The organism is Deltaproteobacteria bacterium, assembly GCA_020845895.1.
Lineage (GTDB): Bacteria > Lernaellota > Lernaellaia > JACKCT01 > JACKCT01 > JADLEX01.
Window position 1 is genome coordinate 1 of record JADLEX010000011.1, and the last position, 51,770, is coordinate 51,770.

Sequence of the window (51,770 nt, forward strand, 5' to 3'; positions counted from 1 at the left end):
TGGCGGCGGGGCTCGACGGCGTCGAGCGGAAAATCGCGCCCGGCGAACCGATCGACAAGGACATTCAGCGGCTTTCCGGGCGCGAGGCCGGGCGCCTGCGCGTGCAGCCGCTGCCGGCGAATTTGGGTGAGGCGGTCGAGTCGTTTCGAAAGGATCGGTATCTCTTCGGCGTGATGGGCGAGGTGATCTCGCGAACGATCATCCGGGCACGGTCCGAGGAATGGGAATCGTATATCCGGCAGGTGCATCCCTGGGAGCTCGACCATTATTTGGTCAACACGTGAAGGGTCAGGCGAGGATCCGATGAAGAAGATCGAAGCCATCATCAAACCGTTCAAGCTCGACGACGTGGTCGACGCGCTCCAGCGGGCCGACACCTTCGGGCTGACGGTCACGGAGGTGCGCGGATCGGGGCGGCAAAAGGGCCACAGCCCCCTTTATCGAGGGGCGGAGTACGTGGTCGACTTTCTGCCCAAGCTCAAACTGGAAATGGTCGTGCCCGACGACAAGGTGAACCTGATTGTCGAGCTCATCTGCGAAACGGCGCACACCGGCAAGATCGGCGACGGCAAGATCTTCGTCCTGCCCGTCGACGACGCGGTGCGCATCCGCACGCGCGAGCGGGGCGACGACGCGATCTGAAGAAAGTGGACGAACGCGGCGCGGGCCGCGATGCGATACGGCGGCAAGGAACGAACACAAACCCCGAAGGGAGGAGGACGCATGACGCCGAAAGAGGTTCTGGATTACGCGAAGAAGCACAGCGCGGTGATGGTGGATCTGAAGTTCATGGATTTTCCGGGCATGTGGCAGCACTTCACGGTGCCGCTGGAGCAGCTCAAGGAGTCGAGCTTCGAAGAGGGTTTCGGCTTCGACGGCAGCTCGATCCGCGGTTGGCAGCCGATTCACGCCTCCGACATGCTGGTGATTCCGGATTCGGATACGGCGGTGATGGACCCGTTCACCAAGTATCCGACGCTCTCGCTGATCTGCAACATCGTCGACCCGCTCACGCACGAAGATTACTCGCGCGATCCGCGCAACATCGCCCGCAAGGCCGAAGCGTACGTCAAGGCGACCGGTCTCGCCGACACGGCCTTCATCGGTCCCGAGGCCGAATTCTTCATCTTCGATGACGTCCGTTACGATCAGACGATGAACAGCGGCTACTACTACCTCGACTCGATCGAGGGCACGTGGAACACGGGCCGCGTCGAGAATCCGAACCTGGGCTACAAGCCGCGCCTCAAGGAAGGTTACTTCCCGGTCGCGCCGAGCGACAAATTCGTCGACCTGCGTTCCGAGATGGCGCTCGAGCTCATCAAGCTCGGCATCGAAATCGAGGCGCAGCATCACGAAGTCGCGACGGCGGGCCAGGCCGAAATCGACATGCGCTTCGCGCCGCTCGTCCGCATGGCGGACCAGCTCATGTGGTTCAAGTACGTGCTCAAAAACGTCGCGCATCGCCACGGCCGCACCGTGACCTTCATGCCCAAGCCCCTCTTCGGCGACAACGGCTCGGGCATGCACACGCACATCAGCCTGTGGAAGGGCGGCAAGCCCCTGTTCGCCGGTGACCGCTACGGCGGCCTGTCCGAGATGGCGATGTTCTTCATGGGCGGCATCATCAAGCACGCCCAGGCCCTGTGCGCGTTCACGAACCCAACGACGAACAGCTACCGTCGTCTGGTGCCGGGTTACGAGGCGCCCATGAACATCGCGTACAGCAGCCGCAACCGCTCGGCCGCCCTGCGTATCCCGATGTACAGCGATTCGCCCAAGTCCAAGCGCATGGAGTGCCGTTTCCCCGATCCGTCGTGCAACGGTTACCTCGCGTTTTCGGCGCTGCTCATGGCGGGCCTCGACGGCGTGAAGAACCGCATCGATCCCGGCCAGCCGCTCGACCGCGACATCTACGGTCTTTCGCCCGAGGAACTCGCCGATGTGCCGAAGACCCCGGCCGATCTCGCCGCGGCGCTGGACTGCCTGAAAGCCGACCACGAGTTCCTGCTCGCGGGCGACGTGTTCACGCCGGACGTCATCGACACGTGGATCGAGTACAAGATGGAGAAGGAAGTGGACCAGATCCGTCTGCGTCCCACGCCGTACGAGTTCATGCTCTACTTCGACATCTAGACCGGTTCGCCACGAATCCGGTCTCGAGTTCGGCCGGGGACCCTGTCGCGGAGGCTATCCACGGCCGGTCCCCGGTCGATCAATTTTTCACCTTCGGTGAATTGATGATGTGTGATCTTGTCGTGCGGCGCGTCGCGGATGGTCATGGTGTGGTCGCGCGCGTCCGATTCATGAATCAATCGGGGTTGGAAAATCCCTCGCCGAAACCTGCGGCTACATATGAAACAAGGGATGTGAATCGGTGCGCGATCGTCGGACATGGGTGCTGCTGGCGCTGGTTTGGACCGCCACACTGGGCGTTTCGATTTACTTTCACGCGTTTCGGCAGTCGTCTTGGTCGATGGAGCCCGTTTGGGGCTGGATCACGCATGCGCTGATCTGGTCCGCCGGGATGGGTCTGCTTGGATTCCTTTGGGTCGTGGACGGCAAGCTCAACCGAGTCCGCGATCTGGTGAGGGAAACCGGCGAAAGACGTGCCGACATCGGGATCTCGGAATCGGAGATCGCACTTCGCGAGACCGAAGCGCGTTATCGGTTCCTCGCGGAAAACTCGAACGACATCGTCTGGATGACGCGCCTCGACGGGGTGGGGGTCTATCACAGCCCGTCCGTCGAGCGCGTGCTGGGGTTCACGCCCGACGAAGCGAATCGCCGAACGACCGAGGAGGCGCTGACTCCGGCCTCGCTCGAGACGGTGGTGCGTCTCTTCGCGGAGGAAGCTGCCCGACCCAAAGAGGAGCGGCACCGCGAAATCACCATGGAGATCGAACTCTATCGAAAGGACGGCTCGACCGTCTGGGTGGAGTCGTCGATTCGGGACATGCGCGATGCGAAGGGGAACGTCCTGGGATTTCAGGGGCGCTCGCGCGACATCACGGACCGACGAGTCGCGCAGGAAAACCTGAAGCGCAAGACGGACGTGCTCACGGCGCTCAGTCGATATTCGGCGGAACTGGCCGCCGCTCCGTATTGGTCGGACATCTTCGAGGTCGTCACGCGCCGGATTACGGAGATCTTCCGCGTGAGCGCAACGGCGGTCTCGACCTACGACCCGTCAACGCGCTCGCTCGTGATTCGGAAGACCGCCCTCGGAGACGACATTCGACGGGGAATCACGGAGGCGCTCGGACGTCCCGCCGAAGGCATGCACTTCCCCGTGAGCGAAGCGCTCTACGATCAAATGTCGGCCGAGGCCATCGCCGACGCAAAGACGCTCGCGGAGGTCACGTTCGGCGGGATCGCCGATCAGATCGCGCGGGATGTCCAGCAACACCTCGGAGTGGACTGGATGGTCAGCGTGGCGCTACGCACCGAGGACGACGTGATCGGGACCCTGCTCCTGGGGGCTCGTTCCGACATCCCGAGGCCCTCGGACGACGAATTGCATGCGTTCGGCGGCATCACGGCGAACGCGCTTGCCCGGTGGCTCACCGAGCAGCGGTCCGCGACCAACGAAGAACGGATTGCGAGCCTGTTTCGCGCCGCGCCGATCGGAATCGGCGCGTGCGTCGGGCGCGTCATCACCGAGGTCAACGACCGCCTTTGCGATCTGGTGGGACGCGAGGCGGCGGATCTCATCGGCCGGCCGGAAAGCATCCTTTACGTCGATGACGAGGAATACGCCCGCATTCTGAATGAGGCTGAATCGTCGATCCGGGACGGCGGAATCGCGCACGTGGAAACTTGGTTTGCGCGCGGCGACGGCGCGGTGGTTCCGGTGTCGTATCGGCGCACCCCGCTCTCGCCCGGCAATCCGGCGCAGGGTCAGTTGTTCACGGCGCAGGACATCACGAGGCGCCTGCGCAACGAGGCGGAACTGCGCGAACAGAAGAACTTCTTCGAACAGATGTTCCTTCAGTCCTCGATCAGCACGCAGATCCTCGATCGCGACGGCTGGTGCGAGCGCGTGAATCCGCAGCTCAGCAGGATCTTCGGCGTGAAGCCGGAGCATATCGAGGGCCGTGCGTACAACATTTTTCAGGACCGGGAGATCCACAACACGGGTGTCATCCGGCACCTGGAACGCGTCTTCCACCACGGTGAAACGGCCGAATGGGAGGTGCTCTTCGACCTCGGCGTAGCGGCCGAGTCCCAGAACATCGAGATCGAGGAGAAGCGTCAGGTCTGGTACCAGAACTGGGCGTTTCCCATCTTCGACGCGGACGGAAAGCTTGCCCACGTCATCATCCAGCATACGGACGTCAGCGACCGAAAGCGCGCCGAGGCCGACAACACGCGGCTCCAAACGCAGCTTCGTCAGGCCATGAAGATGGAGGCGATCGGTCGACTCGCCGGCGGCGTCGCGCACGACTTCAACAATCTCCTGACCGCCATCACGGGCAACGTGTCGCTCGCACTCGACGACCTGCGTCCCGAGGACCCGCTGACCGAGCCGCTGCAGGAGGTGCGTCAGGCCGCCGCGAGCGCCGCCGACCTGACGCGCCAGCTTCTGGCGTTTTCGCGAAAGCAGATCATCGAGCCGCGGCTGGTCCAGTTGAACGACCTGATTGGGAATCTGAAGAAAATGATGGGGCGCCTGCTGGGCGAGGACATCGCGCTCACAACCCGGCTTGCGGAAGATCTCGAACTCGTGAGAATCGACCCCGGTCAATTCGAGCAGGTCGTCGTGAATCTGGCCGTCAACGCCCGCGACGCGATGCCCAGGGGCGGCGCGCTGGTGATCGAGACGTCGAGCGTCGTATTGGGCGAGGAGCAGGTCGGCTTCCATCCGCAGGTGAAGCCTGGCGAATACGTGCTGCTCGCCGTCAGCGATACCGGATGCGGGATGACCGCCGAGGTCAAGGAGCATCTGTTCGAGCCGTTTTTCACGACGAAACCCGCGGGACGCGGGACAGGGCTCGGCCTCGCCACGACGTACGGCGTCGTTACGCAGGCCGGCGGCGACATTCGCGTGTATTCCGAACCGGGGCGGGGAACGACGTTTCGCATCTATCTGCCGATCGCCGAAGGGAGCATGCAATCCATGGCATCCGACACGACGAAGCACGAACTGCCGACGGGAACCGAAACGCTGCTCCTGGTCGAGGACGAGGACGGAGTGCGTCGGCTCGCGGCGCGGGTTCTGTCGCGTCTCGGGTACAGGGTGCTCGACGCGCGTGATGGGCGATCTGCTCTCGAGATCCTGTCCGAGACGACGACGCCCATCGATCTGCTCGTGACCGATGTTGTGATGCCGGGCATGAACGGACGCGAACTTGCGGAAAAAGTCCTTTCCGAGCGTCCCACCACGAAGGTCTTGTTCACTTCGGGCTACACCGAGGATGTCGTGTTGCTGCACGGCGTCGTCGATCGCGACTTTCATTTCATCGCGAAGCCGTACACCCCGCAGAGCCTGTCCGCCAAGGTCCGCTCGGTGCTCGATCGCGATTGATTGCGCGTTTGTCGCGCGCCCGAGCCTCGCCGCGCCTCGAAGTTGTGCTAGTATCCGTGGCCATGAGTCGCACGCGCTCGCATCCCTGTCCCCGTTGCGGAGCACCCTGCGAACCCGATCGCGCGATCTGCGATCGGTGCGGCGCGACGTTTGTCGTGGAGGGCTCGCGAATCGTGCAGACGGGACAGGTCTGCTTCGCGTGCGGCGCGCAGACGGACGACGCGACCGATCGTTGCGCGTCGTGCGGCGCGGCGTTTCTCGCGGAATGCGCCGCCTGCGGCGCGACCGTCGAGCCCACCGTGCGCATGTGCCCGACCTGCGGCGCGGATCGGCACGCGGCGGGAGACGGAAGTTCCGACGAGGAAACGCAGCCCATCCCTCCCATGACTCCGGGTTCCTATCCTCTGTTTCGCGCGTCGTTTCCGCTGGTCATCGCCGCCGTGTTCATGGTCGGGGCGCTCGCGCACCTCTATACGACAGGGCGCGTGGACACGACCTATGTGATTGTCGCCGCGGGTCTCTTCGTCTGCCTGCTCGCGCTCTTTCTCGGGTCCTTCGCGAGGCGCCGGCGAGAGGGCACGGTCCTGTCCGATCCCGCGACGCGAAAGCCGCCGAAGGGTCAGGTGGAGATCTATCGGACGCTCAATCTCGGCCGCGCGGAGCATCTGCTCTCGCTTCTGCAGTCGGAGGACATTCCGGCCACGATCGCGAACCGGCACTCGGCGACGCTGGAGCCGATGAGTCTGCTCACCGGAGTCCGCGTGATGGTGTCGGCGGCGCACGAGGTCGAGGCGCGGGAGATCATGACGGCATTTTCATTCAAGGAATCCGAGGAATGACGAAGCGAAATTGGGTTTGGGCGGCGTGTTTTGTGTTGGCGTGCGCGGCGATTGGATGCGCCCCGAAAGTGGACGAATCCTGCAATCAGGCCCTCGCGGCGTTTTACGAGGACCTCAAACTCGTGGACGATCCCCTGTACAAGGGCGCCGCGCTCAAGGAAGACGAGGAACCGCAGCGCGCGAAGGATTATTTCGACGCGCATGAACGGTTGCGCAATGCCTTCGACGATCCCAAGGCCAAGGCGGCGGTGCTGGCCGCGTTTCTCTCGCTCGAACCGACGTCTCTTCGTCCGGTCAAGGCGACCCCGACGCCGGATGGCGCGGAGGTCCTTGTGGCCCTCGGGCCGACCGATGATCGAACGGCGGTATTTTTGATGAAGAAGACCGAGACCGCTTGGAAGATCCTCGACTTCAACGGCGTCTGGAAGAAGCGGCAGGCCGAACTGGCCACGATGAACCCGGAGCCGGGTTTGGAACCGGCGCCGTCCGCCACTCCGCCCGCTGTGAATTGACACGCCCGCGCCCGTTCACAAGAATCGCGAGTCCGGCGCACGTCCGGACCGCGTAAGGAAACATCCGGCTTGAACGGTTTTCGCGTCGATACGCACCTGCACACGCGCTTTTCCGAGTGCTCCTCGGTCACGGTCGATTTTCTGATCGAACGGGGGCGGGATCCCGGCATCCACGCGATCTGCTGCACCGATCACCACAGCCTGATGGCGACCCACCAGTTGCGAAGCGTATTGCCGGACCGTCTCGTCATCCCCGCGATCGAGGTCGACACGCGCGAAGGCGACGTGCTCGTGTATTCCGAGGACATGGACTATCTCGAGTCGCTCATCGACTTCGACGGTTCGGTGCGGGACCTGCGCCGCGACGAAACCACGTGCCTGGTCTGGGCGCATCCGTGCGTCAGCCAGCGCGTGTCGCTCGTCGGCGCGGATTTTTCCGATGCCGCGCGAGTGGCCGCCGATCCGAATCTGGTTCGCGTCGCGGATGTCCTTCCGCATGTCGATGGACTCGAAATCTACAACGGCCAGATGCTGTCGCTATATCTCGAGGGTATGTTGCAGCCGGCTTATTTCCGAAATCTGATCTACGTTGCCGAAACTTTCGGGGTCGCGTGCACCGGCGGTTCCGACGCCCACGAAACGGAATCGTGGGGAACGGTTTGGACGAATTTCCCCGAGCGGCTCGGTTCGGTCCGCGACTTCGTGCGCGCGATTCGCGATCGGCGCGTCAATCCCGAATACGACCGCCGCGTTTACCCCACGGACTTGGGATTCGAACGGTGAAAGAACGATCATTTCGGCGCTTCGGTCTGACGGGCGGCATCGCATCCGGGAAGTCCACCGTTGCGCGCTTTTTTCAGGCGCTGGGGGCGGGCATCGTCGATGCCGATCAGGTCGCGCGGGAGGTGGTCGCGCCCGGGTCCGACGGACTACGCGAAATCCGTGACGCGTTCGGCCCCGGCGTTCTGACGGAGCAGGGCGAGCTCGATCGCGACGCGATGCGGGCCGTCGTCTTCGCCGATCCGGTGCAGCGGGTGCGTCTGGAGAGCATCGTGCATCCGTACATCTACATGGGCGTCATGCGCGCGATGGAAGAATTCGAGACTCGCGGCAAGCGCGCGGGCGTCGTCGAGGCGGCGCTCCTGCTCGAAAGCCCCGCGCCGTTCGAACTCGACGCGATCATGGTCGTGGTCTGCGGGCGCGAAACGCAGGCCGATCGGCTGCGGCAGGCGAAAGGTTGGCCGGCGGAAGAGATCGAGGGTGCGTTGGACGCTCAGATGAGCGACGAAGAACGAATGGAACGCGCCGATTACGTGATCCGCAACGACGGATCGCTCGCCGATCTCGAAAACGCGGTCGCGAAACTGTGGCAGGAACTGGTCTCGCCGGATTGGTCGTAACGCACGGCCGAAATCGTCACCGATGAAAACGACGAAGGGCGCCGCGAGGGCGCCCTTCGGGGTCTTCGGAGAAGTCCGTTCAGCCCTGCGGGGCTGCCGGAGCCGCGGGAGCCGCGGGGGCGCCGGAGCCCTCGGCTAGCAGCTTGTCGATGACCTCGGTGAACGTTTCGAGCGGGCGGGCACCGCGGATCTTGCGTCCGTTGATGAAAAAGGTCGGCGTGCCGCGAACCTCGAGATCGTTGGAAACCTTCTCCAGTCGATCGAACTCGGCCTGATGCTTCTCGACGGCCAAGTCGGCCTTGAACTGGTTCATGTCGAGGCCGATCTGCTTCGCCCATTCCAGATACTTCTCGTCGCTCAGATCCTTCTGATTCTGAAACGCGAGATCGTGGAACTCCCAGAACTTGTTCTGCGCCCAAGCGGCATAAGCCGCGGCGTGCGCGCCCGGGGCCTTCTTGTGCATGGGCAGAATCTTGCTGACGAACTGGAATCGGATCTTGCCCGGGTACTTTTCCTCGAGCTGCTTCGTCACGGCGTAGCCGCGCGCGCAGAACGGGCACTGGAACTCGGAGAATTCCACGAGCGTGATCGGCGCATTTTCGGGTCCCTTCGTCGGGACGTTGCCCGGCTCCACCTTCCAGACCTTGTTCGGGTCTTCTTCCTGCGCCGGCGGTTTCTGGCCGCGCATTGCCGCCATCTGCAGTACGCGCATCGGATCCTTGTCGAGCTGCTCAAGCATCGACTTGAACTTCTGCTCGTCCTTGGCTGCCGGACCGAGGGCCTCGACTACCTTCTTCGCCACCACGTCGGTCCCGCGAACCATCCGCGTGGCGATTTCCTTCTCCTGATCGTTCAGCTTGGAAAGACCCTCGGTGACCATCTGGCCGCGGTGGAAGGTCTTGCCGCCGAAATTTCCCACGTCCGTGAAACGTCCCACCGTGAATCCGAAAACGCCGACGGACAGGCACAGCAGAACCACCAATATCGACTTACCCAATTTCGTCTCCTCGTTCTCGCCCTCGCGGCGAATGACGCTCACGCCAAAGTGGCGGAAATGACGGCGTATGATATTCGCGGTCCGGGGCAAGTCAAGTTTGGATCGATGCGTCCGATGGAGAAAATATCGCCGAATTCATGATACCCGCCCGGTTGAGCACGAATCTGCCCGCTTCCACGAGCGTCCCGAGGCCATAACGCACCCCGGCGGCGAAACTGGTCGAGCTGGCGTCGGGACCGTAGCGGACGGGGACGGGAAGCTCGGCGATCTGAAACCCGAAATAGACGGCCTGCATCAGAAACTGCGTGTCGAAGAGGAAGTCGTCGGAATTGCGATGCCAGGGGATCGTTTCGAGCACCCGGCGGTGATAGGCGCGATAACCCGTATGACACTCGCTCAAGTTCGTCCCCATCATCAGGTTTTCGACGATCGTCAGAAACCGGTTGGCGACGTATCTGTAGACCGGCATCCCGCACGCCAGCGCCTCGGCCCGCGTGCGGATGCGCGAGCCGAGCATCACGTCGAAATAGCCGTCGCGGATGAACCGGATGAAGTGCGGCGCGAGACGCGAGTCGTACTGATAGTCGGGGTGGATCATGAGCACGATGTCCGCGCCGCGCGCGAGCGCTTCGCGGTAGCAGGTCTTCTGATTGGCGCCGTAGCCCCGCGTCCGGTCGTGGCGAATGACCGTGAGGCCGAGGCGCGTGGCGATTTCCACGGTGCGATCGGAGCTGGCGTCGTCGACGAGCAGGATCTCGTCCGCGGTGCCGGGTGGGATGTCGGCGACGGTCCGCTCGAGCGTCGACTCGGCGTTGAGCGCGGGCATCACCACCATCGTCCGCGACGTTGCGTGCCCGGTCGAGCGATCCGCGGCCGGTCGAGCCGTCATTTCGGCTTCGCGGCCTTTTTCAGCTTGGGGTATTTTTCCAGCAGACGCTGGACGTTGACGCGCGCGGGCAGGAACGTGGGGTCGATCGCGAGGGCTGCCTGAAACGCGGCATAGGCGAGTTCGGGTCGGTTCTCGCTGCGTTGGAGCAAGCCGAGATTGTTATTGGCGTCGCGGGCGGTCATGGTTGCGGGAGCGAGGCGGATCGCCTGCTCGAACGCCACCACCGCGGCGTCTTCGTTCCCGAGGTTGTCCTCGCAGGTTCCGAGGTTCAGCCACGCGTCCGCGGCCTGGGCTTGGAGTTTCGTCACCACTTCGAACGACGACTTGGCGAGTTCCAGTTCCTCGCGCCCCTTCACGTAGCGCTTGACGTACTTGGTCTCGGGCGAGTCGGTGCCGTCGTTGCGGATTTCGAGCCGGTTTTTCTCGGCGGCGCGAAAAAGATAAATCTTTCCCAGCAGGTAATGGTAGTCGGGATTCTTGGGGTCGAGCGACAGGGCATTGCGCACGCTCTGTTCGGCGTTGCGTGAATCGCCCTTGCGAAACGCCTCGACGGCGACTGCAAAATGGTCGGCGGCGGTCTCCGGCGCGGCGACCTCGGGGGTCGGAGCGGGCGTGGTCCCGTATTTCGACTCGACGCTCGCGGCGCGGGCGATCCCCGCCGAGACGAGCGTGAGCAGGACGATCATGACGATGCGCAAGTGGATGGCTCCTTCCCGCCCGGACGCGGGGCATGATGTCAAATGCGGGATGCGCCGGTCAACCGCGCAACGGAATTCGCGCTTTTTCTCTATCCACATCCGAAATTTGCCGATATACTCCGCGCGGTTCGCGGCACCGGACCGGAGTCTTCCATGCCATCCATCTTTTCCAATGAACCCCTCACGAATTTTGCAACCCCCGAAAATCGCAAGGCTTTTACCGATGCACTGGCGCTGGTCGAGTCACGTCTGGGGACGACCTACCCGTTGGTGATCGGCGGGCGGGAAGTCGCGCCGGGCGCGACATTCGACAGCCTGAATCCCGCGAATCCCGCGCAACGGGTGGCGACATTCGCCAACGCCGGAGCCGCCGAGGCGCGCGCCGCGCTTGATGCAGCGTGGCACGCGTTCCCCGCCTGGGCCGAGTGGCCGGCGAAACGCAAGGCGAAACTGCTGTTCGACGCCGCCGCGCAGATGCGCGCACGCAAGCACGAGTTTTCCGCCGCCATGGTTTTCGAGGTCGGCAAACCGTGGGCTGAGGCCGACGGCGACACCGCCGAGGCGATCGACTTTCTCGAGTTCTACGCGCGTCAGGCCCTCGACCTGCAGGGCGGTCCGAAACCCTGCACCCAAATCCCCGACGAGCTCTCGGAACTCTTTTACATCCCGCTCGGCGCGGGCGTCGTGATCCCGCCGTGGAATTTTCCCGTGGCGATCATGGTCGGCATGACGGGCGCCGCCATCGTCGCCGGCAACACCGTGGTGCTCAAGCCGTCGAGCGATTCACCGCTCGTGGCGCAGATGTTCTTCGATGTTCTGCGCGCGTGCGGCCTGCCCCCGGGCGTCGTGAACTTCCTGCCCGGCGGCGGCGCGACGGCCGGCGAGGAACTCGTGACCCATCCGCGCACGCGGTTCATTTCGTTCACGGGTTCCAAGGAAGTCGGCCTCGGCATCGTCGAGAAAGCCGGCCGCACCGCTCAGGGGCAGATCTGGATCAAACGCGTCATCGCCGAAATGGGCGGCAAGGACACGATGGTCATCGACCGGGGCGTGGAGCTCGACCTCGCCGCGGCGGCGGTGTCGGCCGCCGCGTTCGGATTCTCGGGTCAAAAGTGCTCCGCGTGCAGCCGCGCGATCATCCACCCGGATGTGTACGACGAATTCCGCGACAAACTGCTCGCGCGCGTGGCGGCGATCCGCGTGGGCGATCCGCGCGATCCGGCTACTGGCATGGGCCCGGTCGTCAACCGCGCGAGTCTCGACAAGTGCCTCTCGTATGTCGAAATCGGCAAGACCGAAGGGCGGCTCATCGCCGGCGGCGAGACGCCGTCGATCGACGGCGGGTACTATCTGACACCCACGGTGTTCGACGACGTGAAGCCCGGCGCGCGGCTCGATCAGGAAGAGATCTTCGGGCCCATCCTCGCGCTCATTCGCGGCGAGGGAGGCATCGAGGGCATGATCCGCGTGGCGAACGCGACCGAGTTCGGGCTGACGGGCGCCATCTGGACGAACGACCGCATGTCGGTCGAGTACGCCAAACGGCACTTCCACGTCGGGAATCTCTACATCAACCGCAAGTGCACCGGCGCGCTCGTGGACGTGCACCCCTTCGGCGGATTCAACATGAGCGGAACCGATTCGAAAGCCGGTGGACGCGACTATCTCCTCCTGTTCACGCAGGCCAAATCCATCAGCGAGAAATTCAACTAGACCGGGCGTCGTCATGGCCCGAACCGACCGCCGCATTCTGAACGACCCGCGATTCGGCCACGCGCGGGGCGAACCCGTCGTCATTCGCTTCGAAGGCCGGGATCTGGCCGCGTTCGACGGCGAACCGGTCAGCGTCGCGCTCCACGCGTCGGGCGTCGATATCCTCTCACGAAGCCTGAAGTTCCACCGACCGCGCGGGCTGTTTTGCGCCAAAGGTCATTGCGGCCGATGCCTCATGCGCATCGACGGCGTGCCGAACATGAACGGTTGCCGGGTTCGCTGCGCGTCGGGGATGTCGGTGCTGCGTGAGCCGGGCTATCCGAGCGCCGACTTCGACGTGCTCGGCGCGTCCGACCTGCTGTTTCGCGACCAGCTCGACTACCACCACATGGGCACGTCCTCGCGCGCGTCGATCCGCGCGATCACGCGGCTCGTGCGCGGCGTTTCCGGTCTCGGCGAGTTGCCGGACCTGATGCCGACGCCGGAGAAAACGATCGGCGACCTTCACACCGAGGTCCTTGTTGTCGGTGGCGGCCTCGCCGGGCTCGGCATCGGCGCGACGCTCTCCGAGGCGGGAATCGGAGTTGTCCTGGTCGACTCTGACAAGGCCGGAGGGCGGTGGCTCGACGCCTTCGACGAAAACAGCAGCGCGCCCCGTGCCCGGGCCGATCAGCTTCGTTCGCGGATCGAGGCCGCGGGCGGTCGAGCGCTCTCGCGAACGGAGGCGATCGGATTTTTCGAGGAGGGGTTCTCGGTGGTGCGGGACGCCGATGGCCTGAAACGGGTGCATGCGGCGCGAACCGTCGTCTGCACGGGTTCGTACGACCGGAGCGCGGCCTTCGTGCAAAACGATCTCCCGGGGGTGATGAGTGCCCGAGCGACCGAAGCACTGGCAGTGCGATACGGCGTGACGCCCGGCGAAAGAGTGATGATCTGGGGCGACGGTCTGAACGGCGCGCGAACGGCGCTGATGTTGATCATCGCGGGTGTCGAATTGGTTGCGATGGCGACGCCGTCCGATTTGCTAGTGGCTTCGCCCGAAGACATCGACGCGATTCGGGCGTCGGGTTGCGCGATTCTGACCGGCCATCACCTTCGCGCGGCCAAAGGGCGGCGGCGCGTGAGCGGCGTCGAATTCGAATCGGCTTCCGCGAACCGCCGCGCGGGCACATGCGACACGCTGATTCTCGATCTGCCGCCGCTCCCGGCGTTTGAGCTGGTCGCGCAGTCGGGAGCGCGCGTGACGTGGGATGGCGATCACGGTCGATTCGTGCCGGAGCGCGACGACGCCGGACGCACGACGCGCACCGACGTGTACGTCGCGGGTGAAGCGGCGGGTGTCGCGCCGCGCGCCGACCTCATCGAGGCCGACGCGTCACGCGTGGCGGACGCCATCGTTCGCGACCTTCGGGGAGGCGGCCGGCCATGACCGCGAAAACACTCGTGTGCTGGTGCGAGGATGTGACGGAGATCGAGATCCGCGAGGCGATTCGCGGCGGCTGCCGCGACCTCGCAAGCCTCAAGCGCTATCTCGCGGGGGGGACGGGCGCGTGTCAGGCGAAGGGCTGCGCCGCGGCGATGGTGCGTTTACTGGAAGACGAGACCGGCGTTTCCTTCGCGGGCAGCGCGCCGTTTGTCAGCCGCCCGCCGACGAGCATGACGTCGCTCGCCGACTTCGCGGGGCGAGATCTGTCGGAGCCCGGCGATGGGTGAACGCGTCGTCATCGTCGGCGGCGGCGTCATCGGCCTCGCCATCGCGTACGAGCTCGGGCGGCGAGGGCGGCGCGACGTGGTCATTGTCGAGCGCGGCCACCTGAACGGCGGCGCGACCGGGCGTTGCGGCGGCGGTGTGCGCCAGCAGTGGTCCACGGCGAATAACATCGAGCTGATGAAGCGCTCGGTGGAACTCTACGAGCGGCTGTCACGAGAGACCGGCGAAAACATCTGGTTCCGCCAGGATGGTTATCTCTTTCTCGCCAAGTCCCCGGAGCAACTCGCGCAGCTCGAAACGAACGTCGCCCTGCAAAACACGCACGGCGTGCGCAGCCGTATCGTGAACCGCACCGAGATCCGCTCGATGTGTCCCTTCGTGAATCCGGACGGCGTGACGGGCGGCGCGTTCAATCCGAAGGACGGAACGATTTTTCCGTTTTCCGTGCTGTGGGCGTATGCCCGCGCCATCGCGCGCTTCGGCCACGACCTGCGCACGCACACCGAGGTCAACGGCATCGACGGAGCGGATGGGACGATCACGCGCGTGCGAACGACGCGCGGAGACATCGAAACCGACCTCGTCGTCAACGCGGCGGGCGCGTGGGCGCCGTCGATCGGCGAGATGCTGGGTGTGCATCTGCCGAATCATCCCGAGAAGCACGAGGCGCTGGTGACCGAGGCGCTGCGCCCATTCCTCGGGCCGAACCTGGTGCCGATGGACAGCGGTTTGTTCGTATCGCAGACCATGCGCGGCGAGATCTACGCGTGCGTGGGAGTGGACAAGCACACGCCGACCGGATATACGCCGACCTTCCGTTTCGCGCGCAAGATCAGCCGGCTCATGATCGAGTTGATCCCTCGGCTCGCGCCGGTCAAGGTCCTGCGTCAGTGGGGCGGGTACTATGACATCACGCCGGATACAAACCCGATTCTCGGCCCCGTACGCGGATGGCCGGGATTTTGGCAGTGTCACGGGTTCATGGGCCACGGATTCATGATGGCCCCGGTGATGGGTGAGATCGTCGCCGAGGCAATCGTGAACGGCCGCGGGCATCCGGAACTGGACGCCTGTTACCCGGAACGGTTCGAGAACGGACAACTCGCAACGGAGCAGATGATCATTGGCTAGATCCATTCGGTTCTTCGGTGTCGCGGTGATCCTGCTGGGCTTCGCGACCGTCGCGCCCGCGCAGGAACGGATATTCTATATCGAGGAACTGCTCGCGACCTCGGCGCCCGCGGGACAGCGCGCTCCAGGCGGGACCATCAAGACCTGGGTGCGCGGTGACCGCATGCGCACCGAGTCGAGCAGCGGCGAGATCGCGATCTATCGGCAGGATCTCGGGCTCGCTTGGCTCATGCACGCGCCGTCGAAGACCTACGTCGAGGTCGGTTCGGACAAACTGGCGCAGATGGGCATGCAGAGCCTGTCCGTCTTTGGGCGCGTCGAAAACGGCGCGTTCGTCATCCCCGAGCCGCTCTTTCAGCCGACGGGGAAAAAGCGCGACGTGGGCGCGTGGAGTTGCGAGGACCACGAGGTGGCGGCGAAGCAGGTGCTCGGCCCGGGGATCACGTCGACGACCACGCAGTGCGTCGCGCCGAAGACCGGTCTCTTGGCCGCGGATCTCGTGCACGTCTTTCGGCTTTCGGTGGGGGGCGCGACATCGGCGACCTTCGACAAATTCTACGCGCAGGTGCAGCTCCTGCCCGGCTATCCCGTCGAGCAAAAGACCGTGACCAACGCGCAGGGGCAAATCGTCTCGACGACGAAGACGCTGAAAAAAGTCGAATTCCCCACGATGAACGACGCGCTCTTCGAGTTGCCCGCCGGTTTCACGAAGATCCAGCCTCCTCCGGGGCTCAAGTGACGGGCGACGCATCGGCGGACCTCGCGCATTGGGCGAGTGTCGCGCGCGACGTCGCGTTCGAAGCGGGCGAATTGCTGCTCGGTTTTCAGGGCCGCGCGGCGATCGATCGAAAAGGCGAGTACGATCTCGTCACAGCGGCGGATCTCGCCGCCGAGGCGCTTTGTCGGGAGCGGCTGGTCGCCGCGTTTCCCGGCAGCGGATACGTGGGGGAGGAGGGCGCCAGGCACGATCTCGACGCCGCGTGGCGATGGGTCGTCGATCCCCTCGACGGCACGAACAACTACGCCAACGGCATCCCGATGTTCTGCGTTTCGATCGCGCTCGTGCGCGGAAGCCAGACACAAGTCGGCGTGGTTCACGCACCCCGTCTCGGCGAAACGTTCGTCGCGATTCGCGGCGGCGGCGCAACCTGCAACGGCGATCCGATCCGGGTGAGTGCGAAAACGCGCCTTGCGGATGCGATCGTCGGCACGGGTTTTCCCTACGACAAGAAAACGAATCCGCAAAACAACCTCGACCACTTCGCGACGATCGTGCCGCACGTACGCGGCGTTCGTCGGATGGGCAGCGCGGCGATCGACCTGTGCTGGGTTGCGATTGGGCGGCTCGACGGATTCTGGGAATTGCGACTCAACGCGTGGGACGTCGCCGCCGGGGCGCTCGTGGTCACGGAGGCGGGTGGGCTCATCACCGACTTCGCGGGCGGACCGATCGGCGACCCGCCGCGCCACGTGGTCGCGGGGAACGTTTCGATCCACGGCGAGCTGCGCCGGTTGCTCGATCTGAACCCCGCTTGGAAGGATGACCCCACTCCATGATGGATGTGGTCGCCAAGTACGTCGAAGGCTGCCGCGACGACCTCGACGCCGCGCGCACGCTGTTGGACGCCGGGAAGGCCTTCTGGGTAGCCTTTCTCTGTCATCAGGCTCTTTTCAAATTGCTACGCGGATATTTCCTCCAAACGCAAAACCGCTATCCACCGAACGAGCCCCTCCTGCCTGCGCTGGCGCGGGCGAGCGGCCTCGACGCATCGCTGACCGAAGTCGATCTCGAGTTTCTTCACGAGTTGTCGTTTTACCCGCAGGTCGTTTCGCAAAGCGTCTATCGTCAGAAGATCGCCGAACGGGCGAGGGATGCGACATCGGTCCTGCAAAAGGCGTCCGATCTGGCGGAATCGATTCGAGCCCGCATCCCCTAGACGCCAAATCGCGCCGAAAACGGCCTTCGGGTATCCGAATTCACCGTTCGCCCCATTTCCTTCCTTGAAACGTTCGACGCACCGTGTTATGAATGAATCCTCATTCAGAGGCCACGCCGGCCGAGGGGTCGGCGGGTGGGCCTTTCGATCAGCGGCCGTAACGATTTCGAGCGGATTCGGCTCGGCGTTTCGCGTTTTGGATTGCTACCACGGAGGAGATCCCGATGAGTCATTCTATCCGGAAAGTGGCCGTGCTCGGCTCGGGCGTGATGGGGTCGGCCATCGCCGCGCATTTGGCGGGGTGCGGCTATCCCGTCGTGATGCTCGACATCGTGCCCTTCGACTCCATGCTCAATGACAAGGAGAAGGCGAAGAAGGACACGAAGGAAGTCCGCAACAAGCTCGGCACCGAGGCGCTGGCGGCGGCGCTCAAAGCCAAGATTCCGGCGTTCTACACGCCCAAAGCCGCGAACATCATCGAGATCGGAAACTTCGACGACGATTTCGCCAAAATCGGCGACTGCGACTGGATCATCGAGGTCGTCGTTGAGCGGATGGACATCAAGAAGCAGATCCTCGCGAAGGTGGACCAGTTCCGAAAAAAGGGCAGCATCGTTTCGACGAACACGTCGGGACTGTCGGTCGCCGGCATGTCTGAAGACTGCTCCGACGAGCTGAAGGCACACTTCCTGGGAACGCACTTTTTCAATCCCGTGCGTTTCATGAAGCTCCTCGAAATCATCCCCGGCCCGAAGACGAAGCCCGACGTGCTGAACTTTATGGCGGCGTTTTGCCAGAACGAGTTGGGCAAGGGCATCGTGTGGTGCAAGGACACGCCGAACTTTATCGCGAACCGCATCGGCGTGTACGGCATTTGCGGCGTCATGCATGCGATGGTGGAAGAGGGCCTGACGATCCCCGAAGTCGACGCGATCGTCGGCGAGCCGATGGGCCGTCCGAAGACCGCGGCGTTCAAGACCTCCGACATGGTCGGTCTCGATACGCTCGGCCACGTCGCGAAGACCGTTTACGACAACTGCGTGAACGATGAAGAACGCGCCGTGTTTCAGGTGCCCGACTTCTTCAACAAGATGGTCGAGTCCAAGCGCCTCGGCGACAAGACCAAGGGCGGTTTCTACAAGAAGGACGGCAAGGACCGCTTCGTCGTCGATTACACGACGATGGAATACGTGCCGCTCGGCCGGCCGGAATTCGATTCGATCAAGAACGCCAAGGGCGAAAAGGGCCTCGGCAACCGGATGAAGTTCCTCGTGAATGCCGACGACAAAGCCGGCAAGTTCGCGTGGAAGCTCATGTCGCGCGGCCTGCTCTATTCGGCGCGCCGCATCCCCGAGATCTCCGACAGCGTCGTCGAGATCGACAATGCGATGCAGTGGGGCTTCAACTGGAAAATGGGACCCTTCCGGACGTGGGACGCGATCGGCGTCGAAGAGTCCGTTGCCCGCATGAAGGCCGAAGGTCTCGAAATCCCCGCGCTCGTCGAGAAGATGCTCGCGACCGGCGCGAAGACGTTCTACAAAAAAGAGGGCGACACCGAGTACGCGTACGACCTGCTCGCGGGCAAGTACGTGGCCATCAAGAAAGACCCGATGTTCATGATCCTCGCCGAGACGGGCGGCACGAAAAAAGTCGCCGGCAACGACGGCGCTTCGATCTGGGACATCGGCGACGGCGTGTGCTGCCTCGAGTTCCACACGAAGATGAACGCCATCGACAACGACATCATCGAGATGCAGACGGCGATGTGCGACATGCTCGACGACGGCAAGTTCGAAGCGGCGGTGGTCTTCAACCACGCCGAGAACTTCTCGGTCGGCGGCAACCTCTTCATGATGCTCATGGCGCACAACAACAACATGCTGAGCGAGGTCGAGAAGACCCTGCAGAACCTGCAGAAGGCTCAGATGCGCATGAAGTACAACCGGCGTCCGGTCGTCGTGGCCACCGGGGGGCTGACCCTGGGCGGCGGCTGCGAGGTCGCGCTCCACGGCCAAAAGGTGGTCGGCGCGGCGGAAACCTATATCGGCCTCGTCGAGGTCGGCGTCGGTCTGATTCCGGCCGGCGGCGGCACCAAGGAATTCGCGATGCGCGTGGTCGAGGGCATCCCCGCCGGCGCCAAGGTCCCGATGCTGCCCTTCGCGCAAAAGGCGTTCGAGAACATCGCCATGGCCAAGGTCGCTGTCGGCATCAAGCAGGCGATGGACTTCGGCATCCTGCGCGAGACGGACATCATGGTTCCCAATCGCGACCTGCTGCTGTATCGCGCCAAGGAGACCGCGCTCGGCATGGCGAAAGTGGGCTGGAACCCCGGCCAGCCGCGCACGGACATTCCCGTCGCCGGCGAAAATACCTACGCCGCGTTCCTGATTGCCCTCGACGGCATGAAGAAGTCCGGGTGGATCAGCGAGCACGACGTGAAGGTGTCTTCGAAGGTCGGCTACATCGTCTCCGGCGGCAAGCGGGCCGAGGGCCAGACGGTGAGCGAATGGGAACTGCTGGATTGGGAAATCGAGGCCTTCATGAGCCTGCTCGGCGAACCGAAGACCATCGAGCGCATCCAGTACATGCTCATGAACAACAAACCCCTGCGGAACTAAAACCCGCCGACGGAGGATGTCGAGATGCGTGAAGCAGTGATTGTGGCAGCGTGCAGGACGGCCGTCGGAAAGGCCAATCGCGGTTCGCTCGTGTTCGTCCGTCCCGACGACATGGGCGCCACGGTGCTCAAGGGCGTCATCGAGCGCGCGGGCATCGAGCCGGAACTCGTCGAAGACGTGGTCATGGGTTGCGCCATGCCGGAAGCCGAGCAGGGGATGAACGTGGCGCGCATGTGCGTCCACGCCGCCGACCTGCCCGAGTCGATCGGTGCGCAGACCGTGAACCGTTACTGCGCCTCGGGCCTCCAGACGGTCTGGGACGTCAATTGCAACATCGCCATGGGATCCTACGACTGCGGCATCGGCGGCGGCACGGAAACCATGTCGATGATCCCGATGGGCGGCAACAAGATCGTGCCGAACATCAAACTCGCCGAGACCTATCCCAAGGCCTACGTGTCGATGGGCCAAACGGCCGAGAACGTGGCCGTCAAGTACAAGGTCTCTCGTGCGGAGCAGGACGCGTTCGCCCTCGAGTCCAACATTCGCGCCCTCAAGGCCATCGAGACCGGCGTCTTCAAGGAGCAGATCGTTCCGCTGAAGGCGTACAGGTACGATGGCAAGGGCAACAAGACCGAGTTCGTGTTCGACGTGGACGAGGGTCCGCGCCCCTCGACCATCGAAGCCCTGAACGGCCTCAAGCCGGCGTTCGTCAACCCCAAAGCCGCCGTCGAAGGCGCCGGCACGGTGACCGCGGGCAACAGCTCGCAGATGAGCGATGGCGCCGCCGCCGTGCTGATGATGGAAAAGGGCCTGGCCGCGAAAAAAGGTCTCAAACCGATGGCTGCTATCCGCGGTTTCGCAACGGTGGCATTTGACCCCGACCTCATGGGTATTGGACCGGCGCTGGCCATCCCCAAATTGATCGAACGTTTCGGCAAGCAGTATGGAATCACGCTCGCGGACATCGATTGCTTCGAGCTCAACGAGGCGTTCGCGTCGCAGGCGGTTTACTGCGTGAAGGAACTGGGCCTCGATCCCGCCAAGGTGAATCCGAGTGGCGGCGCGATCGCCCTCGGCCACCCGCTGGGCTGCACCGGCGCGAAGCTCACCACGCAGATCGTCTACTGGCTGCGCGACAACAAGAAGAAGTGGGGCATCGTCTCGATGTGCATCGGCGGCGGCATGGGCGCTGCCGGTCTCTTCGAGAATCTGACGCTCTAGTCCCGGCATCCGGCCATGCGACGGCGGGGCTCTTCGGAGCCCCGTCGTTTTTTCGCCCACGCGCCCACGGTTGGGGCGATTCGCGGCTTGACGATCAGATGTGCCGTTGATAAACAACGTGGCGCATTCGGGGCCGATTTCGCCCCGAATATCGGTCTTTCACGCGCCGCGGATCTTTGAATTGGAAAACGCACCGGACGACATCGCGTTCATGCGTCTCGCCCTCGATCAGGCGCGGGATGCGGCGGCGCGCGACGAAGCGCCGATCGGCTGCGTGATCGCGCACGACGGCGTTGTGATCGCGACGGCGGGCAACCGACGCGAGCGCGATCGCGACCCGCTCGCGCACGCCGAGGTTCTCGCGATCCGCGAAGCCGCGCGCGTGCTGGGCCGCTGGCGTCTGACGGGATGCACGATGTACGTGACGCTCGAACCGTGCACGATGTGCGCGGGCGCGATCGTCCTCGCCCGGCCGGACCGCGTGGTGTACGGTGCGGATGATCCCAAGGCGGGAGCGGTGCGCAGCCTGTACCGCGTGCTGGAAGACGAGCGGCTCAACCATGCGCCGATCGTCGAGCGGGGCGTCCTGGCCGAAGAGTGCGGTGCGATCCTGAGCGATTTTTTTCGCGCGAAACGCGAACGAACGAAGGCTTCCGACGATCCTTCAAAACTGAATCACGACCTGTAACGCGATCACCGACCTTTGCTGGAGAGATGGCAGAGTGGTCGAATGCGGCGGCCTCGAAAGCCGTTGTACCGCTTGCGGTACCGGGGGTTCGAATCCCTCTCTCTCCGAACGCCGCCGCCGATGAGCGGCGCCCGGTGATCCGTTTTTTTTTCCTATTCGTTTCGGTGCGCGGAGAGATGACCGAGTGGCCGAAGGTGCACGACTGGAAATCGTGTGTACGTCAAAAGCGTACCGAGGGTTCGACTCCCTCTCTCTCCGATCCGATTCGCGCAGCCCTCAGGGCTGCTTTTTTTTGCCCGGCCCCGGTACGCCGATGCGAATGTCGCCGGTTACGACATGGAGCGTCCATGCCGCGCCGCCGCCGCGCGTCGTGAAATAGACCGACGCCGGTTCGGGCTGCGTGATCGGCTGATCGACCGAGACGCGCCCGGATTTTTCGACGAGGGCTTCGAGCGCGAGTTTCGCCCGATCGCCGACGCGGAAATCGACGGACCCTTCCTTGACCGAGATGAGCCCCGATCCCGTGCTCTCCGCCGAAATGTCCGCCGACACCTGGCCGCGCTTCAGCGCGATGCGCACGGCCTGCTTCGCGGATCGCGGGAGTTGAAGATCGACCTGGCCTTCCTTGATTTTCAGATCCACGTCGCCGCCATGATCGACGATGCGCACGCGGCCGGCGCGAAAATCTCCGCGGATGCGCCCGTCGAGACCTTCGATCGCGAGCGATCCGTCCAGGGCGTCGATCACGACGGACGATTTCGCGGGGACTTCGATCACGAGTTCGAGTCGAAACTTGCCTGGCTTGTGCCGCGTCTCGATGCGCGCGCCGGTCGGTGCGGCGATGAGTCGGAACGCGCCGTCGCCCGGAGACGATGAACCGATCGCCGTGAGTTTTCCCATCGCGCGGATCTGACCGTCGGCCGATTTCACGATTCGGATGTCGCCCGCGCCGTCGACGACGAGCGTCGGTGCAGCGCCGACCGCGACCGACTGGATCATGGCGTCACTCCCCGCCCAAGCGACGCAGATCCACGCCAGGGACAAAACGATCGCCAAAAGGACGTTTCTCATGCGCGACTCCGCAGTGTCAGGGCTGGGGTTTCATGCCGTCGATCGAGTCCGGGCGCACGCCGTCCGGCGCGAAAACCCGGACGCTCGAACCGCTTTGGCGCACGACGACATCCCATTGCGCTCCGCCGCCGCGAAAGGCGTATTCAACCTCGCGCGGAACTCGTTCGAATCGTTCCAGACGCACCCGTTCGCCCACGAGACCTTCCTTGCTCAAATCCGTCGCGCGCACGCTCGCCCGCGTCTCGGGTGACACGGTGAGTTCGACGCGGCCTCGATCGACAACCACGCGCGCCGCGCCGGGGGTCTGCGACAGCAAATCGATGATCGCCGAGCCCTCGACGATTTCGATATTCACGGGCCTGTTCTCGGCGCGGAAACGCGAGAGTGTCGCCTTCCCCTTTTGCAATTCGATGTCGACGCCGCCGCCGTGCGACTGGAGTTCGATCGAACCGGAGCGGCTTCGCGCGGAAAAGTCTCCGATGAGGTCGGTCGCGACGAGCGCTCCGTCGATGTGCGTGACGTGAACGGTTGTCACGGCGGGGACCGAAATCGCGAGCGTGCCGCCGGTTGGGACGTCTGCCTTGAGTCGAATCCCGCCGATGTCCGATTCCAGCCGGAATCTGAACGAAGGGGGAATGGCAGCGTTCGGCGAATCCGGAACGAACCGCGCGCGAATTTCCCGATCCGCTCCCCGTTGAACACGCAACCGACCGTGCGCGTCGATGAGCAGTCGCGGCGAATCGCCTGCGGGCACCACCTGAACGCCCGAAGGCGGCGGAGCCACGTCTTCGCTCGGCGTTGGTGCGACCGGTTCTTCGACGGAATCGGGTGGATCGGACTCTTCGGCGCTCGCGACACCTGGAAAGATCGCAAGGGCGACCGCGAGAAAAACAGTCCGGTTTCGTGCCCCGCGGAGATTCACGTGGAGCCGTGTTCCGTGTTCACGCCTCGCAGTAACTCCACGGCGTGTGCGAGGACGGGCAGGACGACGTCGAGACACTCGAGTGCGCCTTTTCGGCTTCCGGGCAGGTTCACGATCAGCGTTCGGTTGCGGATCGCGGCGACGGCGCGCGAGAGCATCGCCATGGGCGTGATCGCGAGCGAGCGCATGCGCATCGCCTCGGCGATCCCAGGCGCCATTCGCTCGGAGACGGCCAGTGTTGCCTCGGGGGTCACGTCGCGGTCGGTGAAACCGGTGCCGCCTGTCGTCAGCACGACGGCGACCGCGGGGTCGTCGCAAAGACGCACGAGTTCAGTCTCAATGCGCGCGCGGTCGTCGGGGATCACGAGATAGTGGGCGCAGGCCCAGCCCGCGTCGTGCATGCGTTGCTGGAGCGCCGGGGCGCTCGTGTCCTCGCGCTCGCCGATCGATGCCTTGTCGGAAAGCGTCAGGATGGCGTAGCGGCGAATTGCGGCCTCGCTCATGGGGACTCCCGTTTGCCCGGCGAGTCGAACAGGGATCGATGCGTGGCCGAAGTAGGGGGGAGCCGAAACGGCCCCGACGAAGGTCAGATCTCGAGCTTCATCACCGTCAGGCGAAACTTGCGAAACGCCATCTTGTTCTCCCCGGACGCGCTGGACGACGCCTTGCTCGCCGAATACATCACCTGCATCAGCACGTGATAGGGCGTTCGTTTATCGGCCAGAATCATCAGGTTGTCCTGGGCCTTGAGCTTTGGGTGAAGCTTGGCCAGGCGATTGAGCGTTTCGGCCTGTTGGTCGAGAGCCCCCTTGAGATTGGGGACCATGTAGGGATTTTCCTTCGCGAGAAAATCCTGCGGGATCACGCCGTTCAGAATCGGCGCGACCTTTTTGTCCTCGACGACGACCTCGTCACGGGTGACGAAGATCTTGATCGCCTCGAGCGGCTGCTCGTCCTCGGTGGAGTAGGGCAGCGTCATGGCGTCGGAGACACTGACGTTTTGGGCGCTGAACGACACGCTCTTGAGCAGGAAGACGAGGATGATGGTCATCATGTCCATCATCGCGACGATGTTCAAATAGGTGATCTCGTCCGCGGCGCGCTTGGCCTTCCCGATCGCCCGGCGGCGTCGGTGCACGGCGCGAATCGCCGTGAACATCGGGGTCGCTGCGTCCTGGGAACCGTTCGCGTTGGCGGACTGCGTCATCAAATTCGTCCGGGATTATTGCGGCGCGTTCGTCGTGATGCCGACGATGCCCGGTGAAAGCTGAACGTCAGGGAACAGGATTCTCGGCCCCTGGTTTCGCAGCGCGTCCATCGTTTTTACGACGATGTCGTACTCGATGTCCTTCTCCGCCGCGAGGATCACGAGGGTCTCGTTGGGATAAGCGTCCTTGACCTCGATCGCGACTCGCTGCAGCGCGTCGTAGTCGTACTTCTGGTCCGCGGTCATCGCGATGGGCGGCATGACACCTCCGCGGCCCGCCACCGTGAAGCCCTGATGCGTGACGAAAACCGTCAGCGTCAGTTCGTTCTTCGGCGTTTCCTGCGGCGTCGATGCCTCGGACGACTTCACCGTCAGCGGAAAGATCGACATCATCGCCAGCGGCAGAACTGTGCTGATCGCGACGAGGAGGAAGATGATCAGGTTGACGTTGACGTCGAGGTAAGGGACGAGGTTCAATTCTTCGTTGGCGTGGTACGACGGAATCTTCCGCCGTGCGCGCCGCAACAGCACCTGCGCCGCCTGTTCCTCGGCGGTCGCTTTTTTCTCGGGGGCTTTGTCGTCGGTCATGCTGCTTGCCGGCCTTGTTCGGTTCGCTCGGCGAATGCCGGATTATTTGTGGGCCGTCTTGCCGTGACGCAGAATCAGGTAATTCTCGAACGCGGCCGAATTCGACTCCAGTTCCGCCAGCATCTTTTTGCTTTTGCCGGCGAGGAGCAGGTGGCCCATCATGCACAGAATCGCGATGCCCAGACCGATCGCCGTGTTGTTCATGGCTTCGGAGATACCGGTCGCGAGGAAGGCCGCCTTCTGCTCGGGGCTGACCGCCGCGAGGGCGGCGAACGACCGGATGAGGCCAAAGATGGTGCCGAGGAGTCCGACCAGGGTGGCGATGTTCGCGAGGGACCACAGCGACGCAATCCGCTTTTCGAGCAGCGGCGACACGCGCATGAGTTCCTCGTCCATCGAGGTCGAAATCGCCATCGCGCCATCCTGCAATTTGGCGATGCCCGCCTTGAGCACGCGCGCGATCGGCGCCGAGCTGGCGTTGCAAAGCTGAATCGCCTTCTCGAGCTGACGCTCCTGGAGCAGCCCGACGATGTGCCGCGAGAAGACATCGGCGTCGACGCGGTAGGCGACGAACAGGCGATACGCCCGTTCGAGAATGATGCCGACGACGAACACCGAGATCACGATATTGATGTAGATCGGCAAGCCGGCGTCTTTAAAAACCGTCGCAAACGTTCCCATCGTACGGCACCCAAATCGTTGACGGACCGGGCACGACTCGCGGCCATCCCCGCGATACGGTCCCGTATCCATTGTTCGGAAGGTGTTTTTAGCATGACTGGGAAAAGAAAATCCAGACCATTGGAAATCTGCCCGGTTTTTTTCTGCAATCCCGGGCGAAATCCCGATTTCGGCCCGACCGGTTTCGGGCTCGCCGTCTCGGTTATTTCAACTCTGGCAGGCCCGTGGCGGGTTTTTCGCCTTCGGGAGCCCCGGCCAGCCACCGGCGCACCCGCCCGACCGTTCCGGCGAAGTCGGCGGGTTCGACCCACCAAATGGCCACCCCATGCCGCTCCATTCGCCGGAACCACGTCCTCTGCCGCTTGGCAAACGCGCAAATGTCGCGCGCGAGTTCCCGTTCCATACGCTCCACGTCGACTTCTCCCGTCAGCAGCCGGGCGAGATGCCGATATTCCAGTCCGAAGTACGCGAACCGCTCCGGCGGCAGGCTCATCGCCAATCGGCGGGCCTCGTCGATCAGCCCCATCTTCAGACGCGTCGCTAGCCGTAGGCGGATCTTTGCGCGCAACTCGGCGGGATCGACGCGCAGACCGATCACGAGGTGGTCGAAATCTGTGGGGGGACCGGAATCGAAGGACGCGTTTTTCGCGGCGTGCGCGATTTCGATGGCGCGCAGTACATGCTCCCGCGTGTCGAGGTCGGTGTCGTTGTGGAGTTCCGGCTTCAAACGCCGGAGCATTACGGACAGTTCGTCGAGTGAAGCGTCCGCGAGGCGGCTGCGCAGATCCTCGTCCACGGGCGCTTTCGCCATGCGATAACCCCGCAGCACGCAGTCGAGATACAGAGCCGTGCCGCCGCAAAGAATGGGCAATCGACTCCGTGCGCCGATGTCGCGAGCCGCGGCGAAGAAGCGAGTCTGAAAATCGTAAACGGAGAAGTCTTCGGCGGGCTCGAGGATTTCGATGAGGTGCGCGGCTATGCGCGCTCCGTTGACGACGTAGTCGCCGAGGTCCTTGCCGGTGCCGATGTCCATGCCGCGATAGATCTGACGTGAATCGGCGGAGATGATCTCGCCGCCGAACTCGTACGCGAGCCGCGCCGCAACGCGCGTTTTGCCGGACGCGGTGGGACCGAGGATCGTCAGAAGTTTGGTCGCGGGCGCACTCACTTCACGATCTTGGGGTCCACCGTCACGCTGATCGGGCAGTGGTCCGAGCCGAGGATATCGGCGTGAATCGCCGCTTTTTTCACGTACGCCATCGCGCCCGGCGTGGCCAGAACATAGTCGATCCGCCACCCCACGTTGCGCTCACGCGCGCCGCCGCGCTGCGTCCACCAGGTGTAGCGGCCGCCGGTTTTCTCGAAGCGGCGAAACGTGTCGACCCACCCGGCCGCGAGCCAACGCCCGAATTCCGCGCGTTCCTCGGGCCGAAAACCGCTGTTTTCCACGTTGTCTTTCGGGCGGGCGAGATCGATCGCCTCGTGCGCCGTGTTGAAGTCGCCGAAGATCAGCACGCGGCCTCCGTCGCGCAGATCCTTGGCGAGCAGATCGAAGAGCCGCCGAGAGAAATCGAGCTTATAGGGAATACGCGACAGATCGCGGTTCGGCCCCGTGCCGTTGGGCACATATACGTTGACCACGCGCAGTTTGCCGAAGGTCGCGCACTGGAAGCGCCCTTCGATGTCGAATTCACGCACGCCCATCGAGCGGACGAGGTCGTCCGGCTCGGTTCGCGACAGCAATCCGACGCCGCTGTAACCGGCTTTTTGCGCGGGGAAATAGTCCTGATTCCACCGGCGCATCGAGGTGATCGACTCCGGCACCTGCGTTGGATCCGCGCGAACTTCCTGAAATCCGATGATTTTCGCGTCCGTTTCGGCGAGCCACCCGGCGAGCCCTTTCTTTTCGCAGGCGCGAATGCCGTTCACGTTCCACGAGACCATTTTCACGGGCTGAACCTCCTTGGATAAGGGATCTCCAAAGCCATAACAGATGGTCCGCCGTCGGGCAAGTCTGATTCAATCGGAAAAATATACAATAAAAACAATGAGATAAGCGCCATTTAGCCAATTCGCCACAAAAAGCGACATTCACGGCAAAAAAGGGTTGAACGGCAATTCATTCCGTATTATAAGGATATTGCGAATACGCTATGTCGGCTTGTCCGACCCACCTCGGACCCGCCGACGAGATCGGAAAGGGACCGAACATGCCCACCGTCCACCGCCGAGATTTCATCCGCATCGCTTCGGTTTCCGCGGGCGCGGCCGCGGTCGCCACGGGACTGCCGACGAACTGGTGGGGCGCGTACGCGAGCGAGTCGCCCGATCCCGAAACCGACGGCGACAGGATCGTCCCGACGTTCTGCGAGATCTGCTTCTGGAAATGCGGCGTGCTCGCGCACGTTAAAGATGGGCGCGTGACCAAGATCGTCGGCAATCCAGATCATCCGCTTTCGAAAGGCCGGCTGTGTCCGCGCGGCACCGGCGGCACCGGGCTCCTCTACGACCCCGACCGGCTGAAGAAGCCCATGATCCGCGTGAAGAGTCGCGGCGAGCATCATTTCGAGGAAGTGAGTTGGGACAAGGCGCTCGACGAAACGGCCGAGCAACTGCTGCGCATTCGCGAAAAGCATGGCCCGGAAGCGCTCGCGCTCTTCACGCACGGCTACGGCGGAAAATGGTTCACGCACCTGCCGAAAGCGTACGGATCGCCGAACATCGGCGCGCCGTCTTATGCGCAGTGCCGTGGGCCGCGCGAGGTCGGCTACTCGCTCACCTACGGCACGGGCGTCGGATCGCCGGAAAACCTCGACATCGAGAACGCGCGCTGCCTGGTGCTGATCGGCTCGCATCTCGGCGAGAACATGCACAACACGCAGGTGCAGGAGATGGCGACGGCCATCGGGCGCGGCGCGGAGTTGGTGGTCGTCGATCCGAGGTTCTCCACCGCGGCGGGCAAAGCGCGTTACTGGTTGCCGATCAAGCCCGGCACCGACATGGCGCTGCTGCTCGCGTGGATGAACGTGATGATCTCCGAGGGGCGATTCGACGCGGAGTACGTGGCGAAGTACGCCGTCGGTTTCGACGAACTCAAGGCGCACGTCGCCGACAAGACGCCCGAGTGGGCGTATCCGATCACGGGGCTGCGGCCCGAGCTGATTCGCGAGAGCGGACGATTTCTGGCGTCGTTCCGCCCCGCGACGCTGATTCATCCCGGCCGACGCACGACGTGGTACGGCGACGACACGCAGCGCGGGCGCGCCATGGCGATCCTCGCAGCGCTTTTGGGCAGTTGGGGTCGGCGCGGCGGATACGTGTCGCACGGATCGAACGAACTCCCCGCGTACCCGTACACGAAATATGCGTATCACCCCAAGGTCCTTGCCGACAAACCGAATGCAAACACGTATCCGCTGGCGGACGAAGTGCTTGCGTCGGGTCTGTGCGACGCCACGTTCACCGGCAAAGCGCCTTACGAGATCAAGGGATGGCTCGTGTACGGCTCGAATCTGATGCAGTGCCTGCCGAATCCCAAGCAGACGATCGAGGCGATCCAGAAACTCGACTTCATCGCGGCGATCGACGTGCTCCCATCGGAAATTGTCGGCTGGGCCGACGTGGTGCTGCCGGAGTCGACCTATCTGGAACGCTGCGACGAGCTGGTCGTCGATGCCTACAAGGGGCAACCGTACATCGCCGTGCGCCAACCGGCGGTCGAGCCCATGTATGACTCGAAACCGGGATGGTGGATTGCGCGCGAGATCGCGCATCGCATCGGCCTGTCCGACTACTTCCCGTGGAAAGACAGCATGGAGTACGCCATGCATCGCCTCCACGCGGCGGGCTACGACTGCGACGTGCTGCGCGACACCGGCGTCATTCTCGGCGAACGCCAACCGAACTGCGAGGAGGAAGGACTCGCGCCCACCTTCGACACGCCGAGTGGAAAGATCGAGCTGCGCAGCCAGGCGCTCGCCGACATGGGATTCGAGGCGATTCCCGACTTCCACCCGCATGAGGAACCGCCCTCGGGCATGTTCCGTTTACTTTTTGGTCGCGCGCCCTCGCACACCTTTGGACGCACCACGAACAATCGATTCCTCGGCACCGTCTTCGATCAGAACGAGGTATGGGTCAACGCGGATGTGGCGAAGTCACTGCCCGGCTTCGGCGCGCCGCTGAAAAACGGCGAACTCGTGGTGCTGGAAAATCAGGACGGAGTCCGCAGCACGCCCATTCGCGCGAAGGTGACCGAGCGGATTCGCGGAGACTGCGTGTACATGGTGCACGGCTGGGGCCACACGGCGAAGGGGCTCTCGTGGTCGCGCGGGCGCGGCGCATCCGACAGCGAGCTCGTCACGCGCTACAAGGTCGACCCGATCATGGGCGGCACCGGCATGAACGTGAACTTCGTGCGCATCGCGCCGGTGGAGGCGTGACATGAGACGCCTCACGCGCGAGATTCGCTATGCGATGGCCGTGGACACACGCCGGTGCGTGGGCTGCAATGCCTGTGTGCTGGCCTGCAAGGCTGAAAACAATCTGCCCGAAAACGGCTTTCGCGACTGGATCGTGACCGAAACGACGGGCAAGTTCCCAAACCTGTTTCAGGAGATTCGCTCGGAACGCTGCAATCACTGCGCGAACGCGCCATGCGTGTCGGCGTGCCCGACCGGCGCGAGTCACGTGGGAGTCGGCGGCATTGTGCTCGTCGATCCCGACAAGTGCACCGGCTGCAAAGCGTGCATTGCGTCGTGCCCTTACGACGCGCGCTACGTGCACGAGGACGGCGGCTTCGTCGACAAGTGCACGTTCTGCGTCCATCGGGTCGAAAAGGGCGGGCAGCCCGCGTGCGTCGAGATCTGCCCGACACGTTCGCTCACGTTCGGCGACGCGAACGATCCGGACAGCGAAATCTCCCGGCTTCGTGCGTCGCGCAAATCAAAGACATCGAAGCCCGAAGCCGGCACGCGGCCCAACGTCCACTTCCTGATCTAGGCGGGAGGCAAAGATGAATCGCGCCGAGAAATTCTGGAATCCCTACCTTGCCGGTATCGCGCTCGGTCTTGTGCTCTTGTCGTCCTTTCTCGTGATGGGCAAGGGACTCGGGGCGTCGGGCGCGGCGAACCGATTCGGCATCGCCGCACTCAACAGCATCGCTCCCGCTCACGTCGCCGCGAGTCCCGGCATGTCCGACGCGGTCGAAGGCGGGCGGCACCCGCTCGACAACTGGCTGGTCTTCGAGGTGCTCGGTGTGTTCCTGGGCGGCGCGGTCGCCGCGTACACGGCCGGGCGAATGAACTGGAAGATCGTCCGCGGCACGGGATGGTCCGCGCAGAAGCGCCTCGCGTTCGCGTTCGGCGGCGGCGTGGTGATGGGCATCGCCGCACGCATGGCGCGGGGCTGCACGTCGGGCCAGGCGCTCTCGGGCGGCGCGGTGCTCTCGGCGGGGAGCTGGGCGTTCATGCTGATGGTATTCGCGGGCGGCTACGCCGTCGCGTACTTCGTGCGGAGGCAGTGGTCATGAACACGCTCTTCCCCTTCGATTCGCTCGTACACGGCCATTATCAATTCGGCCTCGTCGCGGCGGTGGCGATCGGTTTTGCGTTCGGATTTGTGCTCGAGCGCGCGGGATTCGGCCGCGCCGACAAGCTCGCGGCGCAGTTCTATCTGCATGATATGCGCGTCTTCAAGGTGATGTTCACGGGCATCGTAACGGCGATGCTCGGCCTCGTCATCGCCGCCGGGCTGGGTCTCGCCGACCTTCGCGCGATCTCGCAGTCGGTGGCGAGCGAGACATTTTGGGTGCCGATGATCGCGGGAGGCTTTCTGCTCGGCGTCGGGTTCATCGTGTCGGGCTACTGCCCGGGAACGTCGCTCGTCGCGAGCGCGTCCGGAAACCTCGACGGCATTATGGCGTTCGCGGGCGTCGTCGTCGGAACGCTCATCTACGGCGAGGCGTTTCCCGCGATTCGCGAATTCCATTTCGCGGGCGCTGCCGGCCAAGTCTTTCTCTACGACGTTTTCGGTATGAGCCCCGCGCTACTCGCGGCAATCGTCGCGGTCGCTGCCGTGGCGATGTTCTTCGGCGCCGAAAAGGTCGAGCGGATCGTTCGCGCGAAACGTACAATGGGAGCGGACGAAGCGCCCGAACCCGTTCGTCGCATGGCGTTCGGCGCGATCGGCGCGCTGGCCGCGACCGCAGTGGTCGTGATGCTCGTCCCCGTGACCATGGGCGCGGCGACACCGGCCACGATTGATTCGATCGACGCCGAAACCCTCGCGCACCGCGTGGTAGAGTCGCCGTGGACGATCCGCGTGATCGACCTGCGCGACGCCGAGGCGTGCGCGGCCGCTCGCGTGCCCGGAAGCGAATGCGTCGGTCCGGACGGACTGGCGTCACTTGGCCTTGCCGACGACGCAGGCGCCCGCGAACTGGTGCTCGTCGGCGACGCCGCATTCCATGCGCCGGCCGCGGCGAATGCTTACCCGGGGAGAATTTCGGCGCTCGCGGGCGGGTTCCCGTCGTGGCGCGCGTTCGCGCTCGAAGCCCCCGCAGAATCGCCGGGTGCCGATTGGACGCCCGCTGAGTGGGATCGCTTTCGCTTCCGGACGGCGCTGAACGGCGTGCTCACGGGCGCGGCCGCCGCGCCGGTCGTTGCCGCGCCGACGGGCGCTGTCGCCGCCGCGCCGAAAAAGAAAAAGGCCGGCGGGTGCAGTTGAGAAGAGTTGCATGACAACAAACGCGGGAGCGCGGCCATGACGGAAATCGAAGTCAACCGAAACAGCCACCTGATCGATCCCGTGATGCACATCTGGGGTTGGGAGATTCCGGTCTATCTGTTCCTGGGCGGGCTCGCGGCGGGGATGATGATCCTCTCGGCGGCAATGGCGCTACGGGACGTGGATGGTCGTCGCTCGAAATGGGCGCGCTTCGCTCCGTTTGCCGCGCCGATTCTGCTCTCCATCGGCATGGCGGCGCTTTTCGCCGATCTCGAATTCAAATCGCACGTCTTTCGGTTCTATTTCGCGCTGCGCGTGACCTCACCCATGTCTTGGGGCTCCTGGATACTGCTGGGGATCTACCCCGCGACGATTCTGCTCGGACTGGCGTCGATGACCGAAAGCGAACGCGTCGCCGCGACCTCGTGGAATCCGCGTTGCCCGGTGGTTGTCGGTCAGACGCTCGACCGCCTGTGGCGCTGGGCGCGCTCAAACGTCGCGATGCTGGCGAAGATCAACATCGCCCTCGGCGTTCTGCTCGGAGGATACACGGGCGTGCTGCTCGGCACGCTCGCCGCGCGCGCCGCGTGGAACTCGATCTTCCTCGGACCGCTCTTTCTCGTATCCGGGCTCTCGACGGGCGCGGCGCTGTTCATGCTGTTTCTCGTGTCGGCTGACGAGCACCATCGCCTGCGTCGGTGGGATCTCGTCGCGATCGGTGTCGAGATTCTTCTGCTCGCGATGTTCTTTCTCGCCCTCGCGGGCGGCGGCGGACAGACCGGGCGCGACGCGGCCACGCTCTTTTTCGGCGGACCGTTCACGGCGGTCTTCTGGTCGCTCGTGGTCGCCGTCGGCCTGATCGTTCCCGCCGTTCTCGAATTGCTGGAGTCCCGCCTCGGCCTGCGCCCCGCGAGGCTTGCCCAGGCGCTCATTCTGATTGGGGGATTGTCCTTGAGGTGGATTCTTGTCCTGGCGGGGCAGGCTTCCGTTTGACCGCCGGGTCAATTGTCGCCCAAGATCTCCAAAGGCCGGATTGTGCGTTCGGGCACAATCCGGCCATTGTTTTGCCCAAGCGGGTTTGCTAACATTTTTCGACGATTTTTCCGGCGGTTTGGCCGGTTTAGGCGACGGCTCGTTGCAGCCGATCGGGCCCCGTGCATGGGACCTGAAGGAGACCTCGCGATGAACTTGGATGTTCGCACCAACCCGGCGCTGCTGAAGCTCGATCTTTACTGCAAGGGGCTTCGCATCGACGATTCCTGCAAGACCGCCGTGGACAAGCGCGGCCGGCCCATCATGCGCACGCGCGCCGGGCTGGGCAGCGGGCTCGAACTGATCCTGCCCGACAAGATCTGGACGAACGTTCCGGTCGTCGAGGACTTCGTGAAGCAAAGCCCCTACACGCTGCACACGGAAGACGGCAAGTTCGTGCTTCGCCTTTCGGGCGAGCGCGTGTGCGAGGTGCGCGTGCCCAAGGAGCCGGACTTCTACGAGAAGCTCACCTCAACCGGACGCAAGATGAAGCGCATCGGCGTTTTGCAGGGCACGTACATCGGCATCTACCCGACGGCCGCGTGCTATTACTGGACCAAAAAGCCCCGCGAGAACTGCGACTTCTGCTCGGTCGGTCTGAATCTCGGCACCGAAGAGGAAGAGGCGAAACTCGTGCAGGACGTGGTCGAGACCTGCATCGCCGCGCAGGAAGAGTGCAACATCACCTACGTGCACTTCAACACGGGCTTCTACGAGGGTGACACCTACCTCGACCAGTTGGAGCCGTACATCAAGGCGGTGCGTCAAAACACCGGCCTGCTCATCGGCGTGCAGACGCCGCCGCATCCCGATTTTCGCCGCTACGATCGATTGCGCGAAATGGGCGTCAACACCGTGTCGTTCTGTTTCGAGTTCTTCAACAAGGAAGTCTTCGACCGGCGTTGCCCCGGCAAGAGTCGCCACGTCGGCCTTCAGCGCTACCTCGACGCGGTCGCCTATTGCGCGAAGCTTTTCGACACGACCAACGGCGAGATCGTGGCCGGTCCCGAGCCGGTGCCCGACACGCTCGCGGCCATCGACTGGATCACGAGCGTCGGCGCGATTCCCACGGTCTGCATCTTCCGACCGCTTCGCGGCACCGACGCCGAAAAGGATCCGCCGCCGAACACCGAGGAGATGGTGCCCGTGTTCAAGCGCCTTTACGAGCGCTGCATGGAACGTAACCTTCCGATCGGCATCGCGCACAACGTCGAAGTCTCCATCGTGCTCAAGCCGGAGGAGTGCCACTACTTCTCTGATCACGAGGGAAAGTACGTTCTGAACAAGGCGAAAATCTGGCTCGGCAACAAGGTTCTGCGCGCAATCCTGTGGTGGCAGCGTACCCGCGCCAGCCTTTATCGCTCCCGCAATCCCCTCGCGCTTCCGGCGACGGCCTCGTGCGCTTCGCGCCCCCTCGGTGGCGCTGCCGATAAGGCGGCTTGATGGTCGAAAAGTCGCTTCGCTGCCCGCGTTGCGGTACGGTGACGCCGGTTTCGACCGGCCAATGCGTGAAATGCGGGCTGAAGATGGTCAAGAAAAAGAAGTCGGGCGAGGTCGAGCCCGAATCTGCGCCTTCCCCTGCGCGCGTCGCGCCGCCGGCCGGGCCCACGGCGACCAAAGCCCTGCCGGGCGCGGCTCCGCCCGCTTCGCCGGCCAAACCCCAAAGACCGCCCGAGTCGCCGCCCCGCGCGGTTTCCGCCAAGTCCGGCGTCGCCATGCCCAAGCTGCGCGTGGATGGTCTCGAGCGTCACGACGACGACGCGAAGAAGGCCACGAGTGCCGGCGAGGGCGGGAAGCGCCTTAAGGGACTCGAACAGACCGCGGTTCAGGAAAAACGCGGCGCCGCGCCGCCGGCCAAGGATGAATTCAAGTCGTTGCTGATGGAGCCCCACGAGGTCGACGGCCCTGGGGTCGACCGCGTCAGCCCGCCGAATTCGGCGGAGGACGACACCTCGATTCAGAATCTGATGTTGGCTCCCCATGAAACATTCGGGGACACGACAGCCGTCGATCCGGTCGCGGCCAAGGGGAAAGGGATCGCCGATTCGTTCGGGTTCAAGCCGCTCTACAAAATTCAGGAAGACCCCGGTCCGCGCCCGCCGGGCGAGTCCGCCGGTTACGACACGACGGGTCTCGCGAACGCCCTGCCGCCCGCGGGTGGGATCTCCCATCGCATGTCGGCGATGGAGGGCGCGTACCAAGACCCATACGCGGTCGATTCGCTCTCCGACGCGCCGATGAATCCCGATGCGGCACGTTTCCGGCGCTCGGGTCCGAAAACCGACGACGGACCGCCGGCGGACGAGGTCGTCTACCAACTCAAGGTACGCCAGGCGAAGAACCGGATTTTCACACGCATCCTTCCGATGGCGCTCTTTGCCGCCGCGTTCTGGTTCGGCGGTCGGGAGTTCCTGCTCCCCATGCTCCTGATCCAGGGCGAATGGAAAGGGCGCATCGTCGACATCGACGACCGGCACGTCGGCATGGACATGCACCTCTCCCGCACCGGTCGAAAGCTCGCCGGAACGGTGAAATTCGAGTTTCCCAAGACACCCGAGGGTCTGATGCACCCCGGCAATACGCCGCGGGTATTCGGGCAGGTGATTCACGGCGCGGACGGAAAGGTCGTCGGGGAATTCGACGTCAACAAGATCTACCTGAAGGTCTGGTCCGGCGACGCCGACAGTTACCTGCTTCTCGAAGGTGGTCACACCTTTGACACGGACGGGCAGATGATCGTGCGCGACGGTAAGGCCACCAATTCGGAAGATTCGTCCGGCACGTTTGTCCTGGTTCGCGTCACCACGAAGTGAGGCCGCGCCCCGGCGAGCCGATCAGGCCGCCATCTCGGAAAACAGGCCGAACACGAACATCACGACCATGAAGATGATCGCGACGATCGACAGCGCGATGTTGATCCAATTGACGATGATCGCGGCCTTCACCATGTCCGCGCCGCCCACGCCGTCGGGATTCGCCTCGATCTGCTTCCGAGCCTGATAACCGAGAATCACGCCGGGGATCGAGAAGAAGATTCCGCACAGCAGGAAGCTCGCGACGCCGAGGACGAGCGACGCGATCGCCGCACCCGGCGGGGCCGGTTTCGCGGGCATCGGCGGACGCGGCCCGGACGGCGGATACGGGAGCGGAGCGGCGGCCTCCGGGCGGGGCTGATCGATCGCCCCCTCGGGCGCGCCGCTTCCGACGTCCGTGGCAATCGGCGCCGTGGGCGTCGAGACGGGCGTCGGCACGACGAACTGCCGTGTGCAGTGCCCGCACGCCGCGGTGGATCCCGGCGCGAGTCCGCTGACATCGAGGATCGCCTGACAGTGCGGGCAACGAACGCGCATGAAACCCCCTCGCGCCGAATCGGCGTGACGCGAACGGCGTGTTCGCCTCGCTCCCTCATATCGTGAGTCCCCGGCCGGGGCAAGGATCGGGAATGGCGAGGCCAATCCGGATTGCCAACGCGGGCGAATCGTCGTAGCTTCGCGACCGCTTCCGCGCCCCGCGTCGGGAGGAATCCATGCCTCATGGTCTCGAACAAAACCTCGCCGTCATGTGGAGCAATTCGGTTTGGCGCTTCGGCGACAAACCGTGCCACCGGTTCGTTCGCGACGGCGAGTGGATCACGCACACGTACAAGGATGTGGATGAGCGCGCCCGGCACTTCGCGCTGGGCCTCATTTCCCTCGGGCTGACGCCGCTCGACCGGGTGGCTCTGGTCTGTGAAAACCGACCCGAATGGGGCGTGGCGGACCTGGCGACCCTCGCGGCGGGCGGCGTGCTGGTCACCGTTTTCCCCACCAACTCCAACAAGCAGATCGGCTATATTGTCGACGATTCCGAAAGCCGCATCCTGATCGTCTCCAACTATTTTCAGCTCCGGAAGTGCCTCGAATCAAAGGAAGTGCAGCGCCACGCGAAAACGATCGTCATCATCGACCCCATCGCGGACCTGATTCAGGGCGATTCGCGCGTCGTGACGTTCGACGACGTCGTGAATCGCGGAAAGGGCTATGACGATCCCGCCGAGTTGGAACGCCGCGTGCGCGATATCCGCGCCGAGCACACGGCGACGATCATCTACACCTCTGGCACGACGGGGAATCCCAAGGGCGTGATGCTCACGCACGGCAATCTCCTTTCCAACGTGCGCGTGTCGCAGAGCCTGTTCCATCTTCGACCGACCGACGTCGCGCTCTCCCTGCTGCCGCTGTCCCACTCGCTGGAGCGCACCGCGGGGCATTTCGCGATGATGCTGTCGGGCGGAACGATCGCGTACTCCGAGGGAATGGATCATTTCGACGCGGAACTGAAGCAGGTGCGCCCCACCGTGCTCGTCGGCGTGCCGCGCCTGTATGAGAAAATGAAAAGCCGCATCGGGAGATCGTTCGAGGAGCAGCCGTGGACGATCCGTCAGGCATTTCGCCACGCGCTGCGTATCGGACGCGAATCGACGCGGTTCCGGCTGCGCGGAAGGCGGCTTCCGGCGTATCTCGATCTGCAGGCGCAGCTCGCCGAGAGCCTGATCTTCCGCCGCGTGAAGGCCGGTTTCGGCGGACGCCTGCGGTTTGTGATCTCGGGCGGCGCGCCGCTTGCGGTCGAGATCGCGGAATTCTTTTTCGCGCTGGGCGTGCCGCTCTACGAAGGTTACGGCCTCACGGAGGCGAGCCCCGTGGTGTGCGCGAACTGCCCCGGCGCCGTGAAGCTGGGGACGGTGGGGCGACCGATTCCCGGCGTCGAAGTGCTGATCGAGGAGAGCGGCGAAATCCTTGTTCGAGGCCCCAACGTGATGAAAGGCTACTACAAGCTGCCGATGGAAACGGCGCAGGTCGTGCGCGGCGGATGGCTTCACACGGGCGATATCGGCGAACTCGACGCCGAAGGGTTTCTGCGCATCACGGGCCGGCTGAAGGACATCATCATCACCTCGGGCGGCAAGAACATCGCCCCACAGTGCGTCGAGACCCTGCTGGAGATGGAACCGAACATCAAGCAGGTGTGCGTCGTCGGCGATCGGAGGCCGTTTCTGGCGGCGGTGATCGTGCCCGATTTCGTGGAACTGCGCGCGTGGGCGAAGGCGCAGGGGCTCGCGTTTTCGCGCGACCGCGACCTCGTCCGGCACGCCGGCGTCGAATCGTCGATCCAGGCGGCCGTGGACCGTGTCAACGCGCAGCTTTCCTCGTCCGAAGCGGTTCGCAAGTTCATCGTCGCCGATTTCGAGTTCACGCAGGACAACGGCATGCTCACGCCGACGTTCAAGGTGCGCCGCAAGGCCGTCGAGATCCGATTCGCGCACGAAATCGACCAGTTGTACTGACATGGCGCCGGAAGCCCCGCTCATTCGCGCCTTCGTTGCCGTTCCGGTTCCCGAGGACATACGCCGCAAACTCGGCGTCGTCTGCACCGAGACCCTGGGCGATCTGACGCACCTGCGCCCGGTGAACGCTCGCAATATCCACGTCACGCTCAAGTTTCTCGGTGAGATCGGGCGCGATGCGCTGCACGCCGTCGAACGCGCCCTGCACGCCGTCGCCGGGCGTCACACGGCATTCGATTTGCGTGTCGAGGGAGTCCGCACGCTGCCGACGCGCGGCGACCCGCGCGTGGTCTTCGCCGACCTTCTGGGTCCTGTCGATCGACTCGCGCTTCTGGCGCGGGACATCGAAGACGTGGCCGCGCAGGCGGGGATCGCGCGCGAGGACCGGCCATTCACGGCGCACCTCACGCTCGCGCGCATCAAGAGCCCGAAACAGCTCGGCCTGCTCCGCAAACGGATTGAGACCGTGGCGACGCAGTCCTTCGGCGTGCTGCCCGTGCGTGAAATCGTACTGTACCGGTCGGAACTCGATCCGGCGGGCGCGCGATACACGGCTGTCGGCGGCGCGGCGCTGCGCGATCGCTGATCGACCCGACGAGCGATTCTTAGCCGCTACGAGCGATTTATCGCGGCGAGGTGATCGGCGAGCGCCTTGGCCGGCGGCGCGAGCACGATGCGATTCCCGCCGGAGGACGCCGCCGCAAACAGAGCCGCCTCGGCCTGCGAGACGAGTTCCGCGCGATCGCGGTAGTGGTTGTCGCCCGGATGAAAGTGGGCGATTCCGAACGAAAGCGTGATCTTGAACTCGATGGATGCCGCCCGCACCTTGCGTCCCTCGATCGTCGTGCGAATTCTCTCGGCGTACTCGCGCGCATCGGGCGACGTATTCTCGGGCTGAACGATGAAAAACTCCCCCGGAGAAAACTGCCCGAGCAGATCGTACACGCGCTTGCGCGTGGACAGCGCCTTGGCGACAACGCTCACGACCTTGAGGCGCGTGTCCTCGCCCGCCATCTGATCGAGCGCCTGGGCGCGGTCGACGCCGCACAGCAACAACGCAAAAGGGCGGCCCGTGCGGATCGATCGGCCGATCTCGGCCTCGACGAACAGGTCGAGCATCTTGCGAATGAAGATCCCGGTCCCCGTCGTGAGCACGTGCTCGGCGCGGATTCGTCGGTTGAGCGCTTCGAGATAATCCACCTGCGCACGCAGTTCGTCGATCTCCCGCCGCGGATCGCCCGGCGCGACGGGTGCGGGCGCACTCGCCGAACTGGGGATGGGTTCGGCGAAAAACAGCGCACCGTCCGGCGTCGAAACGAGGATCGCCATGACGCGCGATTCGCGCTCGTTCGAACGCCAGGTGTAGACGCCGCGCTCCAGCGAACGCGACGCGCGCACCTCCTCGATTGTGTCGGGCTTGATCGAAGGCAGAAACTCGACGACGGATCTGCCACTCAGTTGGTCGAGGGGACTGCCGGCCAGTTCCGCGAGTCCCCGCGAGGCGCGCACGATGCGCAAGGACGCGTCGAGCTGGGCCGCGACCGTGCGGGATACGGACCAGATCAGTTCGTCCAGCACTGCGTCGCGATCGGCCAACGGACCTCCCCGGGGTTACGAACCCTGCGTGACGGACTCCCTGCCCATGGTCTTCGCGGCCTCGGGCGCGGCGTTCTTCTCGGCGGCCGGGACCGCTTCGCCGGGACCGAGGGTCTTCTCGGCGGCCACCGTTTCGGGCTTCACGAGACCGAGTTCGATCTCGAACTGCCGCAGCGTTTCGTTGGCCTGGAGTTTTTCGGCTTCCTTTTCGATTTCAAACTCTTCGGCGCCGACGTGGTCGAGCGCCAGTTCGAGCCGCGCCTGCGACTGGGCAGCGCGCTCCTCGATCTTGCGGATCATCTCGTCGTGCGTCTGATCGATGCTTCCGACCTCGAAGGTCTGCATGGTGTGAGCGACGCGGTTCTGCCACTCGGTCTGTTTCGCGACGCTGATAGCGCGCAGGGCTTCCTTGATCTTGCGGTCGCGTTCGGCCAGGAACGCATTCTTGACCCGCTGCGCCTTTTCGAACGCCTTTTCAGAGATTTCGGCGTTGGTATTTGCCGAGGCGAGATCCTTTTGGACCTGCTCCAGCGTGGTCGCGAAATTGAGCGCCATGTCGCGCTTGTCGGCGAGCAGGGCCGCCTTGATCTTGCCTTTGAGCTGCTTTTCCTGCTCGACGAGCGAATCGCGCTGCTTTTGCGCCAGCACGACGTTGGCTTTGACCATGGCGATATTTTCGTTCATCACGGGAATCTGGTCGTTCAGATCCCGGATATTTTGTTGCAGAATCTTCTCGGGATCTTCGAGCGAATCGACCGCGCCGCCGAACGTGGCGCGCAGCCATCGCATGAGCCGTTTGAACATGATGGTCTCCCGTCGAACGACGCAATGGTGAACCAGACTGATACATAGCCCTCGGTTACGAGGCGGGTCAAGCCGGTCGAGCGACGAAATCCGGTCGGATTTAACCGACGACGCGGCGGCGGTGTCGAAGAGCAGGACGACCGTGTTCAAAACCGCAACGAAGAGACGGGACGACACCATGGCCCGGCCGGCCCGGACGGGCGATCTGGAAAATCTGGCCGACCGGGAACTGGTTCGGGCGTTCGTGGCGGGCGAGGTGGCCGCGTTCGAGGAGATCATGAAACGCCACCGGCGCATGGTATATTTCGCGGCACTGCGCGTCGCGGGCACGCACCACGACGCCGACGAGGCGGCCCAAAAGACCTTCATCGCGGTATACCGGAACCTGAGCCGGTTCGAACAAGCGAGCGCGCTGAAGACCTGGATTTTCCGCATTGCGCTCAACACCGCGAAGAATCAGGTGCGGGACCGGTCGCGGCGGGAGGGCGACGAACTGGGAGACCGTCACGCGGACGGGGCCGCGGGTGCGCCGGAACGCATGGAGGCCGAAGAGCGGCGGCAACAGGTGCGGCAGGCGGTGGCCGCGCTCCCGCCCCGCCAGCGCGAGGTGGTGGAGCTGCGCGTCGATCACGAACTGCCGTATGCCGAGATCGCCGAGGTGCTCGGGTGCAGCGTGAACACGGCGAAGGTGAATTTTCACCATGCCGTCAAGGCCCTTCGGCGAAAACTCGCCGAGGGCGATTGAAATCGGGACGAAGTCATGCGGAATCGAGATGAGGACATTCGGGACGAGCCGGTGGGCCAAGAGGACCTCGACGGACTCGACGAGGCGGAACGGGCGCTGCTGAAGGATCTGTCGCCGGACGCGCTGCCCGACCCCGGCGAGGCGTACTTCGCGGCGCTCGGTGCTCGGGTCATGAATCGCATCGCCGCGATCGACGATCACGACGCGTCCTTGAACGCGCGGCCCTCGTGGCGGCAGGGGTTCTTCGACGCTTTGAGAGTCCGGCCGATGGCGTTTGGAATTCCGGCTGCGGTCGCCGTCGCCCTGGTGGCGGTGCTCGTGGTGCGCCCCACCTCGCGCATCCCCGGGCTCGACTGGGAGGCGCTCGACACGAACGCGGTCGCCGCGGAGGCGAAGCGGCTCGACCCATCCCGCGCGCTGATGATGCCGAGCGATCTCGACGCGTCGGGGACGGGTGAACCGGCCGCCGAACTCGAGGATTCCGCACTCGACATCACGTTCGATTTCGACGACATCGACGCGACGGTCGCGGGCGTCGCGCCGCCGTTCGTACCGGTAACGGACCTGTCGGGTGCGGCGCTCTCCGACGAGGAACTGACGGAATTGCGCACGCGCGTGAGCGAGGCGCTGGATTCGCTGAAAATCTGACATCGATCTTTCAGGCGAGGAGACGACGATGAGAACGAAATCGAAATTTCTGGCGGGCGCTCTGATGGGAATCGTGGCGCTGGTGTTCGCGGCGAACGCGGCGGTCGCGCAGGACGATGGCGAGGATCGCGATCGCGTCTGGAAGCAGATGGAGACCATGCGGATCCTGAAGCTCACCGAGGTGCTGGAGCCCAGCGACGAGCAACTCGCGAAGATCATCCCCGTCGTGAAATCGTATGCCGAGGCGCAGCGGACGAAGATGGCCGAGCGTGATGCGATCCTTCGGGAGTTGGAAGGGATGGGAAAGACGGGCGCGAGCCCCGAATCCACTGCGGTTCGGGCGAACATCAAAAAAATTCTGGAGATCGAAAACGCCATGATGGGCGTTCGGCGCACGCACTACGATCAGATGGAAAAACTGCTCGACGCCCGCCAGATGGCCCGCTACATGCTCTTCGAAGTGCGCTTTCACGACGAGGTGCAGGGATTCATGAGCGACCTGAAGCGTCGCCACGATCGACGAATGCGCCGTTACATGCGCGGCGGACCGGGCGGGGACGGCGAAGGGTCGCCCGACGGCGCTCCCCCACCCGAACCGAAGTGAGTCAGCGCCGCCTTCGGAGCCGGTCGACGAATCTTGCCAAGTCCGCGAAAAAAGGCGAAATTCGGTCGCGTGATCGGCACCACCTTGCAGGCACATCTTTTCGTCGTCATTGAGGCGTGATGGACAAGGTTCTCGAGCAGCTCGAATTCTCGTTCTGGGACCGGCTTGCCATGGGCCGGGTCGAGCCGTTCGGGATGCATTTGTTCGAGCTCATCCACGTCGTTCTCTTCGCGGTGATCGTGCTCTGGATGCTCAAGGTCATCCTGAACACGCTCGTGCTGCTCAAGAGGCCGTCGAAATCCGACTTGCTCAACCTGCCTTCGTCGCTGCGCGTCGAGCGCGTGCAGTGCTCCAGTTGCCAATGGATCGGCCACTTGCCGCTTCGCGGTCGCAAGTGTCCGTCGTGCGGCGGCGACAGCTTCGTCGCCCCGTAATCTCCGTCAAAACTCCACGCGGATGTACACGGCCTGCGGCACGAGCTGGTAGGTTTCGTAAAAGGTCTCCAAATCCAGATTCTCCGCATCGAGGACAAACTCACTCGCCGTGGGGTCCGTGGACCACAAATCGGGCTGCTCGCCGAACGTGGAATTGAGCGTCCCGGCGCGAAAGTCGCGTCCCAAAACGAGCGATCCGCGAAATCGGTTGCTCTCAACGCCGAGAATTGGGGCGCCGCCGGAAATCGGCCGAAAGAAAAAGTCGCTGGAAAGCGCCGGCTCCGCCGGTTCGTTGGTCGGTTCCGCGGCGCTCGCGGGGATGGGGGGCGCGTCGAATCGGTCACCGCCCGAAAAACTCCAACGGAGAAATTTTTCGAAGGAGGACTGCGAGTCGAGAATCGGTCCGCTCCACGAACGCGGCAGAATCCCGATAAATTTTTTCGTGACCGCGAACAGCCGAATCGGTTTTTCCTCTTCCTTTTCGTTCGCCTCGCCATCGTCCGCTTTCGAGTTCGAGGCGAACGCGATGATCGCGAGAGTGCCGAGCGCAAGGACCACAATTCGAAGAGAGCGCGTCGTCATGCGGCTTCAGCTCGGCTCGTTCGTTCGGCCCGTCGATCCAGCTCGCATTGTCCCGAATCCGAGCCCGATCCGGCCACGTCTTGACGCGATCAGGGCTCGTCGACCTCGATCTCGATATCGATCTCGGGCGGCTTGGGAATGTCCGAAGGCCAATGGAAGTGGAACAGGGATTCGAGCTGCTTGATGTAGTCGGCGAACCGCTCGGCGTCGCCGGATCGGAACGAAATGATCTTCACGCCCGCGCCGTATGGATGATCGAAATCGTCGGCGTCGCATTCGAAACTGGTGACGACTTCGACGAGGCAGCGCAGCGGATCGAGCAGTCCCGAGCCCTGCAAATCGACCTCGTACTGCGCGCCGACCGGAAGCGGCGAACCGGTGCGGATGTACAGCCCTTCGGCGGAGATGTCCTGTGTGGCCGCGTCGAGCAGATCCATCACGTCGTCGTTCGACACGACGAGCGAGTCCGCGAAGCGCCGGTGCGCGCGGCGTTCGTACTCGCGGCGCATCAGCGATTCGATGTAGGCGCCATACTCTTCCGGGGGATTATTGAGACGCACCCCCAGATGCCAGCGGTTCCGGGAGAGCTTGGGCAATTCGCGACGCCACACGAGATGACCGGCGAGCTTGAGCGTCTTGTGCTCGGGGACGTTGAGGGAAATCGCGAGCGCGTCGCCCAGCGCGATGTCGCGATTGCAGGTCATCCCCATGCCGCCTTTCGCGACGTCCACGATGAACCCGAGAAACTGGACATATCCATGCTGGACGACGGCCAGGAGGTTCTTGGACACGCGAACCTGACGACGATGATCGGAGCCGGACATCGACAACCTCAACGAAAAAGCAATGGCGATTGCTTAACCCAAGCGACCGGTGGTGGCAAGAACGGACGGCGTCCGTCCGGAACAACCCCGCGTTTTGATCGGGCGTTCGGATTTGAACGGATCTTCAAAAAGTCTTTACAGATCCGGGCAAGTCTCCGAATATGCCCATTCCGAACCGGCGGGCTGCCGGTTCGCGGATCGACGGGTCCTACGAGATGCCCAAGACCACGTTCGGCCAGTTGCCCGATCGGCAGAAGAAGAAAATCGTGCGGGTCTGCACGCGACTGTTCGCCACGCACGGCTACGCCCACACCAGCCTGAAGATGATCAACAAGGACCTGCGCGTCGCCGACGGCTATCTCTACTACTACTTCGACGGCAAGGAAGACCTGACGAAGTGGGTCATCGATCGCGGTTTGGAGATCGCGCAGGAGCACTTCGAAAAGCACGTCACCGAAAAAAAGCCGGAAGGTCTTTACGAATTCTACAAGCTCGCCGTGCTGCAGGGCGTCCGGTTCATCCGCGACTTTCCGGACCTCTACGGGGCGTATTCGCAACTCGTGAACGAGCCGAATTTGCCGCTCGCGGACTGGCTGGCCGAGAAGATCGCGTGGATCGACGGCTACTATCGGGAAGCGATTGATCGTGAAGTCGAACAGGGTCGCGTGCGCTCCGACCTCCCGCCCAATCTGGTCGTGATGCTTCTCGACGTGGTCAACACGCGAATCCAGGAATTCGTCTTTCGGCCCGAACTCGACCCCCTCGGCGTGGCCTCGATGGAAGAAGACGCGCTCGCGGAACTGGTTGACAAACTGATCGCCGTTTTCCGGCGCGGCCTGCGCCCCGCGTCGGGTGCGTGAACGATCCAAGGCCGTGGAAAAACGGGCGTTTCGAAGGCGCTTCCAAAGGTTGACGCTCGTAGGGAAACCACGTTAAATCACGCGGGCGCAACGGGTGCGCGTTTCGCGCCGTCGCCCGCTCAACGTCGGCATGAGACCCGGTGATCGGTATGAGTTTCGGTGGGAAATGAGTCCGCTCCGGTCGGACGAGGGGGATTCCGTGGCTTTTCGTATCGAGAAATGCGTGTCGTTCCGCGTGACGCTCGCCGCGATCATCGTGGCGGTCGCGGCGGTGTGCGTTCTTTCCGTAACCGCCGACACCGCCGAGGCGCAGGTTCTGAACCCGAATCGTCACGTCTACGACAAAAACATCTACTACTTCCAGCCGCCGTCGGACGGCAGCGGTCTGATCGTCACATGGGGTTCGGAACCGATCGGCAACTTCGGCATCCACGCGGGCGCAATGGTCGACTACGCGCACCGGCCGATGGAATACACGGACCCGCAGGACAAGGTGAAAACCGTCATCTACAACCAGACGGCGGTCAACGGGATGTTCGGCGTCGGCCTGTGGCACGCGATCAACGTCAGCGGGGCGTTTGTGCAGGTGCCGTCGCGATCATTCAATTCGCGCTACCAGGACATCTACGAGTGGAAGGAAGCCGTTACGGGCGACGCCCGCGTCGCGGCCAAATACATGTTGTTCAACCGGCGCGAGGACGGCATGGGCATCGCCCTCGTCGGCGAACTCGGAATCCCGACGGGCGAGGAAGAAAACTTCGTCTCCGACGAGCAGATGACCTTCCTGCCGCGCCTCGTCATCGACTGGGGCAACGAGTGGTACACGCTCGCCCTCAACGGCGGCTACAAGCTTTACACGGAAGAGATCGACGGCGGCCTCTTCCGGATTCCGACCGGCAACGAATTCGTGGGCAGCGCGGGCGTGACCTTCCGCATGTTCCGGGTGCTGGAGCTCGTCGGCGACTACCAGATGCGCATGTACGAGGGCGAGAGCGACATGTCGAAGGCTTATATGGAAGCTTTCGGAGCGATCCGTACCACGTTTTTCGTGAACAACCCGCTGCGCTTCACCTTCGGCGGATCGGCGGGGCTCACGGACGGCGTCGGCACGCCGATTTCGCGCGTGTACGGCGGATTCAGCTTCTTCTTCCGGGAAATCGGCAGGCCGCGCTGACGCGATCCCAAGTCCGCGAGTCAAGAAGCCCCGGCGACGGATCGTCGGGGCTTTTTACATGCGCTCACGCAATGTTTCGAGCCCGGCGAGTAGCCGCGTGGCGCCGACCTCGAATCCCTTGTACAGCGCGGCGGTCTGCTTGAGGTTCATGATCGCCTGATTCTCGCGCGAGAGCCCGTCGTATTCGAAGACGGTGTTCGTGAGCAACAGGGATGTGTTGCACAGCGGCGTGAGCAGCGCGTCGAGTTCGCGCGCGACGGGAAGCGCCACCCGGTCGGCCCGCTCGCAAGCGGCGAGTGCCGCCTCGATCGCTCCAACGCGTTTGGCGGGTTTCTTCAGGCGGGACGACGTCTTTTCGAGCACGGCCAACAAATCCGTCGAAGCCTTCAGGAGATCGCGCGTTCGTTCGATTGCGTGCCCGAGGCGCCCGAGAAACGCCTCTTCGTCGAAGGACTTCGCCGCGGCCAGCGATGCGATGCGATCGGTGAGATTTGCGTCCAGGGTGGGGAGCGTCGCGAGCACGTCGGCCAGAGGACGGTGGACGAAGCCCGCGATGTGCGCTCCGCCCTCGGTGCAGTTGTAGGCGGTGCGCCCAAGGCTCGTCACGGCCGAGACATTTTTCTCGAACCACATGAGGTAGTTGCGAAAATTCGCCCGCGTGAGAACGCGCTCGCCGTGCCAACCGGGAATCCAGGAGAATCCCCGACGCGACAACTCTTCATCGTCGTTCAGCGACTCGCGCACCGCGTCGGGCACGTCCTGGCCGGGCAGGGCGCCGACGCCCGTCGCGTGCATCGCCCCGTCCGGAGAAAATGCGAGATCCTGTCCAACGAGGATGACGGGGTCGCACCCCAGATGCGCGGCGAAAGAGAACGCAGTCGTCGCCACGGACCCGCCGACCGCGATCTCGTCTCCCTTTCGTTCGACGGCCTCGGTAAGCCAGCCGAAACTCGCCGGCCGCCCCGTGTACCCGAACTTCGCGCGAAACGGCAGCTCCCAGAGCGCGGGGAAGGAATTCAGGTTCAGGACTCCGAAGGTCTTCGGAAGAAATTCGACGCCCTCGAACTGAAAACGAATGTCGTTGCTCTCAAGGGCGACCGCGAAGTCGGCAACGATTCCGAGGCGGTCGAGCTTTTTCAACGCCGTGCCCACCGCGATCACCAACACGCGGTCGCGGTGGGCGGCCAGATGCGTGATGTTGTGGTCGAGCGATGGTCCCGCCGCGACGATCACCGCCGGGATGCCGCCGAACCGGTCGAAGAGTCGTGCGACGCCGGCGCTGCGTGCGTATGTCGGGAAATTGCGCACGGCATAGTCGAACCAAGTCCCCATCTTCACGAGCATCGTTTGCGAAAGCAAAAATGAATCGTTGACGAGCGTATTGATGCGCGCCTGAAAGTCCGCGTATGCCTCGGGATACGCCTTGGGATAGGCCGGCGCGGGGATGACCGCGAGATTCGGCTCCATCCGTTCGCGAAAATTCATCTGAAAGTAGAACTTGTCCAGGCGCGTCGTGAATCGGATACGTCCGCTTCGCGCCGATTCGACGAAGTCGTTCGTCCCGAGCGTGGCGGACAACACCCGTGCGTCGGGTTCGTAAACGTACACCTGCTCGAATCCCGCATCGAGCGCCGCCCGTGCGAGATAACCGCCCGCACTGCCGAAGACCGCGCAGATGGGCGCGATGTCGCCGCTGATGCCGGCGCGGTACTGTCCGATCGCCGTTTCGGCTTCACGTCGCGGCTCGTATCGGCTGCACAGCCAACGCCCCGACGCGACAACCGAATCTTGGCCCGACCGCGTGGGGACGAGACGGACGTCGTCATCGGGAGGCGCCAAAGCGCGAAGGTGATCCGCGGTCACGATATCCGCGGCTACGAGCGCATCGAGATTGCGTCGAAACAATCCGTGGTCGAAATACGCGGTCGGGCCCGAGCCGGGTGCGTCGTTCACGCCTGGGGCGGAAGGTTCCGCCATTCGTCCTCCGGGAAAAGGTCCGTCAGGGCAAACATCATAACGCCGGGATCCAAGCGCGCCATAGATGGGGGAGAATCCGGAAGATTCGTGATCGCCAACGACGCGCGGTCGTTGCTTTTCGGCTCAAGCTTTGGAACTATACTTCCGATAAACCGGTTTGGGAGACCATAGCCGGACAAGGAGGTGGGCTATGATGATCGATAAAGTGAGCATGGTCACACCTTTGAGCCGGGCGCAACACTTCGGGCCGAAAAGTGCCGAAGACAAGGATGCGACCGAGGAGCAGGTGAAAGATGCGGTAAAACCGGCCGCGTCGGAGCCAAAACCGGAGACTCGGGGCGAGTCGGACGTGAAAAACGTCGAATTCGCGGTCGGCGATCTCGCGGTTTCGTTCGAGATGGATCGGGAGATCAACCGCGTGGTCGTGACCGTGACCGACAAGGAGAGCGGAGAGGTGATCCGCGAAATTCCCGAGGAAGAGGTTCGGGAACTGGCGAAGCACCTCGCCGAGGTTTCGGGAAAACTGCTGAACCGGACGGTCTGAGCGCGAACCGTTATGCCTGAACGCGAACCGTTGTGTCTGAGCGCGAACCGTTGTGAGGGATGAACGGTCGGCTCGCAGTGATGAGCGGATCACCGAGAAGGACGCGCAGCCCGCGTTGCGGGAAACGCGAAACAGCGGCACGGACGCCTGACCGGGAAAGAGGACGCCAATGTCGGGAGTGGGACTCGTCAGCGGGATCGACACCGCGACCCTGATTGCGCAGTTGATGGCCGTCGAGCGCAAGCCGCTCGTACGCCTCGAAAAAGCCAAGTCCAATCGCGAGGCGCAGCTCACGGTCCTGTCTGACCTTCGGACAAAGCTCGACAGCCTGCGCTCCAAGGTCACGTCGCTCAAAAGCGCCACCGCGTTTTCCAAGATCAACGCGAGCAGCTCCGACGAGGATCTCGTCACGATCAGCGCGACGGGTGCGGCGAGGACCGGCAGCCACACGATCAAGGTCGAGCAACTCGCGCAGGCGCACCAGAGCGTGAGCCAGGGGTTCGCGTCGTTCTCCGCCGCGATCGGGCAGGGGACCTTCCGCGTCAGCATCGAAGGCGAGGACCACGACATCACGGTCAACTCGTCCAATGCGACGCTGTCAGGCCTTCGCGACGCCATTAACGCGGCGGATTTCGGAGTCACCGCGTCGATCGTCAACGACGGCGGCGCAAATCCGTATCGACTCGTGCTCGCGTCGGACGAATCCGGCACCGAATACGCGCATGCGATCAGCCTGGTCGGATGGAGCGGCACGAGCCCGACGTTCACCGACGGGCTTGCGGGAGCCCCCGGTCAGCAGGCGCAAAACGCCCTGTTCGAATTCGACGGTCTCGATGTCGTGAAGTCGTCGAACGAGGTCGACGATCTGATCGAGGGCGTCACGGTCTTTTTACACGACATCGACACCGAGAAAACCGTCAATCTGCGCTTCACGAGCAACACCAGCGCGGTCAAAAAGAGCATCGAGGATTTCGTTTCGGCCTACAACGAAACCGTGACCTACCTCGACGGCAAACTCGGCACGGATTCGATGAAGGGAGATTTCACCCTTCGCCGCATCAAGAGCGAGCTGTCGTCGATCATTTCGAACGGCAATCCGAACACCGGCACGGACTACAAGCTGATGTCGCAGATCGGCGTCAGCCAATCGAGCGGCAAGCTGGTGATCGACGACGAGGATCTTCAGGAAGCGCTCGAAGACCACTTCGACGAGGTCGTGAAAATCTTCACGACGCAGGGCACGGCCACCGACTCCAAGGTCGGCTACGTCAACAGCACGTCAAAGACCGCCGCCGGCACGTACGGCGTGGTCATCACCGGCGTGGGAGCGAACCTCGCCGGCACGATCGGCGGGTACGCGACAACCCGTTATTCCGAAAACCTGCTGATCGGCGCGACCGGCACGCCGGTCGAAGGACTGATGGTCCGGTTCGATGGCGACACGCCGGGAACCTACGGAAACATCACCGTCGGCGTCGGCGTGATGGAGTCGCTGGAGCGCCGGCTTTCGAGTTACACGTCGTATGCCGACGGACTGCTGAAAA

At 63.7% G+C, this 51,770-nt stretch carries 52 protein-coding genes and 2 tRNA genes; 37 read left to right on the forward strand and 17 right to left on the reverse strand.

The window, feature by feature from the left end:
* The 8 genes from IT350_01055 to IT350_01090 all read left to right on the forward strand — a co-directional run.
* The coding region (locus IT350_01055; GenBank protein ID MCC6156609.1) for a hypothetical protein at positions 1 to 284 on the forward strand (284 nt) is incomplete at its 5' end.
* Between the two features lie 19 nt (positions 285 to 303).
* Complete coding sequence (locus IT350_01060) at positions 304 to 642, forward strand: P-II family nitrogen regulator (GenBank protein ID MCC6156610.1); 339 nt, start codon at positions 304 to 306, stop codon at positions 640 to 642.
* An 81-nt stretch (positions 643 to 723) separates the two neighbouring features.
* Positions 724 to 2,136 (forward strand): type I glutamate--ammonia ligase, encoded by a 1,413-nt coding sequence (gene glnA / locus IT350_01065; GenBank protein MCC6156611.1) that lies wholly within the window; start codon positions 724 to 726, stop codon positions 2,134 to 2,136.
* A 241-nt stretch (positions 2,137 to 2,377) separates the two neighbouring features.
* Positions 2,378 to 5,527, forward strand: coding sequence for a PAS domain S-box protein (locus tag IT350_01070; GenBank protein MCC6156612.1), 3,150 nt, complete (start codon positions 2,378 to 2,380; stop codon positions 5,525 to 5,527).
* A gap of 155 nt (positions 5,528 to 5,682) precedes the next feature.
* Positions 5,683 to 6,366 (forward strand): DUF2007 domain-containing protein, encoded by a 684-nt coding sequence (locus IT350_01075; GenBank protein MCC6156613.1) that lies wholly within the window; start codon positions 5,683 to 5,685, stop codon positions 6,364 to 6,366.
* A complete protein-coding gene (locus tag IT350_01080) occupies positions 6,363 to 6,878 on the forward strand; it encodes a hypothetical protein (GenBank protein MCC6156614.1) in 516 nt (171 codons plus the stop codon). The genes IT350_01075 and IT350_01080 overlap by 4 nt, the downstream gene beginning before the upstream one ends.
* Positions 6,879 to 6,947: 69 nt before the next feature.
* Positions 6,948 to 7,661, forward strand: coding sequence for a PHP domain-containing protein (locus IT350_01085; protein ID MCC6156615.1), 714 nt, complete (start codon positions 6,948 to 6,950; stop codon positions 7,659 to 7,661).
* Positions 7,658 to 8,278 carry a dephospho-CoA kinase gene (locus IT350_01090; GenBank protein MCC6156616.1) on the forward strand — a complete coding sequence of 207 codons (621 nt, stop codon included), beginning with the start codon at positions 7,658 to 7,660 and terminating at the stop codon, positions 8,276 to 8,278. The genes IT350_01085 and IT350_01090 overlap by 4 nt, the downstream gene beginning before the upstream one ends.
* A gap of 79 nt (positions 8,279 to 8,357) precedes the next feature.
* Here the strand turns inward: IT350_01090 and IT350_01095 are convergent, their stop codons facing one another.
* The 3 genes from IT350_01095 to IT350_01105 form a co-directional block, all read right to left on the reverse strand.
* A complete protein-coding gene (locus IT350_01095) occupies positions 8,358 to 9,275 on the reverse strand; it encodes a thioredoxin domain-containing protein (GenBank protein MCC6156617.1) in 918 nt (305 codons plus the stop codon).
* 91 nt (positions 9,276 to 9,366) lie between these two features.
* Positions 9,367 to 10,101, reverse strand: a complete 735-nt coding sequence (locus IT350_01100) for a glycosyltransferase family 2 protein (protein ID MCC6156618.1) — start codon at positions 10,099 to 10,101, stop codon at positions 9,367 to 9,369.
* A 59-nt stretch (positions 10,102 to 10,160) separates the two neighbouring features.
* Entirely contained in the window at positions 10,161 to 10,862 is a 702-nt protein-coding gene (locus tag IT350_01105; protein ID MCC6156619.1) for a tetratricopeptide repeat protein, read from the reverse strand.
* 153 nt (positions 10,863 to 11,015) lie between these two features.
* Here IT350_01105 and IT350_01110 point away from each other — a divergent pair, with 153 nt between their 5' ends.
* The 12 genes from IT350_01110 to IT350_01165 all read left to right on the forward strand — a co-directional run bounded on the left by IT350_01110 (position 11,016) and on the right by IT350_01165 (position 22,142).
* Positions 11,016 to 12,575: an L-glutamate gamma-semialdehyde dehydrogenase gene (locus IT350_01110; protein ID MCC6156620.1), complete on the forward strand. Its 1,560-nt coding sequence runs from the start codon at positions 11,016 to 11,018 to the stop codon at positions 12,573 to 12,575.
* Between the two features lie 13 nt (positions 12,576 to 12,588).
* Positions 12,589 to 14,004 carry a (2Fe-2S)-binding protein gene (locus tag IT350_01115; GenBank protein MCC6156621.1) on the forward strand — a complete coding sequence of 472 codons (1,416 nt, stop codon included), beginning with the start codon at positions 12,589 to 12,591 and terminating at the stop codon, positions 14,002 to 14,004.
* Complete coding sequence (locus tag IT350_01120) at positions 14,001 to 14,288, forward strand: (2Fe-2S)-binding protein (GenBank protein MCC6156622.1); 288 nt, start codon at positions 14,001 to 14,003, stop codon at positions 14,286 to 14,288. Before IT350_01115 ends, IT350_01120 begins: the two co-directional genes overlap by 4 nt.
* On the forward strand, positions 14,281 to 15,417 hold the full coding sequence (locus IT350_01125) for an FAD-binding oxidoreductase (GenBank protein ID MCC6156623.1): 1,137 nt from the start codon (positions 14,281 to 14,283) through the stop codon (positions 15,415 to 15,417). The genes IT350_01120 and IT350_01125 overlap by 8 nt, the downstream gene beginning before the upstream one ends.
* Positions 15,410 to 16,156 carry a hypothetical protein gene (locus tag IT350_01130; protein MCC6156624.1) on the forward strand — a complete coding sequence of 249 codons (747 nt, stop codon included), beginning with the start codon at positions 15,410 to 15,412 and terminating at the stop codon, positions 16,154 to 16,156. Before IT350_01125 ends, IT350_01130 begins: the two co-directional genes overlap by 8 nt.
* The gene (locus tag IT350_01135) at positions 16,153 to 16,974 is read left to right on the forward strand and encodes an inositol monophosphatase (protein ID MCC6156625.1); all 822 of its coding nucleotides are present in this window, start codon (positions 16,153 to 16,155) and stop codon (positions 16,972 to 16,974) included. Before IT350_01130 ends, IT350_01135 begins: the two co-directional genes overlap by 4 nt.
* On the forward strand, positions 16,971 to 17,354 hold the full coding sequence (locus IT350_01140) for a HEPN domain-containing protein (GenBank protein MCC6156626.1): 384 nt from the start codon (positions 16,971 to 16,973) through the stop codon (positions 17,352 to 17,354). The genes IT350_01135 and IT350_01140 overlap by 4 nt, the downstream gene beginning before the upstream one ends.
* Positions 17,355 to 17,578: 224 nt before the next feature.
* The gene (locus IT350_01145; protein ID MCC6156627.1) at positions 17,579 to 19,972 is read left to right on the forward strand and encodes an enoyl-CoA hydratase/isomerase family protein; all 2,394 of its coding nucleotides are present in this window, start codon (positions 17,579 to 17,581) and stop codon (positions 19,970 to 19,972) included.
* A gap of 24 nt (positions 19,973 to 19,996) precedes the next feature.
* Positions 19,997 to 21,196: a thiolase family protein gene (locus IT350_01150; protein ID MCC6156628.1), complete on the forward strand. Its 1,200-nt coding sequence runs from the start codon at positions 19,997 to 19,999 to the stop codon at positions 21,194 to 21,196.
* Between the two features lie 211 nt (positions 21,197 to 21,407).
* Complete coding sequence (locus IT350_01155; GenBank protein MCC6156629.1) at positions 21,408 to 21,884, forward strand: nucleoside deaminase; 477 nt, start codon at positions 21,408 to 21,410, stop codon at positions 21,882 to 21,884.
* A gap of 20 nt (positions 21,885 to 21,904) precedes the next feature.
* Positions 21,905 to 21,991 (forward strand) — tRNA-Ser (locus IT350_01160).
* A 63-nt stretch (positions 21,992 to 22,054) separates the two neighbouring features.
* Positions 22,055 to 22,142 (forward strand) — tRNA-Ser (locus IT350_01165).
* Positions 22,143 to 22,160: 18 nt separating this feature from the next.
* Here IT350_01165 and IT350_01170 read toward each other — a convergent pair.
* The 8 genes from IT350_01170 to xth all read right to left on the reverse strand — a co-directional run bounded on the left by IT350_01170 (position 22,161) and on the right by xth (position 28,303).
* Positions 22,161 to 22,955 (reverse strand): hypothetical protein, encoded by a 795-nt coding sequence (locus IT350_01170; GenBank protein ID MCC6156630.1) that lies wholly within the window; start codon positions 22,953 to 22,955, stop codon positions 22,161 to 22,163.
* A gap of 16 nt (positions 22,956 to 22,971) precedes the next feature.
* Complete coding sequence (locus IT350_01175) at positions 22,972 to 23,490, reverse strand: hypothetical protein (GenBank protein ID MCC6156631.1); 519 nt, start codon at positions 23,488 to 23,490, stop codon at positions 22,972 to 22,974.
* A 383-nt stretch (positions 23,491 to 23,873) separates the two neighbouring features.
* Positions 23,874 to 24,380: a MogA/MoaB family molybdenum cofactor biosynthesis protein gene (locus IT350_01180; protein ID MCC6156632.1), complete on the reverse strand. Its 507-nt coding sequence runs from the start codon at positions 24,378 to 24,380 to the stop codon at positions 23,874 to 23,876.
* Between the two features lie 83 nt (positions 24,381 to 24,463).
* Positions 24,464 to 25,084, reverse strand: a complete 621-nt coding sequence (locus IT350_01185) for a biopolymer transporter ExbD (GenBank protein MCC6156633.1) — start codon at positions 25,082 to 25,084, stop codon at positions 24,464 to 24,466.
* Between the two features lie 15 nt (positions 25,085 to 25,099).
* The gene (locus IT350_01190; protein ID MCC6156634.1) at positions 25,100 to 25,672 is read right to left on the reverse strand and encodes a biopolymer transporter ExbD; all 573 of its coding nucleotides are present in this window, start codon (positions 25,670 to 25,672) and stop codon (positions 25,100 to 25,102) included.
* Between the two features lie 42 nt (positions 25,673 to 25,714).
* On the reverse strand, positions 25,715 to 26,353 hold the full coding sequence (locus IT350_01195; GenBank protein ID MCC6156635.1) for a MotA/TolQ/ExbB proton channel family protein: 639 nt from the start codon (positions 26,351 to 26,353) through the stop codon (positions 25,715 to 25,717).
* 202 nt (positions 26,354 to 26,555) lie between these two features.
* Complete coding sequence (gene miaA, locus IT350_01200; protein MCC6156636.1) at positions 26,556 to 27,521, reverse strand: tRNA (adenosine(37)-N6)-dimethylallyltransferase MiaA; 966 nt, start codon at positions 27,519 to 27,521, stop codon at positions 26,556 to 26,558.
* Complete coding sequence (gene xth / locus IT350_01205) at positions 27,518 to 28,303, reverse strand: exodeoxyribonuclease III (GenBank protein MCC6156637.1); 786 nt, start codon at positions 28,301 to 28,303, stop codon at positions 27,518 to 27,520. The genes miaA and xth overlap by 4 nt, the downstream gene beginning before the upstream one ends.
* Positions 28,304 to 28,563: 260 nt before the next feature.
* On the opposite strand from xth, the gene IT350_01210 reads away from it, so the two are divergent.
* The 7 genes from IT350_01210 to IT350_01240 all read left to right on the forward strand — a co-directional run bounded on the left by IT350_01210 (position 28,564) and on the right by IT350_01240 (position 36,924).
* Positions 28,564 to 30,795, forward strand: coding sequence for a molybdopterin-dependent oxidoreductase (locus IT350_01210; GenBank protein MCC6156638.1), 2,232 nt, complete (start codon positions 28,564 to 28,566; stop codon positions 30,793 to 30,795).
* Between the two features lies 1 nt (position 30,796).
* Entirely contained in the window at positions 30,797 to 31,354 is a 558-nt protein-coding gene (locus IT350_01215) for a 4Fe-4S dicluster domain-containing protein (GenBank protein ID MCC6156639.1), read from the forward strand.
* A gap of 13 nt (positions 31,355 to 31,367) precedes the next feature.
* A complete protein-coding gene (locus IT350_01220; GenBank protein ID MCC6156640.1) occupies positions 31,368 to 31,883 on the forward strand; it encodes a YeeE/YedE family protein in 516 nt (171 codons plus the stop codon).
* Entirely contained in the window at positions 31,880 to 33,079 is a 1,200-nt protein-coding gene (locus IT350_01225; GenBank protein MCC6156641.1) for a YeeE/YedE family protein, read from the forward strand. The genes IT350_01220 and IT350_01225 overlap by 4 nt, the downstream gene beginning before the upstream one ends.
* Positions 33,080 to 33,115: 36 nt before the next feature.
* Positions 33,116 to 34,072, forward strand: a complete 957-nt coding sequence (nrfD, locus tag IT350_01230; protein MCC6156642.1) for a polysulfide reductase NrfD — start codon at positions 33,116 to 33,118, stop codon at positions 34,070 to 34,072.
* Between the two features lie 189 nt (positions 34,073 to 34,261).
* On the forward strand, positions 34,262 to 35,554 hold the full coding sequence (locus IT350_01235) for a hypothetical protein (protein MCC6156643.1): 1,293 nt from the start codon (positions 34,262 to 34,264) through the stop codon (positions 35,552 to 35,554).
* Complete coding sequence (locus IT350_01240; GenBank protein MCC6156644.1) at positions 35,554 to 36,924, forward strand: hypothetical protein; 1,371 nt, start codon at positions 35,554 to 35,556, stop codon at positions 36,922 to 36,924. The genes IT350_01235 and IT350_01240 overlap by 1 nt, the downstream gene beginning before the upstream one ends.
* A 21-nt stretch (positions 36,925 to 36,945) precedes the next feature.
* Here IT350_01240 and IT350_01245 read toward each other — a convergent pair whose 3' ends face one another.
* Positions 36,946 to 37,461 carry a DUF4190 domain-containing protein gene (locus IT350_01245; GenBank protein MCC6156645.1) on the reverse strand — a complete coding sequence of 172 codons (516 nt, stop codon included), beginning with the start codon at positions 37,459 to 37,461 and terminating at the stop codon, positions 36,946 to 36,948.
* Positions 37,462 to 37,637: 176 nt separating this feature from the next.
* Between IT350_01245 and IT350_01250 the strand changes: the two genes are divergently transcribed.
* Positions 37,638 to 39,434 (forward strand): long-chain fatty acid--CoA ligase, encoded by a 1,797-nt coding sequence (locus tag IT350_01250; GenBank protein MCC6156646.1) that lies wholly within the window; start codon positions 37,638 to 37,640, stop codon positions 39,432 to 39,434.
* A gap of 1 nt (position 39,435) precedes the next feature.
* Positions 39,436 to 40,020: an RNA 2',3'-cyclic phosphodiesterase gene (gene thpR / locus IT350_01255; protein MCC6156647.1), complete on the forward strand. Its 585-nt coding sequence runs from the start codon at positions 39,436 to 39,438 to the stop codon at positions 40,018 to 40,020.
* Positions 40,021 to 40,046: 26 nt separating this feature from the next.
* Here thpR and IT350_01260 read toward each other — a convergent pair whose 3' ends face one another.
* Both IT350_01260 and IT350_01265 read right to left on the reverse strand, forming a co-directional pair.
* A complete protein-coding gene (locus IT350_01260) occupies positions 40,047 to 41,030 on the reverse strand; it encodes a GGDEF domain-containing protein (protein MCC6156648.1) in 984 nt (327 codons plus the stop codon).
* Between the two features lie 15 nt (positions 41,031 to 41,045).
* On the reverse strand, positions 41,046 to 41,834 hold the full coding sequence (locus IT350_01265; GenBank protein ID MCC6156649.1) for a PspA/IM30 family protein: 789 nt from the start codon (positions 41,832 to 41,834) through the stop codon (positions 41,046 to 41,048).
* A gap of 178 nt (positions 41,835 to 42,012) precedes the next feature.
* Between IT350_01265 and IT350_01270 the strand changes: the two genes are divergently transcribed.
* From IT350_01270 to IT350_01285, 4 genes are all read left to right on the forward strand, one after another.
* Positions 42,013 to 42,579 (forward strand): RNA polymerase sigma factor, encoded by a 567-nt coding sequence (locus IT350_01270; protein ID MCC6156650.1) that lies wholly within the window; start codon positions 42,013 to 42,015, stop codon positions 42,577 to 42,579.
* A gap of 15 nt (positions 42,580 to 42,594) precedes the next feature.
* Positions 42,595 to 43,227, forward strand: a complete 633-nt coding sequence (locus tag IT350_01275; GenBank protein ID MCC6156651.1) for a hypothetical protein — start codon at positions 42,595 to 42,597, stop codon at positions 43,225 to 43,227.
* A 28-nt stretch (positions 43,228 to 43,255) separates the two neighbouring features.
* Entirely contained in the window at positions 43,256 to 43,831 is a 576-nt protein-coding gene (locus tag IT350_01280; protein MCC6156652.1) for a hypothetical protein, read from the forward strand.
* Between the two features lie 119 nt (positions 43,832 to 43,950).
* Positions 43,951 to 44,265, forward strand: a complete 315-nt coding sequence (locus IT350_01285; protein MCC6156653.1) for a hypothetical protein — start codon at positions 43,951 to 43,953, stop codon at positions 44,263 to 44,265.
* A gap of 6 nt (positions 44,266 to 44,271) precedes the next feature.
* On the opposite strand, the gene IT350_01290 is transcribed toward IT350_01285, so the two are convergent.
* Positions 44,272 to 44,847, reverse strand: coding sequence for a hypothetical protein (locus IT350_01290; protein MCC6156654.1), 576 nt, complete (start codon positions 44,845 to 44,847; stop codon positions 44,272 to 44,274).
* A gap of 89 nt (positions 44,848 to 44,936) precedes the next feature.
* Entirely contained in the window at positions 44,937 to 45,638 is a 702-nt protein-coding gene (locus IT350_01295) for a PilZ domain-containing protein (GenBank protein MCC6156655.1), read from the reverse strand.
* 194 nt (positions 45,639 to 45,832) lie between these two features.
* Here IT350_01295 and IT350_01300 point away from each other — a divergent pair, with 194 nt between their 5' ends.
* Together IT350_01300 and IT350_01305 are read left to right on the forward strand one after the other, a co-directional pair.
* A complete protein-coding gene (locus tag IT350_01300; GenBank protein ID MCC6156656.1) occupies positions 45,833 to 46,531 on the forward strand; it encodes a TetR/AcrR family transcriptional regulator in 699 nt (232 codons plus the stop codon).
* A gap of 199 nt (positions 46,532 to 46,730) precedes the next feature.
* Positions 46,731 to 47,705, forward strand: a complete 975-nt coding sequence (locus IT350_01305) for a hypothetical protein (GenBank protein ID MCC6156657.1) — start codon at positions 46,731 to 46,733, stop codon at positions 47,703 to 47,705.
* A 54-nt stretch (positions 47,706 to 47,759) separates the two neighbouring features.
* Here the strand turns inward: IT350_01305 and IT350_01310 are convergent, their stop codons facing one another.
* Complete coding sequence (locus IT350_01310) at positions 47,760 to 49,682, reverse strand: motility associated factor glycosyltransferase family protein (GenBank protein ID MCC6156658.1); 1,923 nt, start codon at positions 49,680 to 49,682, stop codon at positions 47,760 to 47,762.
* 190 nt (positions 49,683 to 49,872) lie between these two features.
* Here IT350_01310 and IT350_01315 point away from each other — a divergent pair, with 190 nt between their 5' ends.
* Together IT350_01315 and fliD are read left to right on the forward strand one after the other, a co-directional pair.
* Positions 49,873 to 50,226, forward strand: coding sequence for a flagellar protein FlaG (locus IT350_01315; protein ID MCC6156659.1), 354 nt, complete (start codon positions 49,873 to 49,875; stop codon positions 50,224 to 50,226).
* A gap of 169 nt (positions 50,227 to 50,395) precedes the next feature.
* Positions 50,396 to 51,770, forward strand: a 1,375-nt coding sequence (gene fliD, locus IT350_01320; GenBank protein ID MCC6156660.1) for a flagellar filament capping protein FliD, incomplete at its 3' end; no start/stop codon positions are given.

Excerpts from the sequence above, each read along its gene's own strand:
- IT350_01290 (MCC6156654.1), bottom strand. The coding sequence starts at position 44,847 with ATGACGACGCGCTCTCTTCGAATTGTGGTCCTTGCGCTCGGCACTCTC.
- IT350_01145 (MCC6156627.1), top strand. The coding sequence starts at position 17,579 with ATGAGTCATTCTATCCGGAAAGTGGCCGTGCTCGGCTCGGGCGTGATG.
- IT350_01235 (MCC6156643.1), top strand. The coding sequence starts at position 34,262 with ATGAACTTGGATGTTCGCACCAACCCGGCGCTGCTGAAGCTCGATCTT.
- IT350_01150 (MCC6156628.1), top strand. The coding sequence starts at position 19,997 with ATGCGTGAAGCAGTGATTGTGGCAGCGTGCAGGACGGCCGTCGGAAAG.
- nrfD (MCC6156642.1), top strand. The coding sequence starts at position 33,116 with ATGACGGAAATCGAAGTCAACCGAAACAGCCACCTGATCGATCCCGTG.
- IT350_01080 (MCC6156614.1), top strand. The coding sequence starts at position 6,363 with ATGACGAAGCGAAATTGGGTTTGGGCGGCGTGTTTTGTGTTGGCGTGC.
- IT350_01275 (MCC6156651.1), top strand. The coding sequence starts at position 42,595 with ATGCGGAATCGAGATGAGGACATTCGGGACGAGCCGGTGGGCCAAGAG.
- IT350_01285 (MCC6156653.1), top strand. The coding sequence starts at position 43,951 with ATGGACAAGGTTCTCGAGCAGCTCGAATTCTCGTTCTGGGACCGGCTT.
- IT350_01100 (MCC6156618.1), bottom strand. The coding sequence starts at position 10,101 with ATGCCCGCGCTCAACGCCGAGTCGACGCTCGAGCGGACCGTCGCCGAC.
- IT350_01225 (MCC6156641.1), top strand. The coding sequence starts at position 31,880 with ATGAACACGCTCTTCCCCTTCGATTCGCTCGTACACGGCCATTATCAA.
- IT350_01245 (MCC6156645.1), bottom strand. The coding sequence starts at position 37,461 with ATGCGCGTTCGTTGCCCGCACTGTCAGGCGATCCTCGATGTCAGCGGA.
- IT350_01140 (MCC6156626.1), top strand. The coding sequence starts at position 16,971 with ATGATGGATGTGGTCGCCAAGTACGTCGAAGGCTGCCGCGACGACCTC.
- IT350_01250 (MCC6156646.1), top strand. The coding sequence starts at position 37,638 with ATGCCTCATGGTCTCGAACAAAACCTCGCCGTCATGTGGAGCAATTCG.
- IT350_01310 (MCC6156658.1), bottom strand. The coding sequence starts at position 49,682 with ATGGCGGAACCTTCCGCCCCAGGCGTGAACGACGCACCCGGCTCGGGC.
- IT350_01300 (MCC6156656.1), top strand. The coding sequence starts at position 45,833 with ATGCCCATTCCGAACCGGCGGGCTGCCGGTTCGCGGATCGACGGGTCC.
- IT350_01120 (MCC6156622.1), top strand. The coding sequence starts at position 14,001 with ATGACCGCGAAAACACTCGTGTGCTGGTGCGAGGATGTGACGGAGATC.
- IT350_01270 (MCC6156650.1), top strand. The coding sequence starts at position 42,013 with ATGGCCCGGCCGGCCCGGACGGGCGATCTGGAAAATCTGGCCGACCGG.
- IT350_01315 (MCC6156659.1), top strand. The coding sequence starts at position 49,873 with ATGATGATCGATAAAGTGAGCATGGTCACACCTTTGAGCCGGGCGCAA.
- IT350_01215 (MCC6156639.1), top strand. The coding sequence starts at position 30,797 with ATGAGACGCCTCACGCGCGAGATTCGCTATGCGATGGCCGTGGACACA.
- IT350_01125 (MCC6156623.1), top strand. The coding sequence starts at position 14,281 with ATGGGTGAACGCGTCGTCATCGTCGGCGGCGGCGTCATCGGCCTCGCC.
- IT350_01210 (MCC6156638.1), top strand. The coding sequence starts at position 28,564 with ATGCCCACCGTCCACCGCCGAGATTTCATCCGCATCGCTTCGGTTTCC.
- IT350_01180 (MCC6156632.1), bottom strand. The coding sequence starts at position 24,380 with ATGAGCGAGGCCGCAATTCGCCGCTACGCCATCCTGACGCTTTCCGAC.
- IT350_01265 (MCC6156649.1), bottom strand. The coding sequence starts at position 41,834 with ATGTTCAAACGGCTCATGCGATGGCTGCGCGCCACGTTCGGCGGCGCG.
- IT350_01170 (MCC6156630.1), bottom strand. The coding sequence starts at position 22,955 with ATGAGAAACGTCCTTTTGGCGATCGTTTTGTCCCTGGCGTGGATCTGC.
- IT350_01185 (MCC6156633.1), bottom strand. The coding sequence starts at position 25,084 with ATGACGCAGTCCGCCAACGCGAACGGTTCCCAGGACGCAGCGACCCCG.
- IT350_01195 (MCC6156635.1), bottom strand. The coding sequence starts at position 26,353 with ATGGGAACGTTTGCGACGGTTTTTAAAGACGCCGGCTTGCCGATCTAC.
- IT350_01240 (MCC6156644.1), top strand. The coding sequence starts at position 35,554 with ATGGTCGAAAAGTCGCTTCGCTGCCCGCGTTGCGGTACGGTGACGCCG.
- glnA (MCC6156611.1), top strand. The coding sequence starts at position 724 with ATGACGCCGAAAGAGGTTCTGGATTACGCGAAGAAGCACAGCGCGGTG.
- IT350_01190 (MCC6156634.1), bottom strand. The coding sequence starts at position 25,672 with ATGACCGACGACAAAGCCCCCGAGAAAAAAGCGACCGCCGAGGAACAG.
- IT350_01220 (MCC6156640.1), top strand. The coding sequence starts at position 31,368 with ATGAATCGCGCCGAGAAATTCTGGAATCCCTACCTTGCCGGTATCGCG.
- IT350_01115 (MCC6156621.1), top strand. The coding sequence starts at position 12,589 with ATGGCCCGAACCGACCGCCGCATTCTGAACGACCCGCGATTCGGCCAC.
- IT350_01155 (MCC6156629.1), top strand. The coding sequence starts at position 21,408 with ATGCGTCTCGCCCTCGATCAGGCGCGGGATGCGGCGGCGCGCGACGAA.
- IT350_01110 (MCC6156620.1), top strand. The coding sequence starts at position 11,016 with ATGCCATCCATCTTTTCCAATGAACCCCTCACGAATTTTGCAACCCCC.
- IT350_01060 (MCC6156610.1), top strand. The coding sequence starts at position 304 with ATGAAGAAGATCGAAGCCATCATCAAACCGTTCAAGCTCGACGACGTG.
- thpR (MCC6156647.1), top strand. The coding sequence starts at position 39,436 with ATGGCGCCGGAAGCCCCGCTCATTCGCGCCTTCGTTGCCGTTCCGGTT.
- IT350_01280 (MCC6156652.1), top strand. The coding sequence starts at position 43,256 with ATGAGAACGAAATCGAAATTTCTGGCGGGCGCTCTGATGGGAATCGTG.